62 protein-coding genes (1 of these 62 only partly in view) are annotated in these 56,243 nt (G+C 46.3%); 30 read left to right on the top strand and 32 right to left on the bottom strand.

From position 1 onward, the window contains the following. On the bottom strand, positions 1-255 hold the 5' portion of the coding sequence (gene ispH / locus KSZ58_RS10225; RefSeq protein ID WP_008817206.1) for a 4-hydroxy-3-methylbut-2-enyl diphosphate reductase. The gene continues 657 nt to the left of window position 1, outside the view; only the first 255 of its 912 coding nucleotides appear in the window; its start codon is at positions 253-255; its stop codon lies beyond the left edge, outside the window. A gap of 200 nt (positions 256-455) precedes the next feature. On the opposite strand from ispH, the gene KSZ58_RS10220 reads away from it, so the two are divergent. From KSZ58_RS10220 to KSZ58_RS10210, 3 genes are read left to right on the top strand one after another with little or no spacing between them, the layout of a single operon-like run. Further along, the gene (locus KSZ58_RS10220; RefSeq protein WP_008817207.1) at positions 456-1,820 is read left to right on the top strand and encodes a DEAD/DEAH box helicase; all 1,365 of its coding nucleotides are present in this window, start codon (positions 456-458) and stop codon (positions 1,818-1,820) included. Next, positions 1,817-2,698, top strand: a complete 882-nt coding sequence (locus tag KSZ58_RS10215) for a deoxyribonuclease IV (RefSeq protein ID WP_009269120.1) — start codon at positions 1,817-1,819, stop codon at positions 2,696-2,698. Before KSZ58_RS10220 ends, KSZ58_RS10215 begins: the two co-directional genes overlap by 4 nt. 1 nt (position 2,699) lies before the next feature. Next, positions 2,700-3,065 (top strand): GNAT family N-acetyltransferase, encoded by a 366-nt coding sequence (locus KSZ58_RS10210; protein WP_009269121.1) that lies wholly within the window; start codon positions 2,700-2,702, stop codon positions 3,063-3,065. Between the two features lie 471 nt (positions 3,066-3,536). Here the strand turns inward: KSZ58_RS10210 and ispG are convergent, their stop codons facing one another. After that, a complete protein-coding gene (ispG, locus tag KSZ58_RS10205; RefSeq protein ID WP_008817210.1) occupies positions 3,537-4,601 on the bottom strand; it encodes a flavodoxin-dependent (E)-4-hydroxy-3-methylbut-2-enyl-diphosphate synthase in 1,065 nt (354 codons plus the stop codon). A 142-nt stretch (positions 4,602-4,743) separates the two neighbouring features. On the opposite strand from ispG, the gene KSZ58_RS10200 reads away from it, so the two are divergent. The 24 genes from KSZ58_RS10200 (at position 4,744) to KSZ58_RS10085 (ending at position 23,798) form a co-directional block, all read left to right on the top strand. Then, positions 4,744-6,816, top strand: coding sequence for a penicillin-binding protein 2 (locus KSZ58_RS10200; RefSeq protein WP_009269123.1), 2,073 nt, complete (start codon positions 4,744-4,746; stop codon positions 6,814-6,816). A 53-nt stretch (positions 6,817-6,869) separates the two neighbouring features. Beyond that, the gene (rpmG, locus tag KSZ58_RS10195; RefSeq protein WP_002609076.1) at positions 6,870-7,019 is read left to right on the top strand and encodes a 50S ribosomal protein L33; all 150 of its coding nucleotides are present in this window, start codon (positions 6,870-6,872) and stop codon (positions 7,017-7,019) included. A 38-nt stretch (positions 7,020-7,057) separates the two neighbouring features. After that, on the top strand, positions 7,058-7,669 hold the full coding sequence (locus tag KSZ58_RS10190) for an MBL fold metallo-hydrolase (protein WP_002609075.1): 612 nt from the start codon (positions 7,058-7,060) through the stop codon (positions 7,667-7,669). 2 nt (positions 7,670-7,671) lie between these two features. Beyond that, on the top strand, positions 7,672-8,136 hold the full coding sequence (locus KSZ58_RS10185; RefSeq protein ID WP_008817212.1) for a GNAT family N-acetyltransferase: 465 nt from the start codon (positions 7,672-7,674) through the stop codon (positions 8,134-8,136). Between the two features lie 116 nt (positions 8,137-8,252). Then, positions 8,253-9,248, top strand: coding sequence for an ATPase, T2SS/T4P/T4SS family (locus KSZ58_RS10180; protein WP_008817213.1), 996 nt, complete (start codon positions 8,253-8,255; stop codon positions 9,246-9,248). Continuing rightward, positions 9,238-10,191, top strand: coding sequence for a type II secretion system F family protein (locus tag KSZ58_RS10175; protein ID WP_008817214.1), 954 nt, complete (start codon positions 9,238-9,240; stop codon positions 10,189-10,191). Before KSZ58_RS10180 ends, KSZ58_RS10175 begins: the two co-directional genes overlap by 11 nt. A gap of 22 nt (positions 10,192-10,213) precedes the next feature. Beyond that, positions 10,214-10,513 carry a competence type IV pilus major pilin ComGC gene (gene comGC, locus KSZ58_RS10170; RefSeq protein ID WP_002609071.1) on the top strand — a complete coding sequence of 100 codons (300 nt, stop codon included), beginning with the start codon at positions 10,214-10,216 and terminating at the stop codon, positions 10,511-10,513. Further along, complete coding sequence (comGD, locus tag KSZ58_RS10165; RefSeq protein WP_008817215.1) at positions 10,479-10,886, top strand: competence type IV pilus minor pilin ComGD; 408 nt, start codon at positions 10,479-10,481, stop codon at positions 10,884-10,886. The genes comGC and comGD overlap by 35 nt, the downstream gene beginning before the upstream one ends. Beyond that, the gene (locus KSZ58_RS10160; protein WP_002609069.1) at positions 10,876-11,040 is read left to right on the top strand and encodes a hypothetical protein; all 165 of its coding nucleotides are present in this window, start codon (positions 10,876-10,878) and stop codon (positions 11,038-11,040) included. Before comGD ends, KSZ58_RS10160 begins: the two co-directional genes overlap by 11 nt. After that, complete coding sequence (locus tag KSZ58_RS10155; protein ID WP_008817216.1) at positions 11,003-11,422, top strand: type II secretion system protein; 420 nt, start codon at positions 11,003-11,005, stop codon at positions 11,420-11,422. Before KSZ58_RS10160 ends, KSZ58_RS10155 begins: the two co-directional genes overlap by 38 nt. Beyond that, entirely contained in the window at positions 11,415-11,852 is a 438-nt protein-coding gene (locus KSZ58_RS10150) for a hypothetical protein (RefSeq protein WP_009587445.1), read from the top strand. The genes KSZ58_RS10155 and KSZ58_RS10150 overlap by 8 nt, the downstream gene beginning before the upstream one ends. Before the next feature lie 16 nt (positions 11,853-11,868). Next, the gene (locus KSZ58_RS10145; protein ID WP_008817218.1) at positions 11,869-12,198 is read left to right on the top strand and encodes a hypothetical protein; all 330 of its coding nucleotides are present in this window, start codon (positions 11,869-11,871) and stop codon (positions 12,196-12,198) included. Between the two features lie 96 nt (positions 12,199-12,294). Further along, entirely contained in the window at positions 12,295-12,858 is a 564-nt protein-coding gene (efp, locus tag KSZ58_RS10140; RefSeq protein WP_002609065.1) for an elongation factor P, read from the top strand. Between the two features lie 122 nt (positions 12,859-12,980). Next, positions 12,981-13,955, top strand: a complete 975-nt coding sequence (locus KSZ58_RS10135; protein WP_009269124.1) for a hypothetical protein — start codon at positions 12,981-12,983, stop codon at positions 13,953-13,955. Between the two features lie 2 nt (positions 13,956-13,957). Further along, positions 13,958-14,614 (top strand): (d)CMP kinase, encoded by a 657-nt coding sequence (gene cmk, locus KSZ58_RS10130; protein ID WP_008817220.1) that lies wholly within the window; start codon positions 13,958-13,960, stop codon positions 14,612-14,614. A 35-nt stretch (positions 14,615-14,649) separates the two neighbouring features. Continuing rightward, positions 14,650-15,960, top strand: coding sequence for a ribosome biogenesis GTPase Der (der, locus tag KSZ58_RS10125; RefSeq protein WP_009269125.1), 1,311 nt, complete (start codon positions 14,650-14,652; stop codon positions 15,958-15,960). A 2-nt stretch (positions 15,961-15,962) separates the two neighbouring features. Further along, positions 15,963-16,964: an NAD(P)H-dependent glycerol-3-phosphate dehydrogenase gene (locus KSZ58_RS10120; protein ID WP_009269126.1), complete on the top strand. Its 1,002-nt coding sequence runs from the start codon at positions 15,963-15,965 to the stop codon at positions 16,962-16,964. A gap of 176 nt (positions 16,965-17,140) precedes the next feature. Further along, positions 17,141-18,733: a peptide chain release factor 3 gene (locus KSZ58_RS10115; protein ID WP_008817222.1), complete on the top strand. Its 1,593-nt coding sequence runs from the start codon at positions 17,141-17,143 to the stop codon at positions 18,731-18,733. A 157-nt stretch (positions 18,734-18,890) separates the two neighbouring features. After that, complete coding sequence (locus KSZ58_RS10110) at positions 18,891-19,073, top strand: bacterioferritin-associated ferredoxin (RefSeq protein WP_002609059.1); 183 nt, start codon at positions 18,891-18,893, stop codon at positions 19,071-19,073. Between the two features lie 93 nt (positions 19,074-19,166). Beyond that, a complete protein-coding gene (spoIVA, locus tag KSZ58_RS10105) occupies positions 19,167-20,645 on the top strand; it encodes a stage IV sporulation protein A (RefSeq protein ID WP_002609058.1) in 1,479 nt (492 codons plus the stop codon). 119 nt (positions 20,646-20,764) lie between these two features. After that, a complete protein-coding gene (locus KSZ58_RS10100) occupies positions 20,765-21,049 on the top strand; it encodes an HU family DNA-binding protein (protein ID WP_002609057.1) in 285 nt (94 codons plus the stop codon). Positions 21,050-21,221: 172 nt separating this feature from the next. Next, complete coding sequence (locus KSZ58_RS10095; protein WP_217752697.1) at positions 21,222-21,926, top strand: zinc metallopeptidase; 705 nt, start codon at positions 21,222-21,224, stop codon at positions 21,924-21,926. A gap of 277 nt (positions 21,927-22,203) precedes the next feature. Continuing rightward, complete coding sequence (locus tag KSZ58_RS10090; RefSeq protein WP_217752696.1) at positions 22,204-23,406, top strand: hypothetical protein; 1,203 nt, start codon at positions 22,204-22,206, stop codon at positions 23,404-23,406. Between the two features lie 86 nt (positions 23,407-23,492). Continuing rightward, positions 23,493-23,798, top strand: a complete 306-nt coding sequence (locus KSZ58_RS10085) for a DUF3795 domain-containing protein (protein WP_008817225.1) — start codon at positions 23,493-23,495, stop codon at positions 23,796-23,798. Positions 23,799-23,934: 136 nt separating this feature from the next. Here KSZ58_RS10085 and KSZ58_RS10080 read toward each other — a convergent pair whose 3' ends face one another. The 6 genes from KSZ58_RS10080 to KSZ58_RS10055 all read right to left on the bottom strand — a co-directional run bounded on the left by KSZ58_RS10080 (position 23,935) and on the right by KSZ58_RS10055 (position 28,180). Then, a complete protein-coding gene (locus tag KSZ58_RS10080; RefSeq protein WP_009269128.1) occupies positions 23,935-24,336 on the bottom strand; it encodes a DUF3021 family protein in 402 nt (133 codons plus the stop codon). Between the two features lie 10 nt (positions 24,337-24,346). After that, positions 24,347-24,787: a LytTR family DNA-binding domain-containing protein gene (locus KSZ58_RS10075; protein WP_008817227.1), complete on the bottom strand. Its 441-nt coding sequence runs from the start codon at positions 24,785-24,787 to the stop codon at positions 24,347-24,349. Between the two features lie 291 nt (positions 24,788-25,078). After that, the gene (locus KSZ58_RS10070) at positions 25,079-25,438 is read right to left on the bottom strand and encodes a DUF6120 family protein (protein ID WP_009269129.1); all 360 of its coding nucleotides are present in this window, start codon (positions 25,436-25,438) and stop codon (positions 25,079-25,081) included. Between the two features lie 4 nt (positions 25,439-25,442). After that, entirely contained in the window at positions 25,443-25,763 is a 321-nt protein-coding gene (locus KSZ58_RS10065) for a PadR family transcriptional regulator (RefSeq protein ID WP_009269130.1), read from the bottom strand. Between the two features lie 340 nt (positions 25,764-26,103). Next, positions 26,104-26,844 carry a type 1 glutamine amidotransferase gene (locus KSZ58_RS10060; protein WP_008817229.1) on the bottom strand — a complete coding sequence of 247 codons (741 nt, stop codon included), beginning with the start codon at positions 26,842-26,844 and terminating at the stop codon, positions 26,104-26,106. A 1-nt stretch (position 26,845) separates the two neighbouring features. Further along, complete coding sequence (locus KSZ58_RS10055; protein WP_217752695.1) at positions 26,846-28,180, bottom strand: Mur ligase family protein; 1,335 nt, start codon at positions 28,178-28,180, stop codon at positions 26,846-26,848. 310 nt (positions 28,181-28,490) lie between these two features. Here KSZ58_RS10055 and purC point away from each other — a divergent pair, with 310 nt between their 5' ends. Continuing rightward, positions 28,491-29,198: a phosphoribosylaminoimidazolesuccinocarboxamide synthase gene (purC, locus tag KSZ58_RS10050; protein ID WP_009269132.1), complete on the top strand. Its 708-nt coding sequence runs from the start codon at positions 28,491-28,493 to the stop codon at positions 29,196-29,198. Positions 29,199-29,236: 38 nt separating this feature from the next. Continuing rightward, complete coding sequence (gene purB, locus KSZ58_RS10045) at positions 29,237-30,667, top strand: adenylosuccinate lyase (RefSeq protein WP_009269133.1); 1,431 nt, start codon at positions 29,237-29,239, stop codon at positions 30,665-30,667. 101 nt (positions 30,668-30,768) lie between these two features. On the opposite strand, the gene KSZ58_RS10040 is transcribed toward purB, so the two are convergent. The 24 genes from KSZ58_RS10040 to truB all read right to left on the bottom strand — a co-directional run bounded on the left by KSZ58_RS10040 (position 30,769) and on the right by truB (position 55,073). Then, complete coding sequence (locus KSZ58_RS10040) at positions 30,769-32,370, bottom strand: CTP synthase (RefSeq protein WP_009269134.1); 1,602 nt, start codon at positions 32,368-32,370, stop codon at positions 30,769-30,771. 101 nt (positions 32,371-32,471) lie between these two features. Further along, positions 32,472-33,044, bottom strand: a complete 573-nt coding sequence (locus KSZ58_RS10035) for an ANTAR domain-containing response regulator (protein ID WP_008817233.1) — start codon at positions 33,042-33,044, stop codon at positions 32,472-32,474. A gap of 16 nt (positions 33,045-33,060) precedes the next feature. Beyond that, positions 33,061-34,317: a glutamine synthetase family protein gene (locus KSZ58_RS10030; RefSeq protein ID WP_008817234.1), complete on the bottom strand. Its 1,257-nt coding sequence runs from the start codon at positions 34,315-34,317 to the stop codon at positions 33,061-33,063. Between the two features lie 146 nt (positions 34,318-34,463). Next, on the bottom strand, positions 34,464-35,765 hold the full coding sequence (locus KSZ58_RS10025; protein WP_009269136.1) for an adenylosuccinate synthase: 1,302 nt from the start codon (positions 35,763-35,765) through the stop codon (positions 34,464-34,466). Positions 35,766-36,031: 266 nt separating this feature from the next. Then, on the bottom strand, positions 36,032-36,868 hold the full coding sequence (locus KSZ58_RS10020) for an Mrp/NBP35 family ATP-binding protein (protein WP_002609041.1): 837 nt from the start codon (positions 36,866-36,868) through the stop codon (positions 36,032-36,034). 312 nt (positions 36,869-37,180) lie between these two features. Continuing rightward, entirely contained in the window at positions 37,181-38,104 is a 924-nt protein-coding gene (locus tag KSZ58_RS10015; RefSeq protein WP_008817235.1) for a tyrosine recombinase, read from the bottom strand. Then, positions 38,101-38,763 (bottom strand): tRNA1(Val) (adenine(37)-N6)-methyltransferase, encoded by a 663-nt coding sequence (locus KSZ58_RS10010; protein WP_008817236.1) that lies wholly within the window; start codon positions 38,761-38,763, stop codon positions 38,101-38,103. The genes KSZ58_RS10015 and KSZ58_RS10010 overlap by 4 nt, the downstream gene beginning before the upstream one ends. A 37-nt stretch (positions 38,764-38,800) precedes the next feature. Continuing rightward, the gene (locus tag KSZ58_RS10005) at positions 38,801-39,424 is read right to left on the bottom strand and encodes a stage II sporulation protein M (protein ID WP_002609038.1); all 624 of its coding nucleotides are present in this window, start codon (positions 39,422-39,424) and stop codon (positions 38,801-38,803) included. 94 nt (positions 39,425-39,518) lie between these two features. Further along, positions 39,519-40,700 (bottom strand): DNA polymerase IV, encoded by a 1,182-nt coding sequence (gene dinB / locus KSZ58_RS10000; protein ID WP_161129354.1) that lies wholly within the window; start codon positions 40,698-40,700, stop codon positions 39,519-39,521. 52 nt (positions 40,701-40,752) lie between these two features. Then, positions 40,753-41,586, bottom strand: coding sequence for a sporulation transcription factor Spo0A (gene spo0A, locus KSZ58_RS09995; RefSeq protein ID WP_002609036.1), 834 nt, complete (start codon positions 41,584-41,586; stop codon positions 40,753-40,755). A gap of 184 nt (positions 41,587-41,770) precedes the next feature. Continuing rightward, a complete protein-coding gene (locus KSZ58_RS09990; protein WP_227761288.1) occupies positions 41,771-42,781 on the bottom strand; it encodes a SpoIVB peptidase S55 domain-containing protein in 1,011 nt (336 codons plus the stop codon). 42 nt (positions 42,782-42,823) lie between these two features. Next, positions 42,824-44,485, bottom strand: a complete 1,662-nt coding sequence (gene recN, locus KSZ58_RS09985; protein WP_008817239.1) for a DNA repair protein RecN — start codon at positions 44,483-44,485, stop codon at positions 42,824-42,826. A gap of 4 nt (positions 44,486-44,489) precedes the next feature. After that, positions 44,490-45,269 (bottom strand): TlyA family RNA methyltransferase, encoded by a 780-nt coding sequence (locus tag KSZ58_RS09980; protein WP_008817240.1) that lies wholly within the window; start codon positions 45,267-45,269, stop codon positions 44,490-44,492. Continuing rightward, the gene (dxs, locus tag KSZ58_RS09975; protein WP_008817241.1) at positions 45,266-47,143 is read right to left on the bottom strand and encodes a 1-deoxy-D-xylulose-5-phosphate synthase; all 1,878 of its coding nucleotides are present in this window, start codon (positions 47,141-47,143) and stop codon (positions 45,266-45,268) included. The genes KSZ58_RS09980 and dxs overlap by 4 nt, the downstream gene beginning before the upstream one ends. Positions 47,144-47,156: 13 nt before the next feature. Then, positions 47,157-47,999: a polyprenyl synthetase family protein gene (locus tag KSZ58_RS09970; protein WP_008817242.1), complete on the bottom strand. Its 843-nt coding sequence runs from the start codon at positions 47,997-47,999 to the stop codon at positions 47,157-47,159. Next, entirely contained in the window at positions 47,992-48,204 is a 213-nt protein-coding gene (xseB, locus tag KSZ58_RS09965) for an exodeoxyribonuclease VII small subunit (RefSeq protein ID WP_002609030.1), read from the bottom strand. Before xseB ends, KSZ58_RS09970 begins: the two co-directional genes overlap by 8 nt. Next, positions 48,204-49,532 carry an exodeoxyribonuclease VII large subunit gene (gene xseA / locus KSZ58_RS09960; protein WP_009269138.1) on the bottom strand — a complete coding sequence of 443 codons (1,329 nt, stop codon included), beginning with the start codon at positions 49,530-49,532 and terminating at the stop codon, positions 48,204-48,206. Before xseA ends, xseB begins: the two co-directional genes overlap by 1 nt. After that, complete coding sequence (gene nusB, locus KSZ58_RS09955) at positions 49,529-49,906, bottom strand: transcription antitermination factor NusB (RefSeq protein ID WP_002609028.1); 378 nt, start codon at positions 49,904-49,906, stop codon at positions 49,529-49,531. The genes xseA and nusB overlap by 4 nt, the downstream gene beginning before the upstream one ends. Positions 49,907-49,981: 75 nt before the next feature. After that, a complete protein-coding gene (locus KSZ58_RS09950) occupies positions 49,982-50,884 on the bottom strand; it encodes a 5'-nucleotidase (RefSeq protein ID WP_008817244.1) in 903 nt (300 codons plus the stop codon). Between the two features lie 50 nt (positions 50,885-50,934). Further along, positions 50,935-51,264, bottom strand: coding sequence for an Asp23/Gls24 family envelope stress response protein (locus KSZ58_RS09945; RefSeq protein WP_002609026.1), 330 nt, complete (start codon positions 51,262-51,264; stop codon positions 50,935-50,937). 39 nt (positions 51,265-51,303) lie between these two features. Then, positions 51,304-51,861: a SpoIIIAH-like family protein gene (locus KSZ58_RS09940; protein WP_002609025.1), complete on the bottom strand. Its 558-nt coding sequence runs from the start codon at positions 51,859-51,861 to the stop codon at positions 51,304-51,306. Positions 51,862-51,922: 61 nt separating this feature from the next. Next, positions 51,923-53,299, bottom strand: coding sequence for a GTP pyrophosphokinase family protein (locus KSZ58_RS09935; RefSeq protein WP_009269139.1), 1,377 nt, complete (start codon positions 53,297-53,299; stop codon positions 51,923-51,925). Then, a complete protein-coding gene (locus tag KSZ58_RS09930; protein WP_009269140.1) occupies positions 53,290-54,234 on the bottom strand; it encodes a bifunctional riboflavin kinase/FAD synthetase in 945 nt (314 codons plus the stop codon). Before KSZ58_RS09930 ends, KSZ58_RS09935 begins: the two co-directional genes overlap by 10 nt. An 8-nt stretch (positions 54,235-54,242) precedes the next feature. Further along, positions 54,243-55,073: a tRNA pseudouridine(55) synthase TruB gene (gene truB, locus KSZ58_RS09925; protein WP_021420791.1), complete on the bottom strand. Its 831-nt coding sequence runs from the start codon at positions 55,071-55,073 to the stop codon at positions 54,243-54,245. A 110-nt stretch (positions 55,074-55,183) separates the two neighbouring features. Here truB and KSZ58_RS09920 point away from each other — a divergent pair, with 110 nt between their 5' ends. Further along, the gene (locus KSZ58_RS09920) at positions 55,184-56,137 is read left to right on the top strand and encodes a tRNA 2-thiocytidine biosynthesis TtcA family protein (protein ID WP_217752694.1); all 954 of its coding nucleotides are present in this window, start codon (positions 55,184-55,186) and stop codon (positions 56,135-56,137) included. Positions 56,138-56,243: the final 106 nt, after the last annotated feature.

The raw sequence follows: 56,243 nt of genomic DNA, 5'->3' as shown, positions 1-56,243 counted from the left end.
GGAAATACCGTGTGCGGTAAATATGACGATTCCTTCTTCAATTTCATCTAGCAGCTCCAGTCGGGTTTTATTTTTATCATCAACGGGATAAATATGCAATTCCTTCAGTGCCTGCATAACATAGGAGTTATGCACCAGCATTCCCAGAACATAAATCGGGGTATCCGGATGCTCCTGTGCTGTTTTCTTTGCGATAAGAATGGCATTGATAACTCCCTTGCAATATCCACGCGGTACGACCTTTATAACTTCCATGTACTTCACCTCAGATATCATTATACAGGAAAAGCCCGGCACATGCATAGAATTTTGCCGCAGATTATGCCATAATAAACGTATACGATATGCAAGGTAATAGAAAAAGAGCGCACGTATTACAGAAAAAAGAAATTGTTTTACAACTTTCAGATTTCCTGTATAATAAAGAAGCTGCTTATTTGTATAAGGAGGTATTTATGAGCAAATATACGGATTACAACTTTCGTGAGACCACGAAAACATTTATAAACCTGGAAGGCTTCAAAGAGCCTACACCGATTCAGCAGGCGGTGATCCCGCTGGCATGCAAGGGAAGAAACATCATTGGTATTTCCGATACGGGTACCGGAAAAACACATTCCTTTCTGATTCCGATTATGGAGAGGGTGGACAGCAGTCTGTCTGTGATTCAGGCAGTTATAACGGCACCGACCAGAGAGCTTGCCTTACAGATTTATAATCGCTGTGAAAAAATGAGTGAAGCAGACCCGAAGCTTCGCATCCGTCTGATTACCGGCGGTATGGAAAAATCCAGAATGAACGAACAGCTGAAGGTACAGCCGCATATCGTCGTGGGAACACCGGGACGTATCAAGGACCTGTTTTTACAGGAACAGACCCTGCGTGTGGATACCGCTGATATCATGGTTGTCGATGAAGCGGATATGACACTGGAGTTTGGCTTTCTGGAGGATGTGGATGCCATTGCCGGAAAAATGAAGAAGAATTTACAGATGATGAGCTTTTCAGCAACGATACCGGTTGCATTGCAGCAGTTTTTAAAGAAATATATGGATAATCCAAGTACGGTGCATATTCAGGAGCAGAGTGATTTTCATCCGAAAATCGAGCATGTGCTGATACCGTGTCAGGAAAAGAGCTATGAAGAAAAGCTGATGGAGCTGTTAGCGACCTTTACACCATATGTATGTCTGATTTTCGCTAACACGAGAACGCAGGCCGCAAGTGTTGCCGGGATGATGCGGGATGCCGGATACGGTATTATCGAGCTGCACGGGGATTTGACACCGCGAGAGCGAACAAAGGCGATGAAGGATTTGGTAAATATACAGAAATCCTATGTGGTAGCGACGGATATCGCTGCGCGCGGTATTGATATTGAAGGGATTTCTCATGTGATTTCATTGGGATTTCCAAAGGAGCTGGATTACTATATTCATCGAAGCGGACGTACCGGACGTGCCGGTCGGGACGGTATCTGCTATGCCCTGTATAAAAAGCAGGATGATGCCATGATCCGCTCCCTGGAGGTTAAGGGAGTCGGCTTCAAGCATCGCAATCTGAAAAACGGCACCTGGAGTGAGCTGGAGCCGCTGCATCGCAAAAAGGTCAAAAAGGATGATCCGCTGGAAAAGGAAATTTCCAAAATCGTTTCCAAAAAGAAGAAAAAGGTGAAGCCGGGCTATAAGGTGAAACGGAAGCAGGAAGTGGAAAAGCTGAAGCGTAAGGCACGCCGCCAAATGATTCAGGAGGATATTCAGCGGCAGAAAAAGGAACGTGCAAAGCAAAGGGTCATGGAGAAACGGGGTGGACAGGAATGAAGCTGGGCTGTCATGTTTCCATGTCTGCGCCGGATTATGTGCTGGGATCGGTAAAAGAAGCAATCAGCTATGGCGCCAATGCGTTTATGCTGTATACCGGTGCACCGCAGAATACACGACGCAAAGCAATGCACGAACTGAAAATAGAGGAAGCACACAGCCTGATGAAGGAGCATGGGATTGACGAAGGCAGTATGATAGTGCATGCTCCCTATATCATCAACCTGGCAAATTGTATCCGTGAGGAAACCTTTGCGCTGGGCGTGGAGTTTTTACAAAAGGAAATAGCGCGCGTACAGGCGCTGCATGCAACGGTTCTGGTGCTGCATCCCGGAAGTCATGTAAAGGCCGGAGAAGAAGAAGGTCTCAAGAAGATCGTTGAGGGATTGGATCTGGCAATGCAGGATGTACAGGATGTTCAGATTTCCATTGAAACGATGGCTGGCAAGGGCAGTGAAATCGGTTATAGCTTTGCGCATATCCGTTATCTGATGGATCATGCAAAATACGGTGATCGTCTGCGCGTCTGTCTGGATACCTGTCATATTCATGATGCTGGCTATGATCTGTCCGACTTTGATAAAGTGCTGGATGAATTTGACGCTGTCATCGGTCTGGAACGTCTGGCCTGTATGCATATCAATGATTCCAAAAATGTACAGGGAGCTCGTAAGGATCGGCATGCGAATATCGGCTTTGGCGAAATCGGTTTTGAAAAGCTGAATGCCATTGTACATAATGAACGTGTAAAGGATGTTGTAAAGATTTTGGAAACACCATATGTCGAGGATCATCCGCCATATCGTCAAGAAATCGCCATGCTGAGAAGCGGTGTGTTTGATGAACAGATTATGGAGAAAATCAAGGGAGACATCTGATATGGAAATATGTGAACTGGATATTGCCGCATATCGTGGCAAAGCCATAAAGGTTCAATACACGACATCGTATGTTTATGAAGCAGTCGTCAGTCAGGACGCAGCTTGCTTTGGCGTAATGTTTCAGCGCACGGCTTTACCAAAACCGCTGTCCTGCGGCTTTGATGATGTTTGGGGCAGTGAATGGCTAAAGCAGCCGGAGCTGTATGGCGTATGTGTGGATGGACAGATTGCCGGTCTTTTAGAAATCTGCATGGAGGCTTGGACACAGAGATTGCGGATTACCAATCTGTTTATAGAGCCAGCCTATCGGGGAAGAGGCTGCGCTACCCGTTTGCTGGAGCATGCCAGACAGCTGGCAATGTAGCGTGATATCCGCTGCGTTCTGCTGGAAACGCAATCCTGTAATGATCCTGCCATACAATGCTACCTGCGCAGCGGCTTCGTGTTTCTGGGCTGTGATTTGAGTGTTGCAAGCAATCAGGATATACAAAGAAAAAATGTCCGCATTGAAATGGGCTGTTATCTGTAATTGATTGGCCGTTCAAGAATGCAAAGGAATAGGACAAACCCCAATAGCAAAGGTACATCTTTTCAATACACTTTCAGGCTACATTCCTTTCAAATACACTTTCAGGCTACATTCCTTTCAAATACACATATCATAAAAGGAATGTTCTCTTTGCGAAGGAAAATGAAAATGTTGTATTATATGTTTTAGGATGCATAAAAAAGAATTCAGTGTTACCGTTATGATTGGTAGCAGTGAATTCTTTTACTTTTCTAAGCAAGGGGTGTATAGACTGATATTGCCATGAACTTATGCCGTGGGTTTATATCAGCTGTGTTCTTTTTCAAATGCCAGAATCTCTTCCTTCAGCCGTGCCACCATCTGTTCCTGCGGCAGCTTTTCAATAATCTCTCCCTTTTTGATGAGCAAGCCCTCGTTGCGGCCGCCGGCAATCGCGATATCCGCATGCTTCGCCTCTCCTGGTCCATTTACTGCACAGCCCATAATCGCCACATTTACATCACAGTTTATGGTCTGCAGAAAGGCTTCCATTTCATTTACAACCGGCTGCATATCCCACGCTGTTCTGCCACAGGTCGGGCAGGCAATCAAATTCGGCGTGTTTTTCAATAAACCGCAGCATTTCAACAGCTGCTTGACGATTGTTATTTCATTCACCGGATCCCCGTTGACACTGATGCGAATCGTATCACCGATACCCTCATTTAATAATGTTCCCAGTGCCATGCTGCTTTTGATTGCACTGCCGATGAAGGTGCCCGCTTCCGTTACACCCAGATGCAACGGATAGGGGAAGGCTGTGGATGCCATGCGGTAGGCATCGATACAAAGCAGTGGATCACTGGATTTAAAAGACAGGCAGATGTCATGGAAGTCCAGCTCCTCCAGAATCTGCACATGGCGCTGTGCGCTTTCCATCATGCCCTCAGCGGTAGGTCTGCCATACTTTTCATGAATGTCCTTTTCCAGAGAACCGCTGTTAATGCCGATGCGAATCGGTATATGGTATTCCTTGCATACCGCCACAACCGCCTTCACATTTTCTTTGCTGCCGATATTTCCCGGATTCAGACGTATCTTATCAATGCCGGCCTTTACTGCAGCAATAGCCAGTCGATAGTCATAATGGATATCCGCAACGAGCGGGATATGTGTACGCTTCCTGATTTCAGTGATGGCAGCTGCATCCGCTTCATCTATAATCGCCATGCGCACCAGCTCACAGCCAACCTGCTCCAGCTGTAAAATCTGTGCCACGGTGGCCTCTATGTCACTTGTTCGTGTATTGCACATGGACTGAATAACTACTTTATTCTGTCCGCCGATCGTTATATCTCGTACCTGAATACTTCTTGTTTCCGTTCTTTTCATGTCGTTTCACCTCATGTCTTCATTATAGCAGAAGTCGCTTGCGAAAAGCAATCCGCTGCCCCATTACGAAAATCTTACAAATTTTCAAATGTATGGAATCACTATTTTGTTTATGGTATACTAATGGGCAGGAGGTGTGCGCATGATACGAAATCCCTTTCGAGATCTTGATCAAAAAAAATTAAGCAGAAGCTCTGATGTTCTGAAGACGCAGAACGATTATTTTAAAATCGTAAACAGGCGCATCTTTATTTTCGGTATTATCATTTGTCTGATTTTTGCCGTTGTTTCTGTACGGCTGGTTTTCCTGCAGATAAGAAATCAGGAGGACTATGCAGCGAAGCTGGAAAATTACTCATCGCAAAAGCAGACGGACAGTACGGCGCGCGGAGAAATGGTGGATCGAAACGGAAAGGTTATTGCAAAGACCGTTTCCTCTCATAATATTGTCTACTTTCCTCCCAAGGATACAACAAGTGAGGAGCAGTGGAAGCTGGCACAGACCTTTGCCAAGGATTTCAAGGTGGATCACAAGGGTATGACAAATTCGGATTATCAGGATTTGTATATGTTTTTACATAAGGATGAAAAAGGAAATAAGGACTCCGGGAAGAACCTGTTGTCTGAACAGGAGAAGGAAACACTGACAGCAGAGGAACAGGAAAAGAAAATCAGAAGCCGGATTACGATGAAAATGGTGAATGAGCTGGCGGATGATGATATAAAGGATGCTTTTTCTGTTTACCTGTCTATGCGCAAGCTGCCCAACAATCAGAATAAGGTGATTCTGGAGGATGTGGACAGTGATAGTGTCGCAAAGCTGATGGAAAATAAAGACAAATACCGGGGCTTTGATGTGAATCTAGGCTCCTGGAAGCGGGAATATCCATATAAAGATACGCTGCGTGATGTGCTGGGAAGTATTACGACCTCCAAGCAGGGTGTACCCTCCGAGCTGCGCTCCTATTACGAAGCGATGGGGTATTCGCTGACGGATCGTGTCGGGCAAAGCGGTCTGGAAAAGCAGTATGAGGATTTACTGAGCGGCACACCGAGAGTCAGTGAGATATCGTATGATTCCGATGGCACAGCTATTATGAATGAAACAAGCAGCGGCAAGAACGGTTATGATTTGCATCTGACCATCGATGTGGAGTTGCAGAAGAAGGTTGATGACATTCTGGAGGATACATTAAAGAAGTATGCAGGCACAGCAGGTCGTGAAAAATTCAAGAAAGCGATCGTTGTCCTCATGAATCCTCAGACCGGTGAAATTTATGCGATGAGCGGTAAATATTTGGATGAGGATGGGAAAATTCAGAACTATTCCAGTGGTGCGTATTTGGATGCCTTTGCGTCCGGTTCCGTTGTAAAGGGCGCTACGGTGTATATGATGCTGGATCAGGGAATTCAGACACGCTACAGTACCGAGCAGGATGAAGAAATGAAAATAGCGGGAACACCATTTAAGCGATCGTTCAACACATATGGTACGGTGAATTCGATTCGTGCATTAGCGGTATCCAGTAACGTTTATATGTTTAAGTCTGTTATAAAATTAGCTGGCGGTAATTATGTATATAATCAGCCACTGGGCATCACAAATGAAATGGCGCAGAAAACCTTCAAGCTGATGCGGAATTATTATTCCATGTTTGGTCTCGGTACAAAAACAGGATTGGATGTCCCAAATGAAGCACAAGGCTTTACAGGGAATACTATGAATCCTGGATTATTACTAGATTATTCCATCGGGCAGTATGATAACTATACGCCGATTCAGCTTGTGCAGTATGCGGCAACCATCGCCAATGGCGGTAAAAAGGTACAGCCGAAGCTGGTTAATACGGCAACAGAAGTAAATACAGATTATACAGTATATGAAAATAAAACACAGGTGTTGTCAGCTTTGCCGGGAAGCAAGGAGGATTTGGAAACGATCCAGATGGGCTTTCGCGAGGTGGTTGCAGGAGAGCATGCAATCGACCCTATCAAGTCATTGGATGTACAGGTAGCTGCAAAAACCGGTACTGCCGAGGTAGAGGATTTTACCAATGCTTCTCTTGTCGGCTATGCGCCATATGATAAGGAAGCCAAGGTGGCATTTGCCTGCTCTGTACCGGAATCTGCAACAAATGATCAAAGCGTTGCCGGAAACCTGTGCGCCTACAATATCATGCCGGAAGTTTTAAAAGAGTTTTTCAAAAAGTATTAGCTTTTTTGTAAAGAGTATGATATAATTTTCAAGCAAGTACGAGGAGGGACAACATGAGAGATAGAATCACGTTCAAATGTTCAGAATGTGGCGAAGAAAACTACATCGGGACACGTAATAAACGTAAAAATCCAGAACGTATGCAAATTCAGAAATATTGCCCACGTTGTAACAAGAAAACTTTACATAAGGAGAAAAAATAAGAAGGGCCGACTACGGTCTTTTTTATTCGGTGACTGACATGAAAAAGATGGATACTTTTGTTTTGGGTATGGTGCAGGTAAATACCTACCTGTTGTGGGAAGAGAATCATGTACTGATTGTTGATCCCGGAAGCAAATCTCACAAGCTGCAGGAAACGATTGATTCACAAAATGGTGTTGTGGATGCGATTGTGCTGACACATGGACACTTTGATCATATTGCCGGTGTGGATGCGCTTGTTAAGAAATATCACTGTCCTGTTTATATCAATGAGCTGGATATGGCGATGCTGCAGGACCCGATGCTGAACTTCTCCTATCAGGCTCCTGTTGTTGTGAACAGTCCGGTAACAAAGCTGAAGCCGGGTAAAAACAGCATCGGTGCCTTTACGCTTCAGGCAATCGACGCCCCCGGACACAGTGAGGGAAGTACCATGCTGCTGTGGGATGATAATCTGATCTGTGGAGATGTCATCTTTCAGGGGAGCATCGGACGTACGGACTTACCGACTGGCAGCAATACCAAAATGATGCAGACGCTTCGGATGATACGGGAAACACTGCCTTCAAAGCTGAAGGTGTACCCGGGGCACGGACCGGATACGACGCTGGATATGGAATTTCGCTATAACCCATATCTGCAGTTCTGATTATGACAATCATTACGGCGACGCAGTCTCATATACGGGAAATTCTGAGGCTGTATGAGGTTCTATATGCAGACATGGCAAGACTGCAGCCCTTCAGCTATTGTCGGGGCATGCAGGATGAGGAGTTTTTAAAAACGATGATCCGGCTGGAGGATTGCGACATCCTGCTGGCTGTGGAAAATTCCTGTATTTTCGGTTTGGCACTGGTGATGAAGCAGCTGACACCGGCGGATTCCTTTGTGATTCCGCATGCATATGCCACGCTGATGGATCTGGTGGTCAGCCGGGAAGCCAGAGGTCTTGGTATCGGTAACCGCCTGCTGCAGGAGGTGGAGCACTGGGCCAGAGAACGGCATCTGGAATATGTGGAGCTAAACGTATTGCAGGAAAACCGGAGTGCTCAGAGGCTTTATGAAAAGCATGGCTATATGACGGCGGTTAAAACCATGAAAAAGAATTTAAAATGATACATTTTTAAGAAAACGGGATAATTCTCGTTTTTTTTTACCTTTTTTGAGAATAATTTAGGAGTTTTGCCATTTTGAAACGTATAGAAGTATGTAAATAGAAAGAAGGTGAGAGTATGAAGGAAAAATTTGAACAGCTGCTGCACATGGTGGAACGCAAGCGGGCTACTGATGTACACTTCACATTGATGCAGCACAGGCTGCATGTACAGGTACGCGGATGGAATGGTCTGGAAACTGTTCAGAACGCTGCATTTGATGAAGGCTTGTTCTGTTATCTGAAGTACATCAGTAATCTGGATTTAGGAAACACTCTGCAGCCGCAAAGCGGAAATTTTCAGTATGAGTTTCGTCAGGAGCTTCTGTATTTTCGCTTCTCCCTGCTGCCGACGCTTGAAAAACAGACAGCGGTACTGCGCGTGCTGAACAACCACAAAGAAATATCACTGGAAGATCTGAGCTTAGACAGCAAGCAGACAGCCAGCTTTCTGAACTGGACGAAAACAAGAAGCGGACTCATCGTATTGAGCGGTCCCACCGGCAGCGGGAAAACGACAACCCTGCACGCGATATTGAAGCGGATTGCTCAAGAGAACAGACTGCATGTCGTATCGCTGGAGGACCCTATTGAAATCTTTGATGACAGCTATTTGCAGCTGCAGATCAATGAGGCAGGAGGCTTTACCTATGAGGAAGGAATCAAGGAGCTTTTGCGTCATGATCCGGATGTCATCATGATTGGAGAAATACGTGATCCATCCACGGCACGTATGCTGCTTCGATGCGCATTAAGCGGACATCTGATATTTACAACGATTCATGCCAAATGCTGCAGTGAGGCAATCAAGCGTCTGCTTGAATTCGGCTTGCGCAGGGAGGAACTGTATCATACACTGAGTGCTGTTTGTGCACAGCGTCTGTACAAGAAAAAGGGAACGCAGGAAAGGGTGTGTATATATGAAATACTGGAACAAAATGAGCTGGATGCTTACTTCCGTGAGGAACAGCTGCCTCAGCAGCATCGTGATATTTTTCAGGAGATTCAGCTTGCTGTTTCAAAAGGAATTGTTGCACAGGAGGAAGCCGTCATCGACCTTCCATATGTGCAATGAGGAATGGCGCTATCTGCATGATCTGCTGCAGAACGGCTATCCCTATCTGGAGGCTTTACAGCTGCTGGGCAAGGATACCACAAGAATCAGAGAACAGCTGGAGCTGGGACACAGCATCGAGGAAATTTTGATAACACAGGGAACAGGGCGCTTTTTTGAGCATCTTTCCTTCTTCCTGAAAATCACCTCCCTGAGCCGGGCTATCGACAGCTCCCTGCAGCTGTATGACTTTGAACGGAATCTGCTATCCCGTCTTTTGAAGAAAACGGCTTATCCGCTTTCCATCTTTGTGTTTGCCTATGTGATGCTGCTGGTGTTCAGCACTGCCATTATTCCGCAAATGCTGCAAAGCTTTGATCAGGGGGAGGACTTTCAAGGACTGCTGCTCGGTGTGAGTCTTCTGCAGGGAGGCTGCAGGTTAATTGGTGTTTGTGCACTGTGTTTACTGGCTGGTGCATTGTATCTGAGAAATAAGCCTGCCATAAGGAATGCATTGATTTTAAGAAGCACGCGCCTGTGCAAGCTGGCATCCCATGTGGAATCCTATCTGTTCGCCGGCTACATGGTTGAACTGCTGAAGCAGGGTATACCGACACGAACCGCCCTGCAGTATCTGGAGCAGATTCGAAAAGGCTCCCTGTTTTGTGAATTACATAAGCATTTGATGAACGGCCTGCAAAATGGTGAGGATATCCTCTGTGTGATTGAGCGTGAGGTGCTGCTGAACGATATCTTCAAGCAGTCGTTTCGCATTGGCAGCTCTACCGGTTCTTTGTGCAGTATGCTGCAGACAGGGCTGCAGCAGCAGGAACGTACATGGGAGCGGCTGCTGAAGCGTACGGCAGTCACCGTGCAGTGCATTGCATACAGCTTTGTGGGTGTTGTGGTTTTGCTTGTATACCAGATTATGCTGATCCCGCTTACAATGCTGGAACAGATGTAGAAATCGGAAAGGAATTGAACTTATGAAAAATAACAAAGGCTTTACCATTCTGGAAATGATGATCGTATTATCCATTATCGCACTCGTATTTCTGCTGACGCTGCCTAACATTCAGCAGAAGGAAAAAATCATACGCAGCAAGGGCTGTGAGGCACTGATTGAGGTTGCCAATGCACAGATTCTTTTGTATGAGGTGGAGAATCTGAGTCCGCCGAAAAGTATGTCCGATTTAATCAGTAAGGGATATTTAAAGGATACACAGCGCCGATGCCCGAATGGAGACACCATTGAAATCAGCAATGGACAGGCCGCCGTGCGATAGCGGGTTCACCCTGGTGGAAATGCTGCTTGTTTTGCTTCTGCTCTCTGTGCTGCTGCTTGTGACACCGCTGCTGAAGCGGCAGCAGCGCATCCTGCTGCGTATGGATGTGCAGCAGATACGTGAAATCTGTACAAAGGCCCAGGCTCAGGCGATAAGAGAACACAAAAGCATCCCTATAAAGATTCAGGGCAGCAAGGTATATTGTGATCGTGAGATCTATTCTCTGCAGTCGTCCACCAGCTGTTCGTCCATGAGCTTTCACTATACCGCACAGGGAACGATTTCAAAGGCCTTCACGCTGAACTGCCGCAGTGCCTCCTCCACTGTTCAGCTTGTGGCACAGCTGGGAAGCGGGCGCATGGATGTTCGATAAGCGTGGCGTCGTTTTGATGGAGGCATTGTTTCTTTTGATGATTCTGGGCATTCTGGCACTGCTCTGCCTGCAGTGTGCGGGAATGACACATACGATGCATGATACAGGAAAGGGGTATGACAATGATGCAGTGGAAGAAGCCTATCAGAAATAACGGCGGCTTCACCCTGGTGGAAATGCTGGTAGCCTTCAGCTGTGTTGCAGTCAGCTGTGTTTTGCTGATGCCGGTGGTATCCGCATTGCAAAGGCTGCAGGAGCCTGTCTACTACAGTGAAGACCGCATCGCCATGTATCAGCTTCGCTTCCTGCTTGCACAAAGCAGCAGGCTGTCTTTACAGGAGAACACCCTTTCCTTCATTTATCAAAAAAAGAAGCAGACACTGGAATATGACCGCAGGCGTCTGGTGCGCAGAAGCGGCTATGAAATTTTTCTGCAGGATGTGGATGCGCTGCAGTTTCAAAAGAGAAAGGAATGCTATTATGTCACATGGGTTCGGAAAGAGAAGCGTGAAGAAGCACTGCTTACGTGTGAATGAGCAGGGCTTTATCAGTCTGTATGCCATGCTGCTTCTTTTGATTTTCCTCTGCTTTGTCACCCTGCTTGTACAGCGCGCTGCAGCCTATGCAGCCGTACGTGGATTACAGGAGTCCTATGACCTATTTGCAATTCACAACTGCCGCAGGTATCTGCAGGAGACTCTAAAGCCGGATGCTGATGCTGAAGCTGATATGAAAGAAAGAAAAGGTGAAGAGAGCGAGACAGGGGAGGAACCGCAGAAGGAAGAGCAGCCGAAGGAATGGGAGGTGCTGTTTCGAAACACATACTTTCATTTCACAAAAGAGGAGGAGCATATCGCTGTGACCTATACGCAAAAAAGCAATACCGTGCATATGCAGATATTCTTTGATCGTACAGATGGTACCATACAGGACGTTGTATATTTACAGCAGTGTGAACCACACTAACAAGGAGGTGGTTTACATGCTGACGATTGGGTTGAGCACACTGTTGTTTCTGGCATTTGCAGGACTTGGAAATCTGCTGCTGATTATGAATGAAACAGCCTATATGCTGGTTCCGCTGTATGCTGTGCTGCTGCTGTTTGGCAGGCTGTTTTATCGCGAGGCAAACTGTAAGGCGCTGGAAGGAAAGGACTTTTTGCTGACGCTGGTGATCGTCCTGCTGTTTCTTGGCTATTTTGAATGGCGGCAGGAGCTGTTTGATTTTACAACCTTCTGGTATTTGTATCTTACAACATTTATAGCCTTTATGCTGTATGCGGACAGTATCCGTTTTAAAAGTCTGATGTGAAAAATCAGACTTTTTTCATAAAAAATTTGACAAATGCGTCAAATCCTATAAAATAGAATAGGACATAAGAAAATATAAAGGAAAGGTGAATGTATTATGATCAGTTCCAATGATTTAAAACCTGGTATGACAATTCAGCAGGATGGAGAAATCTTCGTTGTGCTGGAACAGAGTCAGAATAAAACAGCTCGTTCCGCAATGGTGGTAAAGGCGAAAGTCAGAAACCTGAGAACGGGATCAAATGTAGAATTATCATGGGGCGGTGGCGATAAAATCACACCTGCACACATTGAAAAGAAAGAGATGCAGTATTTGTACGATACAGATGATGCACTGGTGTTCATGGATAATGAAACCTATGAGCAGATTGAGATTCCTAAGGATCGTCTGAAATGGGAAATGAACTTCATGAAGCCGAATGACAACGTTAATATTTCCATGTTTGAAAGTGAAATTCTCGGTGTGATCCTGCCGGATAAGGTGGCGCTGCAGATTGTGGAATGCGAGCCTGCTGTCAAGGGTGATACAGCTACTTCCGCAAGCAAGAATGCCACATTGGAATCCGGACTGGAAATCAAGGTGCCGCTGTTCATCAATCAGGATGAAATGGTGCTGGTAAACACGTCTGATGGAAAATATTCCGGAAGAGCAAAAGACTAAAAAGCTGCCCATGCAGCTTTTCTTTTGCAAATCGTTTTCAAAAAGTATGATTTCTTAAGGAATATACGTATCCAAGAACCTTTATTTTTGTTATAATGATTGTTAGATTGGGAGGTAATCGGATGGAAAAGCTATCAAGAGTAAAAAAATATGCGGAATTGAGAAAATCCATTGAAACTGATAATAATATAGATAAAACTCTGCACACAGAGGAAAACGGTGCGCTGGAGCAGGAGGAAACCCTAAAGAAATTCGATTCATCTATCTTCAAAAAGGTGGATATCAAAGAGGATGGGGAATATACTCCGGTTCGGGAAAAGAAAGAGGAGCCGCTGGAGCAGCCGCCGGTAGATGATACCTTTACCAATGAATATCTGGATGATTTCATTAAGGAAGTAAGAGAATATAATATTCGCAAGGGTACCAGAGAGAGCGATAACACACAGGCTGATATTCTGTATCAGCTGAATGCGGCAAACCGTGCAAAAAGATCCCATTACATACAGGAAATACAGGATGAGCCGCAGCCGGAGGAGCCGAAGAAAACCGTATTGAGCCGGGATGATATCGCCCTGCAGGTACAAAATCTGTTGAAGGAGGAGGAAGCCCCTTTGCCGGAATCGGATATGCGCTTTACAAAGGAGCCTGTAGAAACTCCTGCTTATCGTGCAGAAGCCGAAGATGTCGAATATGAGGAGCCGGTGTTGGAGAAAGCCCCTGTTGTGGAATCCTTTCAGCCACAGCCCGCAGCTGTGGAAGCTGTCGAGGAATATGCTCCGCAGCCGGAGCAGCGTCCGCAGCGTCCTGCTAAAAAAATCATTCAGCCAGCTATGATGGAGGATGCTTTTGAGGATGAAGATGAGATACCTGTGAAAAAGGATGCGCCGCAGCAGGCGGTTCTGCATAAAAAGCTGCTGGAGGAAACACAGCAGCTGCGTGTACAGATGGATGAATATGAGGATGAGCTGACCGACCTTTCCGACGGTGTGGAGAAGACCAATAAGCTGTTGAATTTTGTATTGTGCTTTCTGATACTGGTATTGCTGGTGATCATCGGCTTTATCGCTTATTCTTTATGGAAGGCTGGAGGAATTTAAAGATGAAAATAAATATCGCTATCGACGGGCCGAGTGCGGCCGGTAAAAGCACCATTGCCAAAATACTGGCAAAGGAGCTGGGCTATTCACATCTGGATACCGGAGCGATGTATCGCTGTACGGCGCTTGCTTCTAAAAAGCGCGGTATCGATCCAAACGATGAAGCTGCTCTGACAGCCATGCTGGATGAAATGAAGATCAGCTTTGATCCGGCAGGAAATGTATATCTCAATAACGAGGATGTATCCAAGCAGATTCGCGAAAATGAAATATCCATGCTTACCAGCAGCATTTCTGCACATCCTAAGGTAAGAGAGCGTCTGGTGGCGCTGCAGCAGCAGATGGCACGAGATAAGGGGTTCATTATGGATGGACGCGACATCGGTACGGTTGTTTTACCGGATGCAGAGCTGAAAATCTACATGGTTGCCAGTGTCAAGGCAAGGGCGGATCGCAGATATAAGGAATATCTGGGAAAGCATGTGGAAGCGGATTATGATGAAATCTACCGTGATATCGAACAGCGGGATTATCAGGACATGAACCGTAAAACCTCGCCGCTGCGTAAGGCGGAGGATGCAATCGAAATAGATACGTCAAATATGACGATTACAGAGGTTGTTGAAGAAATACGCAGGAATATTCCTACCCTTTCATGATAGGAGGTGCATTCAGCGCAAGCTGAAGTCAACATATGATAAATGGAATTGTAGCCATCGTTGGTCGTCCGAATGTCGGTAAATCAACGATTTTTAACCGAATTATCGGTGAACGTAAAAGTATTGTGGAGGATACACCGGGAGTAACCCGGGATCGTATCTATGGAAAAGCGGAATGGCTGACCAGAGAATTCCGGGTGATCGATACCGGAGGTATTCAGCTTGCAAATCAGGATTTCCAGACGGAAATCAACATGCAGGTGGAAATCGCTATTGATGAGGCAGACTGCATTGTATTTGTCGTAAGCGGCAAGGATGGTCTGACCCATGATGATGAATATGTCGCAAGACTGCTGCATAAAACAAAAAAGCCGGTCATTCTGGCCGTCAACAAGGTGGATGATTTTGCACAGAATGATGCAATCTATGAATTCTACAGTCTGGGGCTCGGGGATCCGCTGGCAGTATCCGGTGCGCATGGTATCGGTATCGGTGATGTACTGGATGCAGTTATCCACGCTTTACCGGAAAAAGAGAAAAACGAATATGACGGCATGACGAAATTCTGTGTTATCGGTCGTCCAAACGTGGGGAAAAGCTCCCTTGTCAATGCGATTTTAAACCAGGAGCGTGTCATTGTTTCCAATATCGAGGGCACTACCAGAGATGCCATAGATACACCATTCAAACGGGAAGGCAAGGAATATGTTGTCATTGACACAGCCGGAATCCGAAAGCGCGGCAAGGTCTATGAGAACATTGAAAAATATTCTGTTTTGCGTGCCATGAGTGCCATTGAACGAAGTGATGTCGTACTTGTAGTCATCGATGGAGAAAAAGGTATCCGGGATCAGGACAAGCACGTTGCCGGATATGCCCATGAGGCAGGTAAGGGTGTTATTATCGTATACAATAAATGGGATGCTGTAGAGAAGGATGAGCAGACCATGCATACCATTGAAAAGGAGATCCGTGCACAGTTTCTGTATTTATCCTATGCACCGATCCTGTTTGTATCCGCATTGAAAAAGCAGCGGATTCACACGATTCTGCCGGTCATTGACGAGGTTCATGATTACTCCGTACTGCGGATTCAGACCAATGTATTGAATGAGGTCATCATGGATGCGCAGCTGATGACACCGCCGCCAACGCACAAGGGACAGCGTCTGAAGATTTACTATGCATCTCAGGTATCCGTGGCTCCACCGACCTTTGTGCTGTTTGTCAATGATCCGGAGCTGCTGCATTTCAGCTATAAGCGATATCTGGAAAACAGACTGCGGGAGGCGTTCGGATTTACCGGAACCACACTAAGAATATTAGCCAGAGAAAGAAACAGGTGATCATGTTGAAGACAGTTGTGATCGGAAGCGGAAGCTGGGGGACAGCACTTGCACAGGTGCTTGTTGACAACGCAAGAGAGGTTGTATTATGGGGAAAGAATCCCAAGGAAATAGACGATATCAATCTGCGGCATCAAAATACCCGGTTTTTTCCGGATGTGACACTGCATGAAAGCCTGAAGGCAACATGCGACCTCAACGTTGTTCGCGATGCGGATCTTCTTGTGTTATCCGTTCCGACCATCGCTGTGGAAGAGCTGTGTATAAAAATCGGAGCGCTTGTTGAAAAGCCGGTTATTGTCGTAAATACCTCCAAGGGATTTCATCCGCAGACAAATGAGCGCATGTCCAATGTCATTCGTCGCTTTATGCCGAAGGATAAACTGAAAAGCGTCGTATCGTTGATCGGCCCCAGCCATGCAGAGGAGGTTGTCCTGCGCATGCTGACAACGATTTGTGCCGTATCCTTATGTGAAGAGGATGCCTGTGCCGTACAGGAGCTGTTCTCGAATGAATATCTGCGTGTTTACCGCGGAGATGACGAGGTTGGAAGTGAAATCGGCGTTGCATTGAAAAATGCCATCGCAGTTGCCAGCGGTGTGCTGAGTGGTGTTGGCTATGGTGATAATACCAAGGCTGCCCTGATTACGCGTGGACTTGCGGAAATGATCCGCTATGGCGTCGCTCTGGGTGGCAGAGCCGAAACCTTTATGGGACTGACCGGTATCGGTGATCTGATCGTTACGTGTACCAGTGTACATTCCCGGAATTTTCAGGCAGGCTATGAAATCGGAACGCATAACAGCGCCCGCTATTTCTGGGAGAACAACACCAAGACCGTAGAGGGTGTACGTACTGCCAAGGTTGTTTATGAGGTAGCAAAGCAGAAGCAGATCGATATGCCGATTGTGGAAGAAATTTACCGGGTTTTGTATGAGGACAAGAAACCACAGCAGTCCGCAAGGGATTTGATGCTGCGTGATTTGAAGCATGAAATGAAATAATGATGCTGAAACAGCGTCATTTTTTTTGGTTTTATGGATTTTAAGCGTTGGAATATGCTATAATAAAAAACGCTAGTCATCTAACGGAACTGGAGGAATCACCATGTAGATGAGAACTGCTTTAAACGAAAAAATACGAGAATATCGTTTCACATAGAACTATAGGAGGAAGCTGTATGACGAATTATGTCAATGAAATACAAAGGCGGAGAACCTTCGCCATCATATCCCATCCGGATGCCGGAAAAACAACGCTGACGGAGAAGCTGCTGCTGTATGGCGGGGCGATTCTTTCTGCCGGAAGTGTAAAGGGAAAAAAAGCGAACAAGCATGCGGTCAGTGACTGGATGGAAATCGAAAAGCAAAGAGGTATTTCCGTCACAAGCTCTGTGCTGCAGTTTGAATATAATGATTTCTGTATCAACATTCTGGATACCCCGGGCCATCAGGATTTCTCGGAGGATACCTATCGTACCCTGATGGCTGCCGATTCTGCCGTTATGGTGATCGATGCATCCAAGGGTGTTGAGGCACAGACGAAGAAGCTGTTCAAGGTATGTCTGCTGCGAAAGATACCGGTATTTACCTTTATCAACAAAATGGACCGTGCTGCCATGAATCCGTTTGAGCTGCTGGAGCATATCGAGAGTGAACTGGGAATCGCCACCTATGCCATGAACTGGCCAATCGGTTCCGGAAAAGAATTCAAAGGCGTTTATGAACGTGATCATCACCGTATCATCGCCTTTCATGGAGGCGATCACGGACAAAAGGCTGCGGAGGTAAGCGAAGGTACGCTGGAGGATGAAACCTTCCGTGGCGTACTGGGCGATCATTTCTTCGAGCAGCTGCGTGAGGATAGTGAGCTGCTGGATATCGCCAGCACTGAATTTGATCAGGAGCTTATTTCAAAGGGAGAGCTGACACCGGTATTCTTTGGTAGTGCACTGACGAATTTCGGTGTGGAGCCGTTTCTTTCCCATTTTCTGGATATGACAACCTCTCCGCTGCCAAGAGAATCCTCACAGGGAGAAATCAATCCCATGGATGAGCGCTTTTCTGCCTTTGTCTTTAAGATTCAGGCAAACATGAATAAGGCACATCGTGACCGTATTGCCTTTATGCGTATCTGTTCCGGACGATTTGAAAAGGGAATGGAGGTTATGCATATGCAGCAAAACCGTAAAATCAAGCTTTCACAGCCGCAGCAGTTTATGGCACAGGATCGTGAAATTGTCGAAGAGGCATATGCAGGGGATGTGATCGGTGTGTTTGATCCGGGCATTTTCTCCATCGGAGACACGCTGTGCGATCCCTCCATGAAGTTTGAATTTAAAAAGATTCCAACCTTTGCTCCGGAGCACTTTGCCCGTGTTACGCAAAAGGATACCATGAAGAGGAAGCAGTTTACAAAGGGAATTACGCAGATTGCACAGGAAGGTGCCATTCAGGTATTTCAGGAAATCAATATCGGAATGGAGGAAATCATCGTCGGCGGTGTCGGCGTGCTGCAGTTTGAGGTGCTGGAACAGCGCTTAAAAAGTGAATACAATGTCGATATCAAGCTCGAAATTCTGCCGTTCCAGTGCGTTCGCTGGATCGATGATCAGGCATTAGATCCGAATACGCTGAATCTTACCAGTGATTCCAAGCGCGTACGTGATTTAAAGGGTAGAAATCTGATTATTTTCATGAATAACTGGGGCATCAAGTGGGCGTTGGAACAAAACAAGGGTCTGACACTGAGTGATGTGGGTACTGCCGAATAATTACAATATACATAATCAGCAAGCATTTACCTAACAGGAGGATTGCCGAAATCGATGACTTCGGATCTTCCTTTTTTTGTGGAAGTACCTTTTTCAGGGAATGCTGTATGTCTTTTTCGAAAACGGGTATCCTAGTAGACAGTGAGGTGTGAGCTATATGCATGATGAAGATATTGTATGTACCTGCATGAGTGTCTCTGTTCGTGATATCAAAACGGCAATTGAGGCAGGTGCTTCCAGCTTCCAGGAGGTGCAGGATGCTACCGGAGCAGGAACTGTCTGCGGTGCCTGCAATGATGTCCTGGAAAGCGTTGTTGAGCAATTACTGAGAAACAGGTGAAATCCATCTGTTTTTCTTTTTCTTCTTTTGTCTGTTTAGTCATAAAGTACCTCAATTCATCATAAGTTTAGAATGACTAAGGGAGGACAAACAATGAATACCACAGAGATTTTAAAGAATATAGCACAAAGATGCGGTGGCGATATATACTTAGGGATCGTGGGTCCTGTACGCGTCGGCAAATCAACCTTCATCAAGGAGTTTATGGAAAAAGCAGTCATTCCATATGTCAGTGATGAATTTGAGAAATCACGCATGATTGACGAACTGCCGCAGGCAGGAGTCGGTAAAACGATTATGACCACCGAACCGAAATTTGTGCCGAATAATGCCGCAACAATCGAATTTGATGACGGATTTACCGTGAATGTCCGTTTGGTGGACTGTGTAGGCTATGTTATACCGGAAGCGAAGGGTTATAAGGATGAGGATGGAATCCGTATGGTACGTACCCCCTGGAATGATGAACCGGTACCATTCAACGAGGCTGCCAAGACCGGTACACAGAAGGTTATTCAGGATCATTCCACAATCGGCATTGTTGTGACGACGGATGGTACGATTTCCGATTTGTCAAGAGAAGCCTATATCGAAGCTGAGGCAGAGGTCATTGATGAACTCAAGTCGATTGGCAAGCCGTTTATTGTCGTTGTCAACAGTGCGGATGTGCATTCTCCGGCCTGCAAGGCTGTCGTGGACAAGCTTAAGGAAAAATATGAGGTACCGGTACTTGCAATCGCAGTAAACCATATGAGTGAGGAGGATGTTCATGATATCCTTCGGGAGGCTCTGTATGAATTCCCGGTATCGGAGATCAATATCAACATGCCGCAGTGGATTGCAGTACTGAGCGATGATCACTGGCTGAAGAAAAGCTTTCATGATACGATTCAGGAAAGCATGTCCAGCGTGGACCGTCTTCGCGAGGTGGAAAATATCACCGATGTGTTAAATGAAAATGAGTATATCGACGGCAGCAATCTTGCCACCATAGATACAGGGCAGGGGATTGTCAATGTGGACATCACTGTAAAGCCTGGGCTGTATAATGAAATTCTGAAGGAAATCATCGGTCACGAGATAAAGGATAAGGCGGAGCTGATATCTCTCATGCAGGATTACAGCAAGGCGAAGCGGGAATATGATGCAGTTGAAAGTGCATTGAAAATGGTCAAGCAGACCGGATACGGCTTTGCGAGTGCCTCATTGCAGGATATTCAGCTCAGCAAGCCGGAGGTTGTGAAGCAGGGCAGCCGCTATGGTGTGAAGCTGAAGGCAATCGCCCCAAGCATTCATATGATCAAGGTGGATGTGGAAAGCACCTTTGAGCCGATTATCGGCAGTAAGGAGCAAAGTGAAGAGCTGATTCGTTATCTGCTGCGGGATGATGGAAATGATGATCAGAGCATCTGGGACAGCGATATCTTCGGACGCAAGCTGTCGGATCTGATCCGTGACGGTCTCAATGCCAAGCTTTCCATGATACCGGAAGCAGCCAGAGCAAGATTGCAGGACATTCTTACAAAACTTGTAAATAAGGGAAAAGGCAATGTCATTGCCATCGTTCTCTAGAAATAACGGCATTAGAAAACCGCAGAAATAATGGGGATTTTAAAACCATCTTTTTTGAGAAAAATGTTGAAATATACGCTTCCAGATGGTATCATATAGCTATGTTGGAGGTAATGAACATGAGTGAAATTTTAAATAAAAAAGCTTTAGTAGAAGTCGTTGCTGAGAAATTGGAAATGACAAAGAAAGATGCAACTGTAGCAGTAGAAACTGTTTTCGATGAAATTGCAAAGACTTTATCTGAAGGCGGAAAAGTTGATATCTCTGGTTTTGGAAAATTTGAAATCAGCGAACGTCCTGCACGTATGGGAATCAACCCTGCAACTAAGGAACCTCTTGAAATCGCCGCTTCAAAAGCGCCGAAATTCAAAGCTGCAAAAGCATTGAAGGAAGCAGTAAAATAGTAGGCTAAAAACGGATGTCTGGGATCATTTATACAGATATCCTTTTTTTCATATTTTCATAAGCAAAGACCAAAGCATTCGCTTTCCTGCAACTTTATGCAAACCTGCTGATAATTCATCTGCAGTTGTGATATAATAACTAATACATACATATTGAAAAGGAAGGATACCTATGTTTAATAATTCGTATATGTCTCAGTATTTTCTGTATATTCTGGCATTCGCAGTTGTAATGCTTGCCCAGTCCCGTGTACAGGCTGCTTATCACAAATATAAGAGAATTCCGAACGAGCATGGTTTGACTGGAGAGGCTGTTGCCCGCAGAATTCTGGATATGAACAATCTGCAAAGCATCCGTGTAGAGGTAGCCAAGGGCGGTATGCTATCGGATCACTATGATCCTGTCCATCATGTTGTGCGTCTATCTCCGGATATCTTCTACAACGCCTCCATTGCCTCTATCAGTGTTGCCGCTCATGAGGTAGGACATGCCATTCAGCATAAGGAGCATTATGGGGCGATCGGTCTGCGAAACCGGCTGCTGCCGATGGCAAATATTGCTTCCCAGCTTGGCTGGGTCGTGCTTGTGCTCGGCTTGTTTCTGTTTGCCTCCACACCGGTTATTCTGTATGCGGGTATTGCTATGATTTGTATCATTCTGCTGTTTCAGATTGTGACGCTGCCGGTGGAATTCAATGCCAGCAGCCGGGCTGTGAAACAGCTAGCCATGTACGGCATGATCAGCGAACAGGAGCGCTATGATGTGAAGAGAATGCTTCGTGCAGCAGCCTTCACCTATGTTGCAGCAGTACTCTCCACTCTCGCACAAATCTTACGTATCCTGCTTATGGTACTGGGAAGAAGAGATGATGACTGAAAGAATCCTTTGGTGTTCTTTTTTCGTGTCTTGGTCAGCTTCTGAATCCTTCAGGGTTCACGAATAAAGGGAAGGTTTATGACAGCTTTTTGTTTTGCGTGAATCATAGAAAGATATTGGAAAATATTTACGGATGAGCATACAGCCAGATGATGGAAGCAGCTGCACAAAGATCAGGCATTTTTGACTTTGCTGTTCACTGATAAGGGCATGTGGTATAATTTAGCTGATAAACAGCGTACGAAAAAATAACCGGATTTAGAAAGAGAGGCCGTCTATGGTGAAGAAATGCTTATTGATTCTGCTGATGCTTCTTTGTATGAGTGCCTGTACCAGCAAAGAGGAGAAACAGGAGCTGGATAGGGAAAAACAACAGGGGACAGCCAATGCTCTTCTTTATATGAAGGATAAATACGGTATACAGCCAACTGTAAAAGAAACCCATCTGGGATATGGCGATGCATCACCCATTCCCAGGCTCAAACGGAAACCGGATGGTACAGCATGGGTTGAAATGATGTATCAGGAAAGATCGTTTACAGTAAATGTCTACACAGATGAAAACAATCAGGATGGAAGTGATGACTATCAGATGCCGGAGCTGCAAGAGGCATACAGAAAGAGAATTGAAGCTTCGTTGAATTTGGACACAGACCTGCATATTTCTGCGTTTGATGTTTTCTTCCAGTATAAAGGAGCATGGTATCAGAATGTCTTTCCAAAGGAAATAAAGTATGATGGCGGTGATATTGATGCATTTATGAAAGATATGTATAGTAAGACGCTGCTATATACGGTGGATGAACCCGAGCCAAAAACGCTGCAGCATCGAAAAGATATCAATCGTACCAATCTCATTCTATTGAATTTTACTTCAAAAAATGGGGAAAGTGATTTCTTGCATGAGCTTGCAAAAAATGAAATATCCTTCATCGATAATCTGAGTGATGATGGCATATTCATTTACAGAGATCTACAAAAGAATTTCGCCAAGGATCTGAAAGATTCTATTTTAATCACGAATGGGGAAGAGTATCATACAGACTATACACCACGTTTTGTTGGTGAGATCTGTTATTACACGTTTGATCAATATGGCAGAGATACAAACGATACGGTGAATATTTACAAGGGGAAAGCAAATCCTGCAGATTTTCGGGATATGAAAAAGAACTATGAAATTCATGCCTTCTCGGAAGCATTGACGATTGAAAAGGTTTCAGATTCTACCGTTCTTTATATGCCGCAGGAGGATTTCATAAAAGAGATACCCCCTTCTCAAGAGGATACCTATGTGGTACTGTGGCAAAGCTTTATCAATCGTGACGGAAAACAGGAATCGGAAGAATTTTTCAATACCTCTTCCACAAAAATTTCAGAGTATAGAGATGAGGAGGGTCGTTTCTATAAGAAAATCGTTCCCGCAGAGACATCCATTACATTATGCTATGCAGAGGTCAGTACAAGGAAAACAGAGTAATCGTGAAAAAGGATGGCAATATGTACCTATCTATGGTATGGTTAGGGTAGAGGTTAAACCAGATTCTGTAGAAAGGAGAACTTGTAATGGAGGCTGTAAAAACAAGAACTATGAGTGTTTGTGGTGTTCAGTGTGATGCATGTGAGCATTATCCGGACATCTGCCTTGGATGTAAGGCTTTGGAAGGGAAGCCATACTGGCTGCAATATGTGGAGGATAGAGATGTCTGTGATATTTATGAATGCTGTAAGAAAAGTAAGAAGCTAAAGCACTGCGGACACTGTCATGAACTGCCCTGTATTTTGTATGAAGCACAGGATCCAACAAAAAGTGAAGAGGATAATCAGAAGGATTTTCTTATGCAGATGAAAAACCTTACGGAAGCTCAATAGCTCTTGGTGAACAAACGTAACAAAGAATATGTTGTAAAAGATAGATAAATATAAATAAAAGTGCCTGTATCCACATGCTGTATGTAGGAAACAGGCACTTTGAGTATTCCTGGCGAAAATAAGAAATCAACAGGTTTCATTTCAGATGTTCATTCAGATCATCTATTTCCTTTCGAAAGCTATAGGCGATATACAGGCGTATTGCCCCCAGAATCACAGCCATACTCAGAATTTGGGAAATGATGGAGCGTACCTGAAGAGTATCCAGGTGTCCCGCATTGTTCAGGATTAGGAAAATTCCTGTGAGTATGAGAAATTCTGTTATGACAAAGCTTCGGTATGTTTTGAATTCCATGTATTCATTGATACCGTAATCGGCTATGATAAGAAGCATATATATTCCAAAATCCCTAAGCAGGCTGGCAGCATCCAGAATAAGTGGTGTATTGTGAAGGAAAGCAGAACATGCATTGATCAGTAAGATTGCAGTGAAGCACATGCATCCATAGGGCACATAATTTTTTAAAAAGCTTTTCATATTCATCCTCCTATAATTTTTTTATCTGTTTTTTCAGATGCTCTACATAATTTCTGTTTACAAGTACTTTATCGTCATTCTTCAGCACCAGCAGCAGCCGATGGTTAGCATAGGATTCTACAGCCTTCAGATGTGCTGTATTTACAATCATATGCTTGCTTATCCTGCAAAACGAGGTATGCTGAACACTATCCTCAATCTCGCGAAGAGACATTCTGCATAACAGGGAATCCTTCTCCGTTATCAGATATGTGATTCCATCAACAGATTCAATATAGTAAATAGTCTCTATGGGAAGATAATATTCCCGATTGTTGTGATAAGCCTTTAAGGTAATGCTGTATTGCTTTATCAAATCTATCAGTCTTTCTAAGCACGGATGACGTGTTGCTGTTCTGATGATGATTTCATCTTCTGCTATTGCGTCATCCTGAAGTATGGTAAGCTTCATCCTGTATTCCTCCTGTTGATTTCAGTATAAAGGGCACACAGCAGAAATGCAATGAAATGCCGATAAGTTACCCAAAGTGGTATACAAGCTGCCAACTGCTTCATTATGGTCTGTAATTGATAATGATGGCTGATCTTGGATATATTGGATACATATGTATTATGTTTTTACTTCGCATAATGTATATTATGTAATGTTTTAAGTTTAATAGAATCTGCGTACTTTGTAAACGAAAAAGAAGAACAGCAAAATCGGGTTCTTCTAATTAACAAGTAACGCTGCTCCATCAGGTTACTCTTCAATAATCAAGGTCTCCTTGATTTCATTGGGAACCGTATCCCGTACGGCCTGATAGGATTTATTTAGAAAATACGTATAGATTGCAAGTGTTGCAATCAGCAGGAATAAAACAGCAGATAAAAATTTCTTTAAAAGCTTTCTTCTGTTTAACTTTTTCATGATGATTTCTGTATCCTGTGCTTCAATATAGGAATGCACAACTGCAATCGGTGCTCCCCATTCCTTTACGATATCCTTATATTCTGCATCCTCGATATTATGCATGTAGTTATTTAAAAACATTTTCTCCTTTTTTGACATATAAGGGAACAGCATCGCAATTTCCCGTTTGTATCTTTCTTTACCAGCCATGTTCCTATGCTCCCTTCATAATCAAATCAATTGCCTGAACCCAGACTGTATAACGCTTTTGCAAAGTTACCAGCAAAGCTTCTCCCTTTGGCTCCAGCTTGTAAATGATTTTTGTTCTGCGTCCTTCCCTTACCTCCATACCGGTGATGCAGTGATCATCAGCCAGCTTATAGAGAATGGGATACAGGGTGCCCATCTTTATATCAATAATCCCCTCTGTCTGCTTCTTCAGAATACCGGCAAGCTCATAGCCGTAACAATCCCCTTGTTTTAATATAAGGAGAATCAGCATTTCCATTTTAAAAAAATTATGTTCCTTAGCCATAACAGCACCTCTTTTGTTCATTTGATATATCCTATACATAGCACCAACCAGTATCCGTTTATTTGCTTCAACAGATAGAGAAGCCGGCAGAATGTGTAAGTAAGCATAAGGCTCTCAGCTTTTCATTTCGACGTGTCTTTGTGCCTTCATTGTGAAAAGAGGTTGCATGACAACCTCCTTTTGAGTGACAATGGGACAAGTATCGTCTCCTCGCATGAATTATAACACCTAATATTATGTTTATCAACTGTTTTTATATTATATATATAGATTAACATAATATTTAAGGGGAATAAGAAAACCGACTCTTATATTTCCTATAAGATATCGGTTATTCCGGTTATTGCACCTGAAGCCGTTTTAGCATAGCTTCCTTTGCTTTCTGTTCCAGTGTGTCATCCAATTGTATGAGATCCTCCAGCTGAACATCCGGATGATTCTTTTTCAGGCTCTTATAGATAACAAAGTCGACAATTTCTGGGTTTTTCGGGAAAAGCGGGCCGTGCATATAGGTGCCAAGTACACTTCCGTTATAAAAGCCCTCATATCCACTATCAAAGCTGTTTCCATAGCCACTGATGACTTTCCCCAGCGGTGTTGCTACATTGCAGGTCTGGCCACCGTGGTTCTCAAAGCCAACAGCAGTGATTTCATGACCATCCAGATTGCAGCGTATGGCGATATTGCCGATACAGCGTGTTCCATTGCTGCCGGTAGTCGTATAATAATCGAAAAATTTCAGCCCCTCAATTTTTTCGTTATCTGCACTGATATAATATTGTCCAAACAGCTGATAACCGCCGCAAATCAATAGAACGAAGGTCCCCTGCTCCATCGCCTCACGAATATTTTCCCTTCTGGAAAGCAAATCATCGATCAGCATCATCTGTTCCTTGTCGGCGCCCCCACCCAGAAAAAGAAGGTCATACACGCGAAGGTCCCTTTGATCTCCAATGGACAGGGTATCAATGGTGATGCTGATACCGCGCTCCTCACAGCGTTTCTGTAAAACCATCATGTTTCCCTTATCACCATAGAGATCCATAATATCATGGTACATCCAGCATACATTCAGCTCCATATCATGCGCCTCCTTTTCGTTCCTGCACACTCTGAGTCAGCAGCAGATTGCGTACCGGCTGCAAGGCGGTATAGGTCGCTATCGCATACATGGTTTCATTTGATTTCAGAAGAGCTGTTACAGCCTCCTTCATCTGTTCCTGAACCTCCAGCGCTCCTGTATAGCCTCCGTATTTTAAACGCAGTGCCATGTCATAGCAGCGACTGCCCGAAACAATGATACGCTTTGTAGTATTCTTCATGAGCTTCTCGAAAAAGGTGTCATAGATCCAGGATACGTCCGTTCCATCCTGTGCATTATCGTTTAATACAATGAGGATGCTTTTTTCGGTTTCGTCCTCTTCGATCACCTTCATGACCTCATTGGCTCCCGTCGGGTTTTTTACCAGATTCAGCACACAGGTGTGGTTCTTATATGTAAATGCTTCATTTCGTCCATCCGGTACCTTGATGTGAGTAAAAGCCGCTGCAGCATGCCTTGTATCCACTTTCAAAAGCTTTGCGACTGCCAGAACAGCCATGCAGTTATACATGGTATACAATCCACCCTGCGGTGCGCTGAATGCTTTGCCTTCATAGCGGAAACTGCGTTTTGGAATGCTTTCCACCACTCCTGCCGCATCCAGATTCGGTGTTTGGAAATCACAGCCGCTGCAGTGAAATACGCCGATATGGGAATACTGATAAAATGCATACTCCAGTCTTTTTCCACATCGTGGACAGAACTTGCCTTCACTTGCTTCCCCTGTTGTTTCACTGCTGAAGGAGCAGCGCTCCATACCGAATGCAAGCATGGATGCTTTCGGTGCCGCATCGTGCAGCCGTACTACATTGGGGTCATTGCCATTTAAAATAAGAGTTCCCTCGAAATCGGAAATCGCCTGCTCCATCTTAACAATCAGCTGCTCCATCTCCCGGGCACGGTCCAGCTGATCCCGGAAGAAGTTTGTCACAACCAGAGCATCTGCTTTCAGGTTCTTCATAATGAAAGGAATGTTGAGCTCATCCACTTCCAAAACAATAGCATCCCCCTGTACCCGTTTTCTTAGCGTTGTGTGCATCAGTAAAGCCGTCGTAATTCCCTCTTTCAGATTGTCGCCCTTCCGATTGTTTACGACAGTGCGACCCTCCTGCTCCAGCATAGCGGCTATCATATTGCTGGTAGAAGTCTTGCCGTTGGTTCCTGTTACCAGAATCAGAGGACAGTCAATGCGCAGCTTTTTCAGTATATCCGGACACAGCTTCAGCCCGATCTGTCCGGGCAGCGAGCCGCCGCGATGAATCAGCTGCAGCATAGCACCGGCCAGTTTTGTTATCAGTATTGCAAACATCGTCATAAATCAGCCTCCTGTATATACCCCGCAGGGAAAATCAATCCATAGTATCTATTTATAGGATGTCCACCCTGCATATGTTTAAAACACCTCTCTATTATACAGGAAAAAAAGCTGTTTTGGTGAAGTTTTTCTATGGATGCGTAAGAAATTTACAGGCATGCTGTCTGGGCTTGAAAAATGTTTTCAAATGTCCTGCGCATTCTTGACTTGCATGAGGGGCTGACCTATAATAATATGGTAAGAAAAAAAGGCAGAATCTGCCCATTCTTGCGCTGAAGTTAATGTTAACTAGCAGGAGGAAAAGAACAAAATGAAAGAGTTAGAAATGCTGTACGAAGGTAAAGCAAAAAAAGTATTCGCAACAGAAAATCCGGATCAGGTCATCGTAGATTACAAGGATGATGCGACGGCATTCAACGGTCAGAAAAAAGGTACGATTCTCGGAAAAGGCGTTGTTAATAACAAAATGACGAACTTCCTGTTTAAAAAGCTGGAGGATAAAGGGATTCCTACACACCTGATCGAGGAGCTGGATGATCGCAGAACACTCGTTAAAAAAGTGGAAATCGTTCCTTTGGAGGTTATTATCCGAAACAAGGTTGCCGGAAGCTTTGCAAAGCGTATGGGACTGAAGGAAGGTATGGAGCTGAAATGCCCGATTCTGGAATTCAGCTATAAGGATGATGATCTGGGGGATCCTATGATCAATGATTACATGGCACTTGCTGTCGGTATTTCCACACAGGAGGAAATTGATGAGATTACAAGGCTGGCGTTTGCTGTAAACAAAGAGCTGAAGAGTATCTTTGCAGCGGTTGATATCGAGCTGATTGACTTCAAGCTGGAGTTTGGACGTTTTAAGGGCGGCATTGTGTTAGCTGATGAGATTTCACCGGATACCTGCCGCTTCTGGGATATTCATACGCATGATCACCTGGATAAGGATCGTTTCAGAAGAAACCTCGGAAATGTTGAGGATGCATATCAGGAAGTATACAGAAGACTGGGAATTAAATAATTGAACAACAAACGAATACATAGAAAGGATGTTTTCAGATGAACGACAGATACATAAGCCCTCTGGGACAGCGCTATGCCAGTGAAGAGATGCAGCGCATTTTCTCCAATGACAAGAAATTCCGTACATGGAGAAGGCTGTGGATTGCCCTGGCGGAAAGCGAAAAGGAGCTGGGTCTTGCTATCACACAGGAACAGATCGATGAATTAAAGGCACATGCAGAGGACATTAACTATGATGTCGCAAGGGAGCGGGAGAAAATTGTCCGTCACGATGTCATGAGCCATGTATACGCCTATGGACAGCAGTGTCCAAATGCGAAAGGAATCATTCATCTGGGCGCAACCTCCTGCTTCGTTGGTGACAATACGGATTTAATTGTCATGTATGAGGCGCTGGAGCTGGTGAAGAAAAAGCTGGTAAACGTCCTTGCGGAGCTGAAAAAGTTTGCTTTGGATTACAAGGACCTGCCGGTGCTGGCATTTACACATTTTCAGCCTGCACAGCCCACAACACTGGGAAAGCGTGCTGCTATCTGGGCACAGGACCTGCTACTGGATTATGAAGAGCTGTGCTTCCTTCTGGAAAATAAAAAGCTGCGCGGCTGCAAAGGGACAACCGGTACACAGGCGAGCTTTATGGAGCTGTTTGATAATGATGAAGCGAAGGTGAAGCAGCTGGATCAGATGGTCGCTCACAGAATGGGCTATGAAAAATCCTTTGCTGTTTCCACACAGACATATTCCCGTAAGGTGGATTCCCGAATTCTGAATGCACTGGGCTCCATAGCGCAGAGTGCACATAAGTTTTCCAATGATATCCGTCTGCTTCAGAATCTGAAGGAAGTGGAGGAGCCGTTTGAAAAGGGACAGATCGGCTCCAGTGCGATGGCCTATAAGCGCAATCCGATGCGCAGTGAGCGGATGGCTTCTCTGGCAAACTATGTTATCGCAGATACCCTGAATCCTGCAATAACTGCTGCTACCCAGTGGTTTGAGCGTACGCTGGATGATTCTGCAAACAAGCGTATCAGTATTCCGGAGGCATTTTTGGCAGTGGATGGTATTCTGGATTTATACCTCAATATCACCGATGGCTTGGTTGTATATCCGAAGGTCATCGAATCCCACCTGATGAAGGAGCTGCCGTTTATGGCGACGGAAATGATTCTGATGGATGCTGTCAAGGCAGGCGGTGACCGTCAGGAGCTGCATGAGCGTATCCGTGTTCACTCCATGGCTGCCGGTAAGGTTGTCAAGGAGGAGGGGCTGGAAAATGATTTGCTGAAGCGTATTGCAGAGGATGCAATGTTCCCTATGAATATGGAACAGCTGAAGGCTATTATGTCCCCGATCAATTTTGTTGGACGTGCGCCAAGTCAGACCGTGGAATTTTTCGAAGAATGCATTGATCCGGTTCTGGAAACAGAAAAGGATGCGCTGGGTCTGCATGCGGAGATCAATGTGTAGGCTAAGCTATTCTGCATAAAAATAAAAAAAGACTTTGATTGTATAGGTAAATCAGAGTCTTTTTCTATTCTTACGGCGGTAATGCGCAGCACCGTAGTCAGCTACTTTCTGTTAGCCTTGGAGTAGGCAATGAAATCGGTAAACAGCGGATGCGGACGATTTGGCCTGCTTTTGAATTCCGGATGAAACTGCACCCCGACATAGAAATCATTGTTGACACACTCCACAGTTTCCACCAGAGAACCGTCCTGTGAGGTTGCTGTGATATCCATGCCGTTTTGTATAAATTCCTCACGGAACTGATTATTAAATTCATAGCGGTGACGGTGACGCTCTGAAATTTCCGTTGTCCGGTAGGCGCGATACAGCTGCGTCCCTTCCTTGATTCTGGATGGATATGCGCCTAAACGCATGGTTCCTCCCATATCCTGTTCATCGCTTTGATCTGCCATATAATGAATGATCAAATGGCTGCTTTCCGGCTGAAATTCATAGGAGTTGGCGTCGCTGTAGCCCAGTACGCTTCGTGCAAAGGCGATTGCGGCTATCTGCATTCCCAGACAGATACCCAGATAAGGTATATTGTGCTCTCTGGCATAGGTGGCTGCCCGTATTTTTCCTTCAATTCCGCGCGTACCAAAGCCTCCCGGTATCAGAATGCCACTGCAATCCTGCAGCAGCTCCCGGATACTGCCTTCCGTAATATTCTCTGAATCGATCCATTTGATATGTACCTTTATATTGTTTTTCAATCCCGCATGATACAGCGCTTCTACCACAGACAGATAGGCATCATGCAGGCGAACATATTTTCCAATCAGAGCAATTGTCACTGTTTCTGTCACATCCCCTGCATGCTCCATGAGCATACTCCAGGAGCGCAGATCCGCCTGTGGTGCATCGATATGGAATTTTCTACAAACGACATCATCCAGCCCCTGCTTTTGCAGCATGTAGGGTACCTCGTACAGAGAAGGCATCGTTCTGTTTTCGAATACACACTCCTTTGGTATATTGCAAAACAGGGAAAGCTTATCACGAATCCCCTCCTCCAACGGGCGGCTGCAGCGCGCTATGATGATATCCGGAAAGATACCATAGGATTGCAGCTGGTTGACAGAGTGCTGAGCCGGCTTTGACTTATGTTCCCCGCTGCTTTCGAGATAGGGAATCAGTGTTACATGAAGAAAGAGACAGTTTTCTCTTCCCTTATCCTGTGCAACCTGACGGATTGCTTCCAGAAAAGGCAGACTCTCAATATCCCCGGTGGTACCTCCGATTTCACAAATCATGATATCCGCACCGCTTTCCTCCTGTGCCTTATAGATAAAATCCTTGATTTCATTGGTGATATGCGGAATAACCTGCACGGTTTCCCCCAGATATTTCCCTTCCCGCTCCTTGTTTAAGACGTTCCAGTATACTTTTCCGGTGGTCACATTCGAGTAGCGATTCAGATTCTCATCAATGAAACGCTCATAATGACCGAGATCAAGATCGGTTTCACTTCCATCCTCCGTCACAAATACCTCGCCATGCTGGTAGGGACTCATCGTCCCCGGGTCGATATTGATATAGGGGTCCAGCTTCATTGCACTGACCTTCAGACCTCTTGCTTTCAGCAGTCGTCCCAGGGATGCTGCACTGATGCCCTTCCCCAGACCGGACACAACACCGCCGCTTACAAATATAAATTTACTCATATATGACCTTCCTTTTTCTATTGTTTCCTTTCATTCCAATACTGCAGCTTCCCTGCATATGCAGAAAACGTAAGGCAGCTCTTGCATCACTTTCCTTACAGTCAGGGCAGCTGATATTTTTTCAACAGCTGCTCCGCCACCTGCAGTCGGCTCATCTGCGAATCCATAGCTCGCTTTTCCAGATACCGGTGTGCCTGTGCTTCACTTAGCTGCTCATGTTCCATAAGCAGGCATTTTGCCCGATCGATAACTTTAATTTCACTCAGTCTGTCCTTCAGTGAGCGATTTCTCATACGCATGGCGCGGATGCGCTTCTGCGTGACAATGGCAAAGCGTAAGACGCAGAGCAGTACTGTTTTATTAACCGGCTTTAACAACACATAAATACCGGCTTTTTCCATGCGATCCGCAATGATATCATAGACCTCAGCCGGTACCATAAGCATGATAGAGGCATCACTTTTTTCTGCCAGATCCTGCGGCAGCTCATATTCACGTTCATCCGCAAGCGGGTAATTGATGATGATCATGTCGAAGGCTGTTTCCAGAGCCGTTCTACGTGCCCTGGAGGCCGTTTTACAGGCTGTGATATTCATACAGTCCTCCATATTCAGATATTCCTTTAGAATTCCTGTGGTTTTCTCACTCGTACTGACGAGAAGCACATGTAACATGACCAGTCCCCCTTTCTTACATGCGTAGCTGTTTGATCTTCGCGTTTAGAAAGCCCTGCAGCAGTTCCTCTCCCAAAACACGCTTTGTGAAGCTGCTGTTTTGAGCTAGCTGCAGAGCCTCCTGCAGTGAACTGGGCAGTTCCTGTAGACCCTCATGATGCAGATAGACATTTCCATGAAACTCTTTCGCCGTTAATCCATCCTCGATGCCCTCCATACCTGCGGCAATAAGCAGTGTCAGTGCCAAATAGGGATTGCAGGAGGGATCGGGACTGCGTACCTCAATGCGTGTGCGATGCTCATTGGCTGCCGGTATCCGAATCAGTGCGGAACGGTTGCTGCGGGAATAGCAAATATATTTGGGAGCCTTATCCTCTCCCAGACGCAGATAGGATTCTGTTTCCGGATTTAAGAACAGGGTAATTTCCCGGATACGACGAAGTATCCCGGACAGAAAAGCCTCCATGTAGCGGCCCTGCTCCTGTGCAAACAGATTTTCGCCGTTTCGAAACAGGGACAGATTGATATGCAGACCGTTTCCCGGCTGCTGCTGCAGCGGTTTTGGGTGAAAATTTGCTTTCAGACCGCTGGAGAGAGCAACCATGTCCACGACATTGCGAAAGGTCATCAGATTATCAGCACAGGGCATAACCTCGTCAAAACGGAAGTCGATTTCATTTTGCCCGGGTCCCTGCTCATGATGCGAGCTTTCGGGATGAATGCCCATCTCCTCCAGATCAAGGCAGATTTCCCGTCGGACATTCTCACCCTTATCCAGTGGCGCAATATCACAATATCTAGCCTCATCATAGGGAATCGTTGTCGGCTTTCCGTTTTCATCTCGCTCAAACAGGTAAAACTCGCATTCCGTGCCTGCCATAATCTGCATTCCCTTCCCGCCTACCTGCTTTCTCATACGGTTCAGCAGAGAGCGTGTATCCAGAGCATATGCACTCCCATCAGGATAACGTATCTCACAATACATTCGGACAACACGCCCAATCTGCGGACGCCATGGAAGAATGGTCAGTGTGGAGATATCCGGAAACAGAAACAGATCGGAGGTATGCTCCTCTGTAAATTGTGATTCCTGAGAAAATCCGCTAACTGCACTTGCATCAAAGCTCAAGCCATGGGCAAATACCTGCTTCAGCTCCCGGGGCATGATGGATATATTTTTTTGGTTGCCAAACAAATCGAAAAAAGCCAGACGAATAAACTTCACATCATATTCCTCGATGAATTCCATAATTTCACGTTCACTTGTCACCATATGCATCCTCCTTACTATCCTGTGTGGCATTTGGCCGCTTATACGAAAAAGGCGTCTACAAATCTGGAAAAGCTACGTTTTCCGCCTGTAGAACGCCTTTGTTCCGATACCAGTATTATATTACAAAAGTGATGTGCTGTTGTCAACTATTTCAGCATTTCATGAAGATAAATGTTGCAGTTGCGTTCCGGACCGACAGAAATCATAGAAATTCGCGTATTGCACAGATCTTCGATACGACGCAGATAGATTTTGCAGTTTTCAGGCAGCTCCTCGTAGGTCTTCATCGTAGAAATATCCTCCTGCCAGCCGTCAAACTCTTCATAAATCGGTTTTGCCCTCTGTAGCTCTTCCATGCTGCTCGGGATATAATCATAGCGTACACCGTCAATATCGTAAGCTACACACATGCGTATTTTCTTCAGGCCGCTCAGAATATCCAGCTTGGTGATAACCAGATCGCTCAATCCGTTGATCATAGCCGCATGACGCACCACATTCACATCCAGCCAGCCACAGCGTCTCGGACGTCCGGTGGTTGCCCCGAACTCATGTCCCTGTTCACGCAGCCACGCACCCATATCGTCGAACAGCTCACTCACAAACGGTCCCTCTCCGACTCTTGTGGAATATGCTTTCGCGATACCGATGATGACATCCAGCTTCTTTGGTGAAACGCCGGCACCGGTACAAACACCGGCGGAGGTTGGAGAGGAGCTTGTCACATACGGATAGTTCCCGTAATTGATATCCAGCATGGCGGCCTGTGCACCCTCAAATAAAACCTGCTTCTGTGCATCCAGTGCCTGGTTGATTACAATCTGTGCATTGATGATACGCGGCAGTAATGCCTTGCGAATCTGCGCAAACTGCGCAACCAGCTCCTCATAGGAAAAGCCCGGATCCTCATACACCTTCTGAAAGGTGATATTTTTCATATCCACTGCAAGCTTCAGCTTTTTCTTAAAGCTTTCAAAATCCTGCAAATCTCCGATACGCAGTCCCTGACGGGAATATTTATCCGCATAGCAGGGGCCGATTCCCCGCTTGGTTGTTCCGATTTTATGATCCTTCAGACTTGCTTCAATCAAAGCATCCAGCCGTACATGGTAGGGCATGATGATGTGTGAGCAGTCACTGAGCAATACATGATCTGTATTGAAACCGCGCTCCTCCAGCTGATTGATTTCCTCCAGAAAGACAAACGGATCCACAACAACCCCTGGTCCGATGATGCAGGAAGCCTTCTGCAGCACACCGCTTGGCAGAAGATGAAGCACCACCTGCTGGTTCTGTCCTGTGTGTTTATCCTGTACAACGACGGTATGACCCGCATTGTTTCCTCCCTGAAATCGCACAACGGCATCCATGCGTGATCCCAGATAATCTACAACCTTGCCTTTTCCTTCGTCTCCCCACTGGGTTCCGACAACTACATATCCTGGCATAAAAATTCCTCCTTACGGGTATTTTCAAAGCAGATTGATACTTTTAAAAAATCCTTTACTAATATAGCACACTTCATGTAAAAAATAAACATCTTTTTTTGAAAATTGTTTCATCCAAGAAGGGTGAAAGGATTTCCAGCATTTTTATCTAAATATCCCCTGTAAAGGAGCTTTGCTGTTGTAGTAAGACTACGCAAAAAAAAGAGGAAGATGCAGCCGATATCCAATAAAGGTTATCGTGCTGTTTAACATTCCTCTTTATGTATTTATTTGCCCATTTTTTCAATCAGCTGATCTGCCGCAGGTGAAATCCAGGCATACATCTGCTGTGCTGTTTCCGTATCGAAATCATCATCCTTGTAAATTCTGGAAATGCTGTCCATCATCGGCAGCTCTGCCCATAAAGGCACCTCATTTTCCCTGACAAAATCCTCCACATTGCGGTGCTGGAAGATTTCGATCCGTTTACCGCAATCCGGACAAACGACATAGCTCATATTTTCAATAATCCCCAGTACCTCGACCTTGACCTGCTTGCACATATTGATTGCCTTGGATACGATCATGGATACCATCGGCTGCGGAGTGGATACCATAATAACTCCGCTGACAGGCAGACTCTGCAGTACCGTCAGCGCGACATCACCAGTTCCCGGAGGCATATCGATGAACAGATAGTCCAGCTCCTCCCATACGACATCAGTCCAGAACTGCTTAACTGCATTTGCTACGATCGGACCGCGCCATACAACCGGCTGGTTTTCATCCTCCATCAGAAAATTCAAAGACATGACCTTGATGCCATCCTTATCCACGACCGGCTCAATGGCGTCGTTTGTACCGAATGCCTGTGCATGCTCCAGTCCCATCAGACGTGGAATACTTGGTCCTGTGATATCCGCATCCATGATACCGACACGAAAGCCTCTTCTGGCCATTTCCTTTGCCATCAGTACACTCATACTGGATTTTCCTACACCGCCCTTGCCACTCATCACACCGATGACATGACGGATTTTATTGCGTTCATTATTCTGGATGCCGCAGCTGTCAGCCTGCTTGCCGCAGGTTCCCTTGCTGGGGCATGAATTACAGTTACTCATATTCAGCTCTCCTTATATTATCTGTATAACCTATCTTATTTTACATCTTTTCGCATCGTTTTCCAATGCTTTCGATTCACTTTTTCGCGAAATGGATGGTAGGGCTCGTATAGCAAACGGAAGGTGCGTTTCCTGTCTGCGATAAATGACTCTTTGCCAGCACGATGAAGGCTATGCGCTGTTCGTGCAGAAACCTTCTATAATTTTAACTAGAACTGCCTTCCTCCTGTATGTTATCTTAGACAGCACTCCATGCAGCAGAGGCAGTGAGGTGGTATATGACTAAGCTTATGATGTGCGCTTTCCTCGTTGTCATTTCTCCTTTTTAACGGAGCGGGGATGATACTGATCGATGGCTTCCTTCAGCCTCCGGTTCTGCACATGAGTATAAATCTGTGTTGTTGCGATATCGCTGTGTCCCAGCAGCTCCTGCACAACCCGTAAATCTGCACCGCCGTCCAACAGATGTGTCGCAAAGCTGTGACGGAAGCTGTGCGCTGAAAGACGCTCATCCAGCCCCAGTGCCTGCAGGCGCTGCTTAATCAGCGTATGAACATACTGCCGTGTCAGAACATTTCCTCTGCTGTTCAGGAAAACACGTGTACTTTTCCGCTTTTCCCATGTTGGACGGATTTGTGTCAGATACGTACGCAGGACACGCATACAGCGTTCATGCATCGGCACCATGCGTTCCTTATCCCCTTTTCCGATCACCCGCAGATAGCCCTGCTCCAGGTGTACCTGATTTATGCGCAGCTCGCACACCTCACTGACACGAAGACCGCAGCCATACAGCAGCTCCAGAATGGCTTTCTGATACAGTCCCTGCGCATCCTGTCCAAAGCTGTCCAGCAGCAGCTCGATATCATGCGGATTGAAATACAGGGGCAGCTTCTGTTCCTTCTTCCCTCCCCGCAGATGGATCGAGGGATCCAGAATCGAGGGATGGTTCATTGAGATAAAGCGGTGAAACATATGAATGCTGCTCAGCATATGATTGACACTGCTGCGCTTATAGCACAGGCCGTCCTCCTGTATGTCCCCCTGCTCCATATCAGATAAAAAGCTTTGGATATCCCGGGGCAGAATATCCTCCATCTCCGTTTTTCCCTGCATCTGCAGCCAGCTGAGGTATTCCTGCAAATCCTGTGTATAGGAATGAATGGTTGCCAGTGATTTCTGATCAACCGCCTGTATGTAATGCAGATAGTCCTGCAGAGCCTCCTGCAGATTCATCGCTCTATGATCTGCGGTAACAGTACGTGGGCGTTTACCCTGCCATCCTTTACCGCCTCCACCAATACACTGACTGCTTCCTCTCTGTTGGCATCATAGACAAACTGGAGGGTACGAATTTCCAGACGATGCTGCTTCAGGGTATAGGCGATTTCCGATATACGGGAAGCCCGGTGCACCATATAGAAGCGTCCCTTTTCATCCAGCAGCTCACTGACCCGCTGACACAGGGTCCTTAGTGTGAGGAAGCGTTCATGGCGCGCCATCTGAAGACTTTGCGATTCATTGAGATTGCTTTCCTGATCCACCTTGAAATATGGCGGATTACAGACAATAACATCCACCTTTTCCAAAGCGGCATCGCATATATCCTGTGCCATGAGCACCACATTCGTTATATGGTGATGCTCCATATTCTTTTCCGCAACCGCTATGGCCTCCGGCTGGATATCGATGCCATACAGATATGACGGAGCATAGCGGTGTGCCGCAAGAAGCAACGCTCCGTTGTTCGTGCCGATATCCAGTACCCGTTCCCCTTTTTTGACCTTCATGAACTGCGCCAGAAGCGCCGTGTCTGTGTTGATGCGAAACATCTTTTTATGCTGATACAGATAAATATCCGTCCCGTTGATATAATCATACGTGTAATTTTCCATGCTGCAACCTCCCTGTCTCTATTATTATAGCGGAAGATCACATCAAATTAAACAGTTTTATGAATTCGATCACCAGTGTCGATTTCAGATAGCTGCCTGCCAGAATGATCACAAAGCAGATAAAGATATCGTTCAGTACATTGTTGCCCAGCTGCTTGAAATTGAGCCGCTCCCGATTCGTTGTGGAATAGATGATATACATGGACAGCTGAATGGCGCTGGCGGAGATCAGAAAGGTCGCAATCAGATCCATTGCCACCTGTGGAAGCAGGGTCATGATAATGCCTGCAATTCCCTTTAAATGATATGTATACACAAACAGCGCACAGGAAAAGCCGATCTGCATACCCTTCGTAAAGGCGATAAAGCTGATAATGGGAATTCCAATCAGGGAGGTTCCCAGCAAAAACACAAACAGAATAAACACGATACCGCTGAAAAACTGCGATACGAAGTAATCGTATTTATCAACACCGGAATCAATGGTCGTCAGATAGCTGGATAAGCTCTTTATATCCGATACATCAATATAATTGGATACAATGATACCCATCAGTATCCCGCAGCCGACAAGAATCGCAATGAACAGATATACGTTATGGTATTTCTTGAGAAACCCATGATAGCCCTGCCTCTTTTTTAGGGGAATATTTTTTTTCATATTGTCACCTCACTACACTATATGAAAAAAAGAAGGCAGTCTTGCTGCCAACTTATCGACAAACTTCTCATAAGCTTTTATGAGGCTCTTTCGTTTATTTCTGTCCCTTGGACGGATGAATATCACTGGCTCGTATCAGATGCGCTCCCGGCAGCTGCGCATTCAGCTCCTTCAACACATCCTCGACATCATTCAGCGGCTGAATCTCATGCTGAAACAAATCGATTTGATCGATCGTATGCTCTGCGGAATACAGAGATCCCAGACCGATTCCCAGATGGCGGATTTCCCTGCCGTTGTAGTGACGGTCAAATAAGAGCAGTGCATGCTCCAGCAGCACGTTTGCATCATCGGTATAGGAATGAATGTTGGTGGAACGAACGGCATTGGTGAAGTCAAAATAGCGGATACTGATGGATATCAAAGAACCCTTGATATGATCTTCCCTTGCCCGTCTGCTCAATGTGGCCGCAAGACGCTTCAAAACGGTTTTAACCTCCTCATAATCCGTAATATCACGATCCAGAGTTGTGGACTGCGATATGGACTGCACACTGTTATTGAAGGAAAGCTGTGCACTTCCGTTACCACGTGCATTCTGAATATATGTATAGGCATGCTTGCCAAGCAGCGTCATGATTTTGGATTCATTTTCTGCATCCGCAAGGTCGCCAATCGTTGTGATTCCATGCTTGATCAGCAGTGGTACCGTCTTCTTTCCAATTCCCCACATATCACTGATGGGAAGCGGCCACAGCTTTTTGGGAACCTCCTGCTTGCGCAATATCGTGATTCCCATCGGCTTACGCATGTCGCTTGCCATTTTTGCCAGAAATTTATTCGGTGCCACACCGATACTGCAGGGCAGCTTCAAATCTTTTTGCACACTCTTTTGTATCTGCCAGGCAAGGTCCAGCGGTCGCTTATAGTCCTTGATGACATCGGTGACATCCATATAGCATTCGTCGATACTGGCCGGCTCGATCAGACTTGAAAAACGACGCAGATATTTAAAAAAACGATTACTCAATTCCTCATACCAGTCGTAATCGCCCTGAACAACAACAAGATTTGGACACTTCTCCATTGCCATATGCAATGGCATCGCGCTGTGTACCCCGTACTTGCGGGCTTCATAGCTTGCCGTTGATACCACACTTCGCCTGTGCAGTCCCGCCACAACGACCGGCTGCCCCTCCAATGCAGAGTTTTTCAATATCTCCGCACTTGCAAAGTAGGAATTTAGATCAATATGTAAGATAACTCTTCCTGCCATAAAACAACTCCCTTGTCTTACAGTATAGTATACTGGATTTTCAGGGGAAAAGCTAGCGGAATGTCTTGATCACATTGTTTTTGTTGCGCAGTCTGTGCTCTAAGCGCAGCTTGTCGGAAATCATGGCGATGAATTCGGAATTGGTTGGCTTTGCCTTACTGGCAGATATCGTATATCCGAAGATATCATCAATTGCATCGATGTTGCCTCTGTTCCATGCTACCTCGATTGCGTGTCGAATGGCTCTTTCCACACGGGATGCCGTGGTTGCATATTTCTTGGCGATTTCCGGATACAGCACCTTTGTGATCTGTCCCAGAAAATCAACATTCAGATAGGTTTCCAGAATTGCTGTACGCAGATACATGTAACCCTTGATATGTGCAGGAATCCCGATTTCATGCAACAGCTCTGTAATCTCACTTTCCAGCTCCAGCTTCTGCAGACGCTCCTTCTCATCATCATCCAGATTGACCTTCACCACATTGCTGGATATATGCTCCTTCCGTGTGTAGCCGACAATGAAGTTCAGCTTATCACACAGCTGTTCTATCTCAAAGGGCTTCATCAGAATATAATCGATACGGTAATTCTGAACACCTGCCACGATGAGATCGTTCACAAACGGTGTTGTACAGATGATGTGATCCACCTGTATATGGTTTTTCTTCAAATCGTGCAGAACGCTGATGCCGTCCTTCTTCGGCATAATCAGATCCAGCACAAGGACATCCAGATGCTTGCCGCGCAGCTCATTGACACACTGCTCGCCATTGGTGGCACTTCCGATGACCTGATACCCGTCGCTCTTTGTGAGCGCTTCCTTCATACTGTGGATCATCTCCATGCTATCATCCACCAGATATACATTCATTTTGTTATTCATACATTTCCTCTCTCCTTACTGACATCCATTATACGAACCTCCGTATGCAGAAATTCAGATAAAATGTCGAATGAAGAAAAGAATTTCACAAAAACTTCCAAAAAATGAAAAAGAGCGACGAAAACGCCGTTCCTTTTGTTTCAAAGCATAACATTTGCTCAAAATATGTCGGTTTATGCGGATTTTAAGCCATATTTCTGGATTTTTCAAGCATCCATTCGACAAAGACTCCATACCCGTTGGAAGGGTGGGAGGTGATGACATGCGTGACAGCACCAATGATTTTTCCATCCTGCACAATCGGTGATCCACTCATTCCCTGTACGATTCCATTCGACGCAGAAGCTAGACGCTCATCCGCAATCGTAAATTCGATACCCTTGACATCGGATGTATTCTGCCGGTGTACCTTCGTGATGTTAATCGTAAAGGGCTCAATCGTATTTCCCTGTAAGACAGTATACATGACGGCTTTTCCCGTATGTACCTCATCATGCTTTGCCCATGGCAGAGCTTCGACATTTCGCAGCATGGAATCGTAATGACCATAAATACCGATATTGGTATTAGCAAGTACATTGGCGAAGGCGGAGGAGAAATCTATTTCCGCATGCTTTTCACCCGGAATGTTATCCTGTGCCTTCGTTATAGATATGACATTGGCCGGATACAGGCTTCCGGAAGGTACCTCTGCAATCTGCTTTAAATCAGAATCCATAATTTCATGACCTAAGGCTCCGTAGGTATTGTTGGAGGGATCATAATAGGTCAATGTTCCAACACCGACAATTTTATCCTTTACATACAAGCCGCTTTTAAACGAACGTGTGGAGGCATCATACGTGGTTTTCAGGGTAACCGGTATGGTGTTCGAACCGCGTCGTATTTCGACAGGAATCTCATTGACAGATTCCTGAAAGGCGGACAGCTGCTGATACAATTCATCCATGGAGGATATCGGTACCTGATTCACCTTTACCAGGATATCACTGGGCTGGATGGTACCGCCGGGATCATAGGTTTCACCCTGTACGACGAACGGATATGTTCCCGTAATCATCACACCGTTGTAATCCAGCTGAATACCGATGCTGTCACCGCCCAGATACAGGTCATCGCTGGCGTGAATGCCGATGGGAAGCAGTAGGGACAGTGCGCATAAAAAAGCAACTATTTTTTTGTACAAATCGTTCACCTCCTGAAGATAGTGTGGTTCCTCGGGAGATGGTCATGTCAGTTAATTATTACCTGTTTCCTTTTTTGCAAGCTCATACAGCTCTTTTGCTGCCTGCAGAGCACTTTCACTGGTGCTGCCCTGTGATATCACAGCCATTTCCTGTATGCGCTCTTTATCGTTCAGCAGGCGGATCGTAGTTTCTGTATGTCCGCCTTCCTGATGCTTTTCCACTACATAATGCTGCATGGCACAGGCCGCAACACTTGCAAGATGAGTCACGCAGAACACCTGAGTCCTTTGCGCAAGCTGACGCATTTTCTTTCCGATGGAAAACGCAACACTGCCGCTGACACCGGTATCGATTTCATCGAAGATAATGGTATCAATACCCGTCAGCCGTGTAAAGACGGTCTTCAATCCCAGCATAAAACGGGAAAGCTCCCCGCCGCTGGCTGTAGCCTGCAGCGGACGCAGCCGCTCTCCGGCATTCATGGATACCAGAAAGGTGATTTTGTCACTGCCCTGCGCATTCCCCTCAAAAGGCTCCAGTTCAACGTGGAAACGTGCATTGGGCAGCTGCAAATCCTTTAGCTGCTGCAGAATCAGCTGCTCCAGCTCCCTTGCCTTTTTTTCGCGCAGCACATGCAGCTGCATACAATCTTCTTCATATACCTTTCTGGCCTTCTCCAGCTCCTTCTCGGATTTTGCGATAAAATCCTGGCGGTGCAGGATGCTGTCGATCTTTTTTTCCAGAAAGCTGCGTTTCTCCATGACAGCCGCATAGCTGCCGCCGTATTTCCGCTGTATCTTGTGTATCAGGAAAATTCTTTCCTGAAGTTCATGGAAACGGCCCTCATCGAATTCGAGCTCCTCCAGATGGGTGCGGACGCGGGAGCACTGCTCATCCAGCGCATAGTACAGATCCAGCAGCTGTGCAGCCGCATCCGTAAAGGTTTCATCCTCATGCAGCGCATGCAGCAGGCGATAGCTTTCATAGATGGAAGAAACGCTTCCCTCATCCAAAAGGGCAACCGCCTGTGATGCGGAGGAGCTCAGCTTTTCATATGCCATCATACGTTTTTGTTCCTGCTCCAGCGCCTCCAGTTCTTCTTCCTGCAGCTGTGCCTCGTCGATTTCATTCAGCTGAAAGGTTAGAAATTCCAGATCGTCCTCATTGTAATCACTGTGGAGCGCTTCCTCCAGGGCATCCTTCATGGAACGGTAGCTGTGATAGCTCTGCTTCGTCTTTGCCAGCAGATCTTCATCGCGTGCAAATCGGTCCAGCAGAAGCTGGTGAGATGCCGCATTACGCAGATACTGTGTGTCATGCTGGGAATGAATATCGACCAGCTGGGAAACGATCTGCTTTACAAAGGAAACCGTTGTCGTGCGCTGATTGATCCGCGCAATGCTTCTTCCCTCCCGGGTTACCTCACGTGTAACAATCAGCAGGCCGTCCTCACATTCATGGCCTGCATCCTGCAGCTGCTGCAGCACGCTGTGCTGTGGTGCAAGTTCAAAAACGCCTTCAATGACAGCCTTGTCACAGCCCTCCTTGATCATGTCGCTGTTAACACGATCTCCCTTCAGAATACCGATGGCATCCATTAACAGGGATTTTCCGGCACCGGTTTCTCCGGTAAAGGCTGACATGTTGTCATGCAGCTCCAGCTGCACCTCATCCATCAGGATGAAATTTTTCACATAGATCTGTGTAAGCATATTCTCACCTCTTTACTGTATAATTTTTAACAATATCCCGAATGGGAAAAACCTTATGCGTCTGTGTATGCTTCAAATGCATGACGAATTCCTTATTGCCATCCCTGCCCAGCACACTGCTGGCACACAGGTGATGGACATATAGGCCGAGGGTTTTCACATAGTCGCACATGGACTGTAAAACCTCGATGTGTACCTTTTCATTTTTCACGATGCCATGCTTGCCGACCTTTGCTCTGCCAGCTTCAAACTGCGGCTTTACCAGGGCGACGATTTCCATATCGGCAAACTGCTCTGCCAGCACCGGAAGAATCTGCCGTATGGAGATAAAGGATACATCCATGCAGGCAAAATCCGGACGCGGATCAAACATATCCCCACTCAGATAGCGGCAGTTGACACCCTCCATATTGATAATGCGCGGATCGTTTTTCAATCGCTCGAGCAGCTGATCCTTTCCGACATCCACTGCGTAGACAAGGCGTGCTTTGTTTTGCAGACAGACATCGCTGAAGCCTCCGGTGCTAGCACCGACATCCAAAACGACGCGTCCCTCCAAATCGATTTCAAAGGGCTTTAGCACATCATACAGCTTATAGCCTGCGCGGGAGGCAAATGCTGTTTCCGCCTCCTCCAGCTTGATATCCATGGAATCATCCACCGGCATACTGCTTTTCTTCGCAATCCTTCCATTTACAGTCACTCTGCCCTCCTGTATGGCATCCTGTGCTCTTGCACGGCTGTCACACAGTCCCTGCGTGCTTAAATATACATCCAGTCTCATTTCTTTTCCGGCCTCAGGTAGCTTGTGATGATTTCAAACAGCGTGTTCATATCCAGATGCTCCAGCTTTCGCAGCTGCGGCAGCGAGCCGTGCTCCACGAAATGATCATCGATTCCCATACGGACAAAATGTGTCGCATAGCGGTGGTCATTGGCAAATTCTGTAATAGCGCTGGACAAGCCGCCGCACAGCATATCCGGTTCAAAGATGATCGTCGGCTTATCCTCCTCACAGACGGAGGTCAAAAGCTCCTCATCAATCGGTTTGAAGAAGCGTGCATTGATTACCCGGATCGGCAGCTGATTCACCCTCGCCTTGGAAATGATACGATCCACATCCGGTCCGTAGGTGATGATATTGAGCGCATAATCCTCACGGATCACCGTCTGTGTCCAGGTTCCCGGTGGTATGTAGGTGTACTGCTCCACCGCCTGATAGGACACGTTACCTCTTGGATAGCGTATCGCATAGGGCTGATTGTTCTGCGCAAAGGCGGAGTACAGCAGATTCTGCGCTTCCCGGGCATCCTTGGGCTGTGCCAGTATCATATTCGGAATGGGCCGCAGCATGGCGATATCGAACACACCGTGATGCGTCTCACCGTCCTCTCCGACCAGTGAGCAGCGATCGATACCGATGACAACCGGCAGCTGCATACGTGCCACATCGTGGCTGATCTGGTCATAGGCTCTTTGCAGAAAGGAGGAATATACAGAGATAAACGGACGGATATCCTGCGTACAGAGGCCTGCCGCAAACGTCATTGCATGCTCCTCTGCAATACCGCAGTCAAAGGAACGTGTCGGATAGCGGTCAAAAAAGGCGGACAGCTTACTGCCGGATTTCATTGCGGGTGTAATGGCGACAATGCGCTCATCATGCTCGGCAAGCTTCATCAGTGTACGGGACATGACCTCACTCCAGCTTTTATGTCCTGCCGGAAGCTTCGCCAGGGATTCTCCGGTTTCCGGGTCAAACTGGCTGACACCGTGCCATTTTCCTTCCTTATCCTCTTCCGCATAGCGATAGCCCTTGCCTTTTTTCGTGATGACATGGACAACGATCGGTCCCTCGTGCTGCCGGGCAATTTTCAGTACCTTGATCAGCATCTTTAAATCGTGCCCGTCCACCGGCCCGATATAGTCAAGATTAAAATCACCGAATATAGAGGTATCCACCACGTTTTCCTTGACTGCATTTTTCATGCTTTTCATGGTATGCAGTAAAGAGGAACCCATACGGGAGGTGGATAATGCCCCTTTCAGATCTTCCTTCAATGTCGTATAGGGCTTGCTTGTCCGCAGCTTGGTAAAGGCCTCGTCCATTGCGCCCACATTTTGTGATATGGACATGTTGTTATCGTTAAAAATAATGACCATATTGCGCTGTTCACTGCCAATCTGGTTCAATGCCTCCATGGCCATACCACCGCTCAGCGCACCATCCCCGATGACCGGCACGATCTGGTAGGTATCCTTATGCAAATCACGCCCTACCGCCATGCCAAGTGCCGCTGACAGTGAGGTGGAGGAATGTCCGGCCTCCCAGACATCGTGTTCACTTTCCTTACGTTTCTGAAAACCGGCAATCCCCTTATACTGTCGCAGGGTTGCGAACTGATTTCCCCGACCCGTCAGGATTTTATGTACGTAGGACTGGTGACCGACATCAAAAATAAATTTATCCGTTGGAGAATCAAAGACATAATGCATGGCCAGCGTCAGCTCCACCACACCGAGATTACTGGACAGATGTCCTCCGGTTTTGGCAATGCTTTGAATCAGAAAGACACGTATCTGCTGTGCCAGATCCTGCAGCTGCGCAATCGAGCATTCCTTGATGTCCTCAGGCTGTTTGATATCGTAGATGTTCATGCAACCGCTCCTCTCAGTTTTTTCGCTTCATCAGCTGGTCAAACAGCTCTCTTACCGGTGCTGCATCCAGCGGCAGCGCATCAAGCTGTGCAAGCGCCCGCCGGTAATAGCGATCCGCTTCCTCTCGGGCGGCTTCAACGCCCATCAGCGTGACATAGGTTGTTTTTTCATTTTCCGCATCGCTGTTGATGTTTTTCCCAAGCTCCTCAACGGTGCTGGTCACATCCAGAATATCATCCTGAATCTGGAAGGATAATCCGGTATCTGCGCCAATGCGCTCCCATACCGCTGCATCCTCCCTGTGTCCTGCAAGCAGTGCTGCACAGACCAGCGGAAGGCTCAGCAGTCTGCCGGTTTTATAATAATGGATAACCTGCAGTCCGGCATGATCAATGCCGGGATTTGCTTCCCCCTCCAAATCCTTGATCTGTCCCAGAATCATGCCGTTTGCTCCGCTGAATTCGGAAAGCAGCTTTAAGATTTCCACAAGAACCTCTGCACGGCAGGTACACGCTGCCGCTGTATAAAAGGCCTGCGTCAACAGGGCATCCCCTGCCAGAATAGCGACATCCTCGCCGAATTTGACATGACAGGTCGGCATACCTCTGCGCAGCGTGTCATTATCCATTGCGGGAAGATCATCATGAATCAAGGAATAGGTATGGATCATTTCAATCGCAGCGGCTACGGGATAGCCGATCGTCTCTTCAAAGCCATAGGCACGCAGCACTGCCAATAGCAGCCTGGGGCGTATCCGCTTGCCGCCTGCCATCAGAGAATACTGCATTGCCTCGCGGACTCTGCTGTGCTCCAGCGTATCCAGACAATGGGACAGATAGCTTTCAAAGTCAGACATTGTCGCTGCCCTCCTGATAGGTGTTCAGCAGCTCCTGTACACGATTTTCAAAATTTTTCAGCTGTGAATCACAGGAATTCACCAGCTGCAGTCCTTCTTCAAACAGAGCGATGGCATCCTCCAGCTCGATTTCATTTTTTTCCAGTGCGGCAATGATTTCCTCCAGCCGGCTCATGGATTGTTTAAACGGCAGTTTCTGTTCCATTATAATTTCTCCTTCTTCTCGATGTTTGTATATAAATATCCATCCTGCATGCGCAAGCGCAGCCGGTCATTTTGTTCTACAGCGTCCACGCTGGATATCACTTCATCACCATGATAGGCGATGGCATAACCGCGGGACAGACTTTTCAGCGGGGAATAGGCATCCAGCAATGCGCTGATATTCCCTATCTGACGTTTTCGCAGCGTATCGTAATTGTGCAGTGCCTGCGTCAGACGCAGCCTGCTTTCCGCGATGCTGCGTGTATTCTTCTGAAACAGGCGTTCGCTGTGTATGGCGAGCTTATGGGAATTCTGCTTCAGCTGCATGGCCATTGCGGCAACCGTTGCTTCCACGATGCTCAGCTGCTGCACATGCATGGCAAGCTTCATTTCCTCTTCCCGTATGTAGCTTAACGGGTCGCGCATATAGCGGTGTGAACGAATCGGCTCCAGGGCCTGCTTCGCCATATGCAGACGTGTTTCCATATCCTTTACGAGCCGCCGCCGCATCAGGGATACGTTCATGCGCACCTCTTCCAAATCCGGCGTGATCAGCTCCGCTGCAGCTGTCGGTGTCGGCGCCCGGGCATCCGATACATAATCCACCAGTGTCGTATCCGTTTCATGACCGACACCGGTTACGATAACCGTATGCATGGCAAACACGGCACGGGCGACTGCTTCCTCATTGAAGCACCACAAATCCTCAATCGGTCCACCGCCTCTTGCCAGCAGGATGACATCATGTCCGCCCTGATCCGCCTTGCGCAGATTTTCAACAATGGCTCCACTTGCCTGAATCCCCTGTACCAGGCTGGGATACACCACAACCTCAGCCAGCGGCCAGCGCCGGGAAATCGTCGTCAGGATATCCTGTACGGCCGCTCCGGTTTTCGCGGTAATCACACCGATGCGCATCGGATACTGCGGCAGCGGTTTTTTCTTCTGCGGATCAAACAAGCCCTGTGCAGCCAGCTTCTTTTTCACTTCCTCCAGCTGCAGAAACAGATCACCCAGGCCATCCGAGCGTACCGCTGTCACATACAGCTGTACACTTCCGCCCGCCTCATACATGGAGACAGAGGCCGTTACGATGACCTTCATCCCCTCCTTCAACAGGATGTTACAGCGTCTGGCATGGGAGGAAAACATAACACAGCTGATTTTGGAACGGGCATCCTTTAGGGTAAAATACCAGTGTCCGCTGCGGTGATTTGTAAAATTGCTGATTTCCCCCTTGATGAGAATGGACTGGATACGGATATCATTGTCCAGCGTCTGCTTGATATAGTGTACCAGCGCGGATACACTATAAACATTCTGACTCATAGACGATCCAGTACCCCGTTGATCAGACGATACGTTTCATCGTCGCAGTATTTCTTCGCCAGTGTAACAGCCTCATCAATGACAATTGCCTTCGGTGCCGTTTCCAAATCCAGCTCGCATGCCGCCATCATCAAAATGGCCTGCTCCACAAAGCCAAGGCGCGCAAACGTCCAGTCCTGACGAAGTGCCGCATTGATCTTGTCAATATAGACGTCCTGATAGCGGATGGCATCGATGGTTACCGTGTAGAGAAACGGATCAATCTCATTGGTTTCACTGTTGTCGTACACACACTCCTTGATATCCTTCTGTAATAAAAAATGCTGATACAGGCTGGTCATTGCCAGCTCCCGTAGTTTATGTCTGCTGTTCATAGAAATCCTCCATTCATCTTTCTTATTTTATCATATTTGCCTGTTACTTTGCAGTCTTTGCTCCTGCTAATTTTTTCACTTTCCATCCCCATACACAACCTGTGCACTCGGCACAACACTGCTGGCAGGTGTGGTATGGCTGCTCTGGTCATCGAAGAAGATGTGCGCACCAAACGCCTTCAGCACCTCGCGCTTTGTAATGCCACCCAGAAAAAAGGCCTCATCAATACGGACATCCCATGCACGCAGAGTTCGGATCACCCGTTCATGCGCCGGCGCATTGCGTGCAGTCACAAGGGCGGTGCGTATCGGTGCATGCCCTTCAAATTCCTTCTGCAGGGCCGCAATCGTCTTGAGAAACTGCGCAAAGGGTCCCTCCGGCAGTACCTGTCGGGCACATGCCTTTTCATGCTCTGCGAATGCCTCCAGACCGTCCTTTTGAAATATCTGTTCGCTCGCATCTGAAAACAGCACGGCATCACCATCAAAGGCAATCCGGATCTGAGCGATATCCTGCAGCGGATCATAGCCCTCAATCGCATTGGTATAAATGCGTCCCGCCGCAAAGCCGGCCGCAAGCGCAGAACGGACATCCTCCTCATTGGCGCTTAAAAACAAATCCACACCGAATGCCTTTAGATAGCCGGTCAGTGGTCCTCCGCCGCTTAACACCGCCCGGGTGATATCCAGTCCGTAATGGGCAATCGAGGTAAAGATACGCAACGAGGTATCCGCACTGTTGCGTGACATGATCAATACCTCAACTCTTCGCTTCTTACTGCTCTCATTCAGCTTCAGCAGGGCCTTCACCAGGGCAAATCCGCTGCCCGGCTTCAGAATTTCCTGCTCATGCGCCAGCTGATATTCGCTATACGCCTGTAATCCCTTGGTTTCATATATGTAGTTTTCATCATCCAGATCAAACAATGCCCGGCTGGATATTCCGATTACCAGGCAGTCCTCAAGACTTACCGCCATGTTTACACTTCCCTTCTGTTCATGAAAAAAAGAAATCCGTACGGATTTCTTTAAAAGATAAAGCCAACGACGTGGATATCGATGATATCCGGTGTATACCCGGTCATATGTTCAATATTTTCAAAGATCTTACTCTGTACTTTGCTTGATTCTTCATTTACGTTTACGCTGTACTTTACTTTTATGTCGATGGACAAAATCAGCTGATCATTCACGATCTTGCAGCTGATCGGATATTTAAACGGTGTAGCGCTGTCCGCCAGCCGAATGTTTTCATCCTCTTCGACAACGATTTTCGCAATCGTCTGGAATGCAGATTTGCTGAGTGCGATTACACCTGCATTGTTTCGTTCCTTTAATGCAATATACTCTTGAGCCATTTTCATCACCTTCTAGGCTTATTATACCAAAAAGATTTCTTATTTGAAAGTAACTTCCATCAAATATTTGTGATTTGTAGCTTCCTGTGCCTTCTGCATGATCGTTTTCGCAACATTTTTATCATCCTTCTGTTCAAACACCGAGATGATACACGTATCTCCATTGATTTCCACAGCTGTCTGATAGCCATCCTTCTTCAGCAGGTCAGCCACGCTTTTCTGCATGCTTTTCTCATCCTTCAGCTCATCGATTGCGGCAAGTGCTTCTTTCTTTGCACTGTCATCGCTTTTGGTATCCGCAACCACACTGGAATTGCGGTTGATCTCCTCTTCCTTTTTCTGATTGATGCTGTCCTGCAGCTTTGTTGAACCATCTGCCGATTCTGATGTATCTTTCTTCTGTTCCTGTGCTTCTTCCGTCTTGCCCTGAGCATCCTCTGTCTTTGCTGCTGTGTTTTCCTTATCTGCTTTTTTATCAGATTGAGGGGCCTGTTCCTCCATGACACTGGTGGAATCCGCCGGCAGTGTCACATAGTAGACAGACAGCATCAGAATCAGAGAGAACATGGTCAGAAATGCAAGTGCTTGTTTATTCATAAAAAGTGCCCTCCTTGCTATTACACCCTATGCAGGAAGGACACCTCTTATACCTGTTAATTCACTTTTGAAAAATATTGTTCATGCGCTGCATCCAGTCTTCATAATAGGCGCTGCGGTACTGCATGAAATCGGAATAGGAGATCACACGGTTCTCCAGCTCCTCGATAAAGCGGACAAACGCCTTGTTGATGGCGACCATTTTATCATCGTGAATGATATCAATTGTACCGATTTCACACAGGGAGTTTGCCAGAATACGGGCACATTCCTCATGCAGCAGGTCGCTTTGATCCATCGGCAGACGGACAAAGCTCGTATTCAGCCAGTAATTGTCGACCAGATAATTCTTGATTACATTTAGAAACAGACAGAAATCCTCCATATTGTTTCCCGGCTCGATGGCGAACAGCATCTTAAAGAAGACGAACCAGTCATAATCGCGGTTCAGCACGGAAATCAGATAGTTTCCCAGAATATGCACAAACACATCCTTGGAATAGAAATCCGCATCCATGAGAATTTCATTTTCAAAATCCATCTGAATGGAATTCAGCTTCTTGAAGGTACGAAACAGGGAGGAGATACGGTCATTGTTTCCGCCGTCAAAGCGAATGTCCTTGATAAAGATGTAATGTCCCAGAATCGTAGATACACTTTTCAGATTCATCGTAAAGCCGATGGATTCGTTCATCTTCAGTGCGAACAAATCATTGATGGCCTTGGAAATCTGCTTTTCAAAGCTGGTTTCCGTGATACTCGCATCACTCAGCGACGTTTCCTGCATCTGATTGTATATGATGTTCAGCTGCCGGTCGGTAATGGTCAGATTGGCCTTGATGCTGGCAAGCAGATCCTTCATGAAATCATCATACACATAATAATTCGTATTTTTATACACCAGCTTATGCTCGATTTCACCCCAGAAGGAATGCACCAGCGCCTTGATCTGCAGCTCTACGTTGACCTTTTGTCCGTCCTTGAGATAATAGCCGTCAATACGATAGATCGCAAAGCCGTTTTTCTGAATCTGGGGCTGCCGTGAGGCGCAGTCAAGAAAGAAGTGCGGATTGATTTCATTATAATAGAAGCCATCCTCTTCATTACGGATGTTCAGTGTTTCCCGTATTTTATTGAGCACATTGTATTCATCCTCAATAAAACGGCATTCAATGATAAAACCGATCAAATCACTCAGATTATCCAGAATTCCCTGCGCGCTGTCATTCTCCACGTAAAAGCGGTTGCGGATGATTTTTTCACGCAGGCTCTCCCTTGACTTCACACGCGAATTGATATCGATGATCATTTCACTGGATTCCTTAAATACCGCAATCAGATACTGTTCAATCTCCCGTTCTATTTCATGATAGAATTCATTGTTTTCAGAAAGCAGGGCTAATGCTTCATCAATTGTGTCAAATACCTTTAATCGCATAGGGCAGACTCCTTTCCCTTTTCAAAATAGGAACGTGTCGTTGCCAGGTCTTTTTTCAGCTGTTCACCGAGGGCGCGTGCATCCGGAAATTTCCGTTCCTCCCGTATATAGGATAGGAACCGGAAGATGACAGGCTCCTCATAAATGTCCTGATCAAAATCCAGAAGATGCGCTTCGATGGATCCTGATTCCTGGTAATTGTAGGTTGGATTGTTACCGATGTTCATCATCGCCCTGTGCCATGTCCCCAGCACCTTGACCGCCCCCACATATACACCCTTTTTCGGCATGACATAGAGCTCCTGCAGACGCAGGTTAGCCGTTGGAAATCCGTTCTTCCTTCCAACATGACTGCCCCCCTTGACGCTTCCCTCCATATCGTACCAGCGTCCCATGAAGCGGGCCGCCTTTTCCATATCGCCTTCCTGGATCAGCTCTTCGATACGCGAGGAGCTGATTTTCCTATGCTCACTGCTGACCTGATCGATGACATGCACATCGAAATCCGTCTGTTCATGTAAGGATTGTGCATCGCCCTCCCCTTTTCTTCCATAGTGGAAATCATATCCGCAAACCAGCGTATCCAGACGCAGCGGCTTAAGCACCTTCTCATGAAAATCCTGCGGAGTCAGATCCGCCATTTCTCTGGAAAAATCAAGAATGATCCAGTATTCGATTCCCATCGCCTCCGCTATCCGCATCCGCTGCTTCATCGGCGTGATATGTGCAATATCCTGCAATCCCCGGATCACACACCAGGGATCGGGATCAAAGGTAATCAGTGCACAGCGTGTGTTGCGCCTTGCCGCAACGCGCTTCACCTCTTCAATCAGCTTCTGATGCCCCAGATGCAGACCGTCAAAATAGCCGATACAGGCTGTCAGCGGTTCTTCGATAACTGCTGTCCCTGTTAAATTTATATGTACTACCTTCATAGCCTCACCTACCATAAGCCGCGGACACAGCGAAATACTGCCGCATCCTCACGCTGATATATAGCAACAATGTTCCCGTTGTGGGTAATGGCAACATCATCCGCCTCGCACCTTAGTGTGATTTTCTTTCCATTATAAATATCCGCAGGCCGTTCATATTCCACCGGTTCATAATGGGAAAGCACCTCCTGCAGCGTATGCAGCTGAAAACAGCCTTCCTGAACATCCTGCAGAGTAACGCATTCATCAAGGGAAAACCGCCCTACCTTTGTACGTACCAGCGAAGACATACATCCCAGATTTCCTGTTTTCTGTGCGATGTCATGGCACAGGGAACGCACATAGGTTCCGGAGCTGCAGCTGACCCGAAACTGCAGCTTCTGCGTATCCAGCGCTTCAATATCATATATGGTTACCTCACGCTCTGGACGCGTTACTGCTATCCCTTCCCGTGCATATTCATAAAGCTTTCTTCCGTTCACCCGGACACTGGATATCATCGGCGGTACCTGCTTCTGTACACCGCGAAAGCTGTCCAGAACCGATTGGAAATCCGCAATCGGCTGTATCGGCGCTTCCTTCAGCGGCTCCATCCAGATATCATCACTGATCGTCTGAATGCCCAACTGCAGCGTCGCAATATACTCCTTGTCCGTATCCTCCAGAAACGGCAGCGCCTTGCAGGCCTTGCCAATCAAAACCAGAAGCACGCCGGTCGCATTCGGATCCAGTGTACCGCTGTGTCCGATTTTCGTTGTATGTAAAATCCTTCGCAGACGTGCCACCACATCATGCGAGGTCATATTCTGTTCCTTGTTTATTAGTAAAATACCGTCCATCTTATCACCGTCACTAATTATACCATAGATTTTTCACAAATCATGAGAGGAATATGTGAAAGTGAAAAAAAGCATGGTATAATAAAACGGTTTCTAAAGGATGTGAAAAAATGGAACTGCATACTATCTTAGGCGATATACGAAAAGCGGATCAGGACTACCATCTGATCGATGACGGTGACCGGATTGCCGTGGGGGTGAGCGGCGGGAAGGACAGCATGGTGCTGTTGACTGCGCTGCACATGTATTCAAAATTTGCAGACAGGAATTTCGAGGTGATCGGCATTCATATAAAGCTCGGCTTTCCGAACATGGACTTCAGTGAGGTTGTTGCTTTCTGCCGGCAGCAGGGCATCACCTTTTACCAGTATGATTCCCAGGTGTATGAAATTTTGAAGCGGAATCCGGATAAGGAGGGCAACATCAAATGCAGCCTCTGTTCCAAGTTTAAAAAGGCAACGGTTATCGACGCCGCAAAGAAGCTGAACTGTACGAAGGTGGCATTCGGCCATCACAGCGATGATGCTGTGGAAACACTGCTGATGAATGCGATACACGGCGGAAAGCTGGCGACATTTTTACCGAAGATGTATATGTCGCGTACCGACACCACCTTTATCCGCCCGCTGGTTTATTCCTATGAAAGCGATATTTTATCGGCACTGGAACGAAATCAGATTCCGTTCGTGAAAAGCACCTGTCCCAACGACGGCTATACGGAGCGGCAAGCAATGAAGGATATGCTGCAAGAATTTTACAGGAGCTATCCAATGGCACAGAAAAATTTCATCCGGATGCTGTATAACGAGGATCAGGTGGAGCTGTGGCATCGGGAGGGTGACCACAGGGCAGAGAAAGCAAAATCCATGTCTGTTCTTCTGAAGGAGGAAGGCGATTTGCAGCTGACACGCCACGGTGCTAACTATTTTATCGTCTATTCGCACAGCGACACCCCCAAGCAGCGCTGTCATTTGAAAATTCGCGAGGAAGAAAGCAAAGCCATTATGGATGGAACAGCAATCAAAGAAATTTTCCAGACATATTCTTCTACGAAGGATATATAGAAAAAAACGTCAGAGACGTTTTTTTTCTATGTTTTACAGCCTGCATGTTACATCCACATGGCGTATAACTCACAGGTCTTGCCCACTGGCACAGCATACTCTCACA

The sequence above is a fragment of the Erysipelatoclostridium sp. DFI.2.3 genome (assembly GCF_019132535.1).
In the GTDB taxonomy this organism is placed as follows: Bacteria; Bacillota_I; Bacilli_A; order Erysipelotrichales; family Erysipelotrichaceae; genus Clostridium_AQ; species Clostridium_AQ innocuum.
This window is presented reverse-complemented; position numbering and strand designations above follow the sequence as displayed.

What these genes read in the sequence shown, in the direction of transcription:
- KSZ58_RS10220 (WP_008817207.1), top strand. Translation starts at nt 456, where the DNA reads ATGAGCAAATATACGGATTACAACTTTCGTGAGACCACGAAAACATTT.
- KSZ58_RS10215 (WP_009269120.1), top strand. Translation starts at nt 1,817, where the DNA reads ATGAAGCTGGGCTGTCATGTTTCCATGTCTGCGCCGGATTATGTGCTG.
- KSZ58_RS10210 (WP_009269121.1), top strand. Translation starts at nt 2,700, where the DNA reads ATGGAAATATGTGAACTGGATATTGCCGCATATCGTGGCAAAGCCATA.
- ispG (WP_008817210.1), bottom strand. Translation starts at nt 4,601, where the DNA reads ATGAAAAGAACGGAAACAAGAAGTATTCAGGTACGAGATATAACGATC.
- KSZ58_RS10200 (WP_009269123.1), top strand. Translation starts at nt 4,744, where the DNA reads ATGATACGAAATCCCTTTCGAGATCTTGATCAAAAAAAATTAAGCAGA.
- rpmG (WP_002609076.1), top strand. Translation starts at nt 6,870, where the DNA reads ATGAGAGATAGAATCACGTTCAAATGTTCAGAATGTGGCGAAGAAAAC.
- KSZ58_RS10190 (WP_002609075.1), top strand. Translation starts at nt 7,058, where the DNA reads ATGAAAAAGATGGATACTTTTGTTTTGGGTATGGTGCAGGTAAATACC.
- KSZ58_RS10185 (WP_008817212.1), top strand. Translation starts at nt 7,672, where the DNA reads ATGACAATCATTACGGCGACGCAGTCTCATATACGGGAAATTCTGAGG.
- KSZ58_RS10180 (WP_008817213.1), top strand. Translation starts at nt 8,253, where the DNA reads ATGAAGGAAAAATTTGAACAGCTGCTGCACATGGTGGAACGCAAGCGG.
- KSZ58_RS10175 (WP_008817214.1), top strand. Translation starts at nt 9,238, where the DNA reads ATGTGCAATGAGGAATGGCGCTATCTGCATGATCTGCTGCAGAACGGC.
- comGC (WP_002609071.1), top strand. Translation starts at nt 10,214, where the DNA reads ATGAAAAATAACAAAGGCTTTACCATTCTGGAAATGATGATCGTATTA.
- KSZ58_RS10160 (WP_002609069.1), top strand. Translation starts at nt 10,876, where the DNA reads ATGTTCGATAAGCGTGGCGTCGTTTTGATGGAGGCATTGTTTCTTTTG.
- KSZ58_RS10155 (WP_008817216.1), top strand. Translation starts at nt 11,003, where the DNA reads ATGACAATGATGCAGTGGAAGAAGCCTATCAGAAATAACGGCGGCTTC.
- KSZ58_RS10145 (WP_008817218.1), top strand. Translation starts at nt 11,869, where the DNA reads ATGCTGACGATTGGGTTGAGCACACTGTTGTTTCTGGCATTTGCAGGA.
- efp (WP_002609065.1), top strand. Translation starts at nt 12,295, where the DNA reads ATGATCAGTTCCAATGATTTAAAACCTGGTATGACAATTCAGCAGGAT.
- KSZ58_RS10135 (WP_009269124.1), top strand. Translation starts at nt 12,981, where the DNA reads ATGGAAAAGCTATCAAGAGTAAAAAAATATGCGGAATTGAGAAAATCC.
- cmk (WP_008817220.1), top strand. Translation starts at nt 13,958, where the DNA reads ATGAAAATAAATATCGCTATCGACGGGCCGAGTGCGGCCGGTAAAAGC.
- der (WP_009269125.1), top strand. Translation starts at nt 14,650, where the DNA reads ATGATAAATGGAATTGTAGCCATCGTTGGTCGTCCGAATGTCGGTAAA.
- KSZ58_RS10120 (WP_009269126.1), top strand. Translation starts at nt 15,963, where the DNA reads ATGTTGAAGACAGTTGTGATCGGAAGCGGAAGCTGGGGGACAGCACTT.
- KSZ58_RS10115 (WP_008817222.1), top strand. Translation starts at nt 17,141, where the DNA reads ATGACGAATTATGTCAATGAAATACAAAGGCGGAGAACCTTCGCCATC.
- KSZ58_RS10110 (WP_002609059.1), top strand. Translation starts at nt 18,891, where the DNA reads ATGCATGATGAAGATATTGTATGTACCTGCATGAGTGTCTCTGTTCGT.
- spoIVA (WP_002609058.1), top strand. Translation starts at nt 19,167, where the DNA reads ATGAATACCACAGAGATTTTAAAGAATATAGCACAAAGATGCGGTGGC.
- KSZ58_RS10100 (WP_002609057.1), top strand. Translation starts at nt 20,765, where the DNA reads ATGAGTGAAATTTTAAATAAAAAAGCTTTAGTAGAAGTCGTTGCTGAG.
- KSZ58_RS10095 (WP_217752697.1), top strand. Translation starts at nt 21,222, where the DNA reads ATGTTTAATAATTCGTATATGTCTCAGTATTTTCTGTATATTCTGGCA.
- KSZ58_RS10090 (WP_217752696.1), top strand. Translation starts at nt 22,204, where the DNA reads ATGGTGAAGAAATGCTTATTGATTCTGCTGATGCTTCTTTGTATGAGT.
- KSZ58_RS10085 (WP_008817225.1), top strand. Translation starts at nt 23,493, where the DNA reads ATGGAGGCTGTAAAAACAAGAACTATGAGTGTTTGTGGTGTTCAGTGT.
- KSZ58_RS10080 (WP_009269128.1), bottom strand. Translation starts at nt 24,336, where the DNA reads ATGAAAAGCTTTTTAAAAAATTATGTGCCCTATGGATGCATGTGCTTC.
- KSZ58_RS10075 (WP_008817227.1), bottom strand. Translation starts at nt 24,787, where the DNA reads ATGAAGCTTACCATACTTCAGGATGACGCAATAGCAGAAGATGAAATC.
- KSZ58_RS10070 (WP_009269129.1), bottom strand. Translation starts at nt 25,438, where the DNA reads ATGGCTGGTAAAGAAAGATACAAACGGGAAATTGCGATGCTGTTCCCT.
- KSZ58_RS10065 (WP_009269130.1), bottom strand. Translation starts at nt 25,763, where the DNA reads ATGGCTAAGGAACATAATTTTTTTAAAATGGAAATGCTGATTCTCCTT.
- KSZ58_RS10060 (WP_008817229.1), bottom strand. Translation starts at nt 26,844, where the DNA reads ATGGAGCTGAATGTATGCTGGATGTACCATGATATTATGGATCTCTAT.
- KSZ58_RS10055 (WP_217752695.1), bottom strand. Translation starts at nt 28,180, where the DNA reads ATGACGATGTTTGCAATACTGATAACAAAACTGGCCGGTGCTATGCTG.
- purC (WP_009269132.1), top strand. Translation starts at nt 28,491, where the DNA reads ATGAAAGAGTTAGAAATGCTGTACGAAGGTAAAGCAAAAAAAGTATTC.
- purB (WP_009269133.1), top strand. Translation starts at nt 29,237, where the DNA reads ATGAACGACAGATACATAAGCCCTCTGGGACAGCGCTATGCCAGTGAA.
- KSZ58_RS10040 (WP_009269134.1), bottom strand. Translation starts at nt 32,370, where the DNA reads ATGAGTAAATTTATATTTGTAAGCGGCGGTGTTGTGTCCGGTCTGGGG.
- KSZ58_RS10035 (WP_008817233.1), bottom strand. Translation starts at nt 33,044, where the DNA reads ATGTTACATGTGCTTCTCGTCAGTACGAGTGAGAAAACCACAGGAATT.
- KSZ58_RS10030 (WP_008817234.1), bottom strand. Translation starts at nt 34,317, where the DNA reads ATGGTGACAAGTGAACGTGAAATTATGGAATTCATCGAGGAATATGAT.
- KSZ58_RS10025 (WP_009269136.1), bottom strand. Translation starts at nt 35,765, where the DNA reads ATGCCAGGATATGTAGTTGTCGGAACCCAGTGGGGAGACGAAGGAAAA.
- KSZ58_RS10020 (WP_002609041.1), bottom strand. Translation starts at nt 36,868, where the DNA reads ATGAGTAACTGTAATTCATGCCCCAGCAAGGGAACCTGCGGCAAGCAG.
- KSZ58_RS10015 (WP_008817235.1), bottom strand. Translation starts at nt 38,104, where the DNA reads ATGAATCTGCAGGAGGCTCTGCAGGACTATCTGCATTACATACAGGCG.
- KSZ58_RS10010 (WP_008817236.1), bottom strand. Translation starts at nt 38,763, where the DNA reads ATGGAAAATTACACGTATGATTATATCAACGGGACGGATATTTATCTG.
- KSZ58_RS10005 (WP_002609038.1), bottom strand. Translation starts at nt 39,424, where the DNA reads ATGAAAAAAAATATTCCCCTAAAAAAGAGGCAGGGCTATCATGGGTTT.
- dinB (WP_161129354.1), bottom strand. Translation starts at nt 40,700, where the DNA reads ATGGCAGGAAGAGTTATCTTACATATTGATCTAAATTCCTACTTTGCA.
- spo0A (WP_002609036.1), bottom strand. Translation starts at nt 41,586, where the DNA reads ATGAATAACAAAATGAATGTATATCTGGTGGATGATAGCATGGAGATG.
- recN (WP_008817239.1), bottom strand. Translation starts at nt 44,485, where the DNA reads ATGCTTACACAGATCTATGTGAAAAATTTCATCCTGATGGATGAGGTG.
- KSZ58_RS09980 (WP_008817240.1), bottom strand. Translation starts at nt 45,269, where the DNA reads ATGAGACTGGATGTATATTTAAGCACGCAGGGACTGTGTGACAGCCGT.
- dxs (WP_008817241.1), bottom strand. Translation starts at nt 47,143, where the DNA reads ATGAACATCTACGATATCAAACAGCCTGAGGACATCAAGGAATGCTCG.
- KSZ58_RS09970 (WP_008817242.1), bottom strand. Translation starts at nt 47,999, where the DNA reads ATGTCTGACTTTGAAAGCTATCTGTCCCATTGTCTGGATACGCTGGAG.
- xseB (WP_002609030.1), bottom strand. Translation starts at nt 48,204, where the DNA reads ATGGAACAGAAACTGCCGTTTAAACAATCCATGAGCCGGCTGGAGGAA.
- xseA (WP_009269138.1), bottom strand. Translation starts at nt 49,532, where the DNA reads ATGAGTCAGAATGTTTATAGTGTATCCGCGCTGGTACACTATATCAAG.
- nusB (WP_002609028.1), bottom strand. Translation starts at nt 49,906, where the DNA reads ATGAACAGCAGACATAAACTACGGGAGCTGGCAATGACCAGCCTGTAT.
- KSZ58_RS09950 (WP_008817244.1), bottom strand. Translation starts at nt 50,884, where the DNA reads ATGGCGGTAAGTCTTGAGGACTGCCTGGTAATCGGAATATCCAGCCGG.
- KSZ58_RS09945 (WP_002609026.1), bottom strand. Translation starts at nt 51,264, where the DNA reads ATGGCTCAAGAGTATATTGCATTAAAGGAACGAAACAATGCAGGTGTA.
- KSZ58_RS09940 (WP_002609025.1), bottom strand. Translation starts at nt 51,861, where the DNA reads ATGAATAAACAAGCACTTGCATTTCTGACCATGTTCTCTCTGATTCTG.
- KSZ58_RS09935 (WP_009269139.1), bottom strand. Translation starts at nt 53,299, where the DNA reads ATGCGATTAAAGGTATTTGACACAATTGATGAAGCATTAGCCCTGCTT.
- KSZ58_RS09930 (WP_009269140.1), bottom strand. Translation starts at nt 54,234, where the DNA reads ATGAAGGTAGTACATATAAATTTAACAGGGACAGCAGTTATCGAAGAA.
- truB (WP_021420791.1), bottom strand. Translation starts at nt 55,073, where the DNA reads ATGGACGGTATTTTACTAATAAACAAGGAACAGAATATGACCTCGCAT.
- KSZ58_RS09920 (WP_217752694.1), top strand. Translation starts at nt 55,184, where the DNA reads ATGGAACTGCATACTATCTTAGGCGATATACGAAAAGCGGATCAGGAC.